This is a genomic window from Carboxylicivirga sp., assembly GCF_982718395.1.
The window spans coordinates 1-57,671 of the sequence record NZ_CEXQWX010000009.1; the positions used below are offsets into that span (position 1 = coordinate 1).

The window sequence follows — 57,671 nt, forward strand, 5'->3', positions numbered from 1 at the left end:
TCCAAAGAAAATATTCTCTTTTCTCTCTTTGCTTTTACAAAGACAAACTAACGATAGCATCATGATAGGCTTCTATCATTGACATGGCTTCACTTTTTGTTATTCCACTACCGGGTCTTATTATCGCTTCAATTAAATCATCCTGGTTAATGGTTTTTCTTAATACAGGAACAGCATGATAAGCTTTCTTAGTAGTTAAGAGGTTACTCTTAATAAGTTTAAATTTTAAAGTCATAAGTCTTAGTTAAGGTGTTATAAAGTACTATTAAAATAAAACAATTCAGCTAAACATTAATGATTTTGCTAATTTTTGTTGTAAGATGCAATGATGGTTCGCAATTTATAATAACTTGATTATCAAATGATGTGTCGTACCATATTTTTCTAACACCTCCTTTTATAGCCCCATAATATTGTTTGGTTCCGATTTGTTAATAAGAGTTAACACATTTGTTACAGAAATAAATCTCATTCAACAATTAACAAAGAATTAATGACAAGGTTTGTGAAAAAGAATGGTGTACGTACCATAATTCAAATGGCATTATTAGCCGTTGTAATATATTGGTTGATCAGGGTAATTATAAATCCACAACTATTTGTCGATTTTGAGGCATATTGCCCTTTAGGCGGTATACAATCTTTATTTACCTTTTTAAATAATGGAGCATTAGCCTGTTCAATGTCGGGTATGCAACTGGTATTAGGAATTGCTCTGATGGTGGGTGTTTTATTATTCAGCAAGTTGTTTTGCGGGTATCTATGCCCCCTTGGAACAGTTTCAGAGTGGTTTGGTAAGCTGGGGCGCAAACTTAAGATACAAGCGATTATCAACCCAACTACCGATAAACTTCTGAGAGTATTGAAGTATGCTTTACTGGGTATCACATTTTACTTCACATTAGCATCCAATGAACTTTTCTGTAAAGAATATGATCCATTTTATGCCATTGTCAGTCGCTTTGGTGAAGATGTTGTGCCATGGATGGCAATTTCAGCTATCGCAATATTAGCTATTGGTTCAACTATAATACCAATGTTTTGGTGCCGCTACGTTTGTCCTTTAGGTGCTTTTTCAAACCTGTTTAAACATATTTATATTGTACTAACTTTAGTTATTGGTTATGCCATTATTTATGCACTTAAGATTGAAGTAAGTTGGATATACCTGTTAATCATCTTATTTATTGCCGGTTATTTCTTTGAAGTATTACTACCTGAGAAAACAAAAAGCATGCAGATGCTTAAAATAACCCGTAACACACATTCATGTATTGATTGTGGACTTTGTTCAAAGAAGTGCCCACAGGGAATTGATGTTGCATCACTTGAAGTGGTAACGCATGCTGATTGTAACCTTTGTGGTGATTGTCTTGGTGCCTGCCCTGTAGATAATACACTATTGGTTAATAATAAGAACAACTTTCGATGGATGCCGATTCTTGCCCTTGGCGTTTTAGTCATTGGAGGTATTTACCTGGGTAACAAACTTGAAATACCAACTGTGAATATTAAATGGGGTGAGGAACAGGTTGTTGCCAAGGCAAGTACATTCGAATACGAAGGTTTAAAGAACATTAAATGTTATGGAAGTAGTATTTCATTTGTCAATCAAATGAAAACCATTCCCGGCGTTGTTGGAGCTGCCACCTATGTTAATTCACATGCTGTAAAAGTATGGTATGACAGCACTGCCATATCATCCGATGGTGTTAAAAAAGCCTTGTTTACACCAACGCGTGTTCATATTAAAGATGCTCCAGATACGGCCAAGGTGGCCATATTTGAGGCTAAGGTATATAACCTGTTTGACCAGATGGATGTCTTTTATATGGATCAGATACTTCGCAAACGCAAAGATATTTATGCCTTTGAATCGTCTTTTGGTGAACCTGTGAGCCTCAAAGTATACTGCGACTACGACATGGATCCGGAAGACCTGAAACAGAGTATCGAGACAGAAAGTATCCAACTGATTAGTGGTGGTCGTGAATTTGAGCAGGAACTAGAGTTTGAGGTATCGCGAATTAAACGCCTTAAGGTTTATGCTACTGGTTTTGATCTTCGAAAAGGTCTGTTTATGCCATTCAAACGTGCTTTCAATAATCGAAACCAATATAAAAACGATGAATTGGCTTCGTTTGAAATGACTTTTGAAGACTACCCACGCAATAAACAAATGATGCAATACATGATAAATCATGTAGGTAAGGCTAACCAATATGTAGTAGGTATGATTACCTATTTTAAAACGGAACCAACGCTACGCGTGTACTTTGTAAGAGGTAAAACAGAGCCTCAGACTATTGTTGACAAAATCACTGAGGAAAAGCTGTTTATACAATACGACAATGGTGTGACTGAGGAATTAGACAACCCTTATACATTTAAATAAACAACAAAACTTTTAATCACAATTATTAGCAAAATAATACCAATAAATGGTGATTGTCGGCAATAACCATGGATCCTAATTTCGCAAGGCAATTATTACTGACAATCATCATAAACCTTTTAAATATTTAGTTATGAAAAAAATTTACACTTTTTGCTTGATGGCCATAACAACCATTACAATGCAGGCGCAGGTCAATCTAGTTAAGGATATCAATCCAGGTACAGGTAATTCTTCTCCTGCTGGACTTTTTGTATTTGATGGAAAAATCTATTTCGCAGCTGATGATGCAAATGCAGCAGTTGATCATGGAAAAGAACTTTGGGTTTCTGACGGAACCAGTGCTGGAACAGTTTTAGTTAAAGATTTGAATAATTCTAGTTCAAACTCAACACCTGGTAACTTCTTTTCCCTGAATGACAAACTCTATTTTACTGCCTTGACCAAAACATGGATTACTGACGGAACGGAAGGTAATACTGTTGAAGCTCTTGCTTCAGGAATATATTTCCCACAAGGTGACAACAGTCTGGTTTATTATAGCAACACTGTTTCAGGGAATACTTTGTGGTCATACGATGGTACTACTAATGCTGCTGTTGCGGATAACGGTGCAACAGATGAAAAAATTAGTGGGGGTAATTTAATTGTATTTAATAACAAAGTAATGTGTTACATGGAGGCTAATGCAGCGATTGGCATTGAACTTTATGAATATGATCCTGCAACAGGATTATTCACCCTTATAAAAGATATTACAGGAGACGATGGTAATTCGAGTATTAGTAACTTTACAATATTAGGAGGCAAATTATACTTTGAGGCTCTGGGAGGATTATGGGAAACAGATGGAACTACGAATGGTACAGTTGCAATTGCTTCTGCATCGTCCCTTACAGGAGTCAATAACCTATATGCCTGGAATAGCTTATTGTTCTTTGAAGGCGATGATGGAACAAATGGTGACCAATTATATGTTTATAATCCTGCTGATGAAACAACAACAAATATCAGTAATATTTCAGGAACCAATTCAAACCATGATCCTTCTGACTATTGCCCTTACAATGGCTACCTATATTACAGAGGTGAAGATAGTAACGATACTGACGGACACCTTTTCAGAACAGACGGAACAACCATTGCTCAATTAGATTCAAAAGTTAAAGATGTTGATGAAATAGTTGTACTAAATAATATCCTTTACTTTGAAGGTGAAGATGCCAGCGACACAGAAACTACAGGTAATGAATTGTTTAGTTTTGACCCAGCAACTATTCCAACCGCTATTGGTGATGAAGTAAAAGAGAATACTATAATTGTTTTCCCTAACCCTTCATATGGAACAATCAATGTTAATGGCTTAGAAAGTGCACAAGCTGAATACAATATTTACAGCTTAACAGGACAGTGTGTAGCAAAAGGTCTGGTTAATAATAAGCAAATCACATTTAACCAGAAAGGTTTGTATGTATTGCAAATCACTGATGGAACCCAAAGGCTTGTAAAGAAAATATCCGTTAAATAACTAACCCACAATTAGGGAATCGACTGTATTATCGGTCGGTTCTCTTGTTTTCTTTTTCCAAAAAAATCTACACATGCGACTTAAACTCAGTTTACTCTTAATCGGTTTTGTTATGTCCTTGCTGCCTGGATTGGCACAAGTCCGCATAACAGGCAAGGTTATGAGTAAAAGCAACAATACACCTTTGTCTGGCGTCAACATTATTGTAAAATCAACCGGCCTTGGAACTATCACTAATACAAATGGTAACTTCGGACTGGCCGTTAAAGAAGAAGATGTCAATAACCTGGAACTGATATTCTCATTTATTGGACTCGAAACACAAGTGATTCAGGTTAATAACCGGGAATATCTGGAAGTATATATGGAGGAAGCTGTAAACGAATTACAGCAAGTGGTTATTACTTCATCGTATGGTACTAAAAAGCTAAAAGAGGAAGTCGTAGGTAGTATAGAAACAATTCAGTCTAAGGATATTCAGGTTGACCAAGCCTTTGAAAGTGTTGATAAAATGCTTGAAGGTCAGATTGCTGGTGTGAATATTGAAACTGGTTCCGGGGTATTGGAACCAGTAAAGATTCATATTCGGGGACAAGGGAGTTTATCTCCTACTTCTAATGCTGTTCTTGGAACATCCACGCAACCACTAATAATTATAGACGGTGTGATAATGTCTGAAGAAGCAGGCATCGACAGTGATTTTTTCGATGGTAGTGGTACTTTCTCTGAAAATTACACTAATCCGATTGCACAGATTGCCCCGGAAGATATTGAATCCATTAATGTATTAAAAGATGCCGCTGCAGTTAGTATTTACGGTGCAGATGGTTCCAATGGGGTTATTATTATCACCACTAAAAAAGGCAAGGCTGGTCCATTAAAAGTCAATTTATCAGCGCAATCAGGTATATCACAAGCCATCAACCGTATTAAGTATATGAACGGTGAGCAATATAATGCCTTGCGTAATGAATACCTTATTAACACTGGCCAACAGTCGGTGGCATATAATGGAGTTGACACAGATTGGTATGGTCTTCTTAATGAAAATGGATCTTTCAATAAAATCTCACTAAGTGCAAGTGGTGGTAAAAACAAATTTAACTTCAGAGTGGGGCTAAATTATCTAGGCATTGATGAGGCACAGGTGGGCAATAGCTCTAAACAATACCGTGCAAGTACAAGTTTAGGCTACTCAGGAGATCGTTTGAAGGTTGATTTATCTGTTAATCCAAGTTATATATCCAAGACAGCTCCCAACACCTATTATGCGTATGCATTTGTTCCTACATTATCTCCATTCAACGAGGATGAGACATATGCCGATGTAGGCGTATTAGGCATGGGTAATCCCTTGGCTGGTATTGCACAGAACCTTAATGAGACAAAGACTAAAGGCGTAATTACAAGTATTAATATAAATTTCGACCTAACTGACAATTGGTCGGCTTTTACTGCAGCTGGTGTTGATTATAAAGATAAAGAACAAGATCGCTATTTTTCCGGTGCTAACGAAAGTGGTCAATACAATGGTACATTTACGCTGGATGGAGTAAAATACAATAAGTGGGGAAGACGACTAATTAACCTTCGTCAATCAACCAGATGGAATTGGCAGGCGCAAACCATGTATCAGAAGAACATAACTGATAACCACTATTTCGACATAATGGGAGGTATTGAACTTGCCGAAGAAAAAGCTGATCTTGAGTATCACTCAGGAGTTGGTTTTGTCAATCCAGATATTATCAATCCAGTATCTGCTGCAATTAAAGATGATGACCCTAAAACACTTGATGACGACAGATATAAGAATCAAACACATAGGTACGAGATCAATAACAATTCACGTGTTTCGTTCTTTTCACAATTGAATTACGATTTTAAGAAAAAATATTTCCTCTTAGTCAATTTCCGTCGCGATGAAAGTTCTGTATTTGGCGATGAAACCAATGTTGCTTATAATGGTGGGACGGGATTAAGCTGGATCATTAGTAAAGAGCACTTCTTAAGAAATAGCAACTGGCTTGATTTTTTGAGGTTGAGAATAAGTTATGGAACTACCGGAAACTCCCGTATTGGATCGTATAGTTCAAAAGGGATTTATACATTTTCATCTAGTGGTGGATATCTTGGTGTTTCCTATGCCTATCCATCAGACGCACCAAATCCAAACTTAAGTTGGGAGACTAATAAGAAGTTTAACGTTGGGCTCGACATCAATTTGATGACTAGATTGAACCTGACTGTGGAATATTTCTATGATGATATTCATGACATGATCAGCAGTCGTGACGTTCCTGATGCTACAGGCTATAGTTCGGTACAACTCAATAGTATAAACATGTATAACAAAGGGCTTGAAGCTTCGTTAAATACTACACTAATTAAAACCAATGATATTAACTGGACCACATCCTTCAATATTTCTACCTTAAAAAACAAGATATTATCCGTTACTGGTTTTGGAGACACCTATTCTCTTTCTGCGCGCGCAACAGCTATTAAAGTAGGTTCGAGCACATCAACTATCTGGGGTGTCCGGTGGGCTGGTATTGATCCGGCCACAGGCAGAGATTTGGTAAATAAAGATGGCCAAATATATGAAGCATCGTTATATGATGAACTCTTTGACGCAACGGATTGGGAACCTATCGGGAATACACAACCCAACGTTTATGGAGGATTCAATTCCAAATTCACATATAAAAACTTCAATTTTAGTGTTCGTGGTTCATATAAACTTGGTGCAAACAAGCTTGTTGATAAAAATCTTATTTCAAACTACAACATCACTTCAAATCGCAATCTTAGTGTTAATGCCATTGATTATTGGCAACAACCTGGTGATATGGCGTTACTTCCTGCCGTGACATCCTACAGTCCTTTGATCAGTAATCTTGATAAGTTCATCTACGATACATCTCATATTAAAATCAGTAATATCAGTTTGAGTTATAATTTCAAGTTCAGTAACCCAAAATTCTTTATTAAAGATATTCGTCTCATGGCTGATATCTCCAATGTTTGGTATTGGTATAAACATGAAAGCCCCGAAGACCGAAATGGCATTCGTGAGTTTATGTACACCTACCCTGAGTCAAGAACATATACACTAGGCCTAAAAATGAATTTCTAATGAAAAAACTAATTATATATCTGCCAATCATAGTTTTGCTCCTTTCAGCTTGTGACGACTTTCTTGAGCAGGAGCCAGGTACTAAAATCTCATTTACTGAACAATTGAGTTCTTACGAAGGGGTTCAGCAAATAATAAGCGGTATTTACCGGAAATTATACGACATTCATAGTGATGATAAATTAGCTGTATATGCAGATTTATGTGGAGGTAATCTTAAGTTTTCTCCCGATCCTAAAGGCGATGATATAGGAACATTAGGCATTCCACAAATAATCGAAAACATCTATTCGTTTAATGACCAGGCTGATGATTCAGACCTAAAAATCACGTATGAAGATTGCTATGAAGCTATCAACTCAATCAACATTTTACTAGAAAACATTGATGTAGTGCCAGATGCTAGTGAAACCGAAATAGATCAAGTGAAAGCCGAATGTTTTACACTCCGGGCATTTACACATTTTATCTTGATGCGAGTTTATTCCCAGAATTTCTCATTTACACCTGATGCATCACATCCTGGTATCATCTATAATCTTCATACCCAAAAAATTGGCATCGACTTTCCTGAACGCAAGACATGCCAGGAATGCTATAGATTTATGATGGATGATTTAGAGCAGGCATTGCTCCTTTATACTGATAATACCATATTACCCGGCCCATCATATTCTATGTTTAATAGCGTATCTGCAAGGGCACTTGCAGCCCGTGTTGCTCTTTATGCTAACCAATGGCAAAAAGCTTACGATTATGCTAATGATGCCATTGGATTATCGGATGTACATCTTTTAAATACAGACAATTACGTTAGCTCCTGGCAAGAACCTAATGTTCCGGTTTCTGAAATTCTTTTTGAACTTGCAATACCAATTGATAACGAGGGAAATACTCCTCAGTCTAACACTGTCTTTGCTCAATTTGGTTATGATGAAGCACCAAATTATAAGGATTATGTAGCTTCAATGGATCTATTAAACCTTTTTGAGCCCAATGATGTAAGAGGTATGACGATGTTTATTGAAGCTAATATAGCAACTCTGGAACATGAATCACTAATAGACTATCCGTATTATTTCACCTATAAATTTCAGGATAATCCAGGCTACCCGGTACTTAGACTTAGTGAACAATACCTCATTAGGGCCGAAGCTGCAGTTCGACTGGGAGATGTTGAACAAGGACTTAGCGACCTTAACAGTATCAGAATCAATCGTGATGCAACATTGGCCAATGAAGGCAGTGATTTAATTGAAGAAATCTTTATTGAGCGACGCAAAGAATTATGCTTTGAGGGACATTTCTTGTTCGATATTGCCCGCTATCATAAAAATGTGGAACGCATTGATGGTTGTCTGTCCAGCACCTGTAACTTATCCTATCCATCAAATTACTTTGTTTTACCTATTCCTGATGGTAATCTGGAATTAAACTCAAATCTGATACAAAATGAAGGTTATTAAGCATATATTACTTACACTTGGCATCATATTTATAATGGCCGCTTGCTCCGATGAAGAATTTATTGGCGTAACTTTATATAATGGACCGGCTTTTGTCAGGTTTCATCTCATATTAGACAGTGATAGTGTGCCTTACGAAAACTACATCCGCAATGATAAAATAGCCACTGAAGCATACACGCACAAATCTTTACGCACAATTAAGGTGCCCGTATTGTTAACCAGCTCCAATATTGAGAATAACATTACAGTGCAATATAGTGTAACAAAAGAAGGTGATTTCTCTGATTATGAAATAATGCCCTCCAATGGATTGGTATTTAAAGATAGTCAACTATCAGATACTATTAAGATTTTATTTAATAAGCGCTGGCAAAACGAAAAGCCAACCAAGCTAACTCTTAAGCTTGAAAGTTCTGATGATGAATCAGTCTATATTGGTAATCTTAATGACTCCATGGCAAATAAACAGCTTGATATTTCTTTGGGTGAGATAAGCACAACTGCATCTTTCAATACAAACCGCATAGAAATTGAAGGTATTAAAGGTGAAACCTTTGATTTCTCCATTGATTTTGCCAAAGGTATGACTATTGATGAAATCGAAAACCTGGAGTTATTTGAAGCAACTAATAGTTTTCTATATTCATTAATCCGTCAACCTATTAATAAGGGCGATGTTAAAATAAACTATAGTTGTACTTTGCTTGAGAATATTAATTTAGACGATGTCTTTTTTGAAAGCCTTCTTGTATTACGAGAAGACAATAATTACATCCCCATTGGTAACACAGTTTTACAAATTGTGAAACCAATAAAAGTAGAGCGTGATAAAAACGCATCTCCGGCTTCTCATTTTTACAACCTGAACGATCCATATTATCGAACTTATATGGAAATGTGGTTTTATGATGAAGGAGACGCTGTAAGCGAATGGAAATATTCAAGTCAGTTTACCTATCCTGTAATTGTTGATGCAGGTGATCCTAATGGTGTCTTGTACTCAGATGGCGAAACTACTGATCCATCAGATGATGTCTATCACCACGCCTTTAAAGTGCGTTTTGATTCACCAAATGCCGGGCGAACAACTAACTCTTTTGGTTTAAAAGGCATCTTCAACAATGAATATACCGACTCAGATAAGTCGCCAGGTTTTAATATTGCAGAGGCACTTGAATTTTACCCTAAGAATGGCAATAATCCAGAAGAAGGAACAGTCTTAGTCATATCGCAATTTTTAACCATCTCAAGCAAAGATGATAAGCAATATATAATTGGTATTAAGGGTAGTGGAAATTACTTTAAGGTTTCAGATGATCTGTGGGAAATAGTATTAACTGTTGAATTTACAAATGATGAGCTTTGGGGCGGAACACAAACGATCCATTATCATATGTACAACAGCAAAAATTATCAGGAACCAGATCTATTAGACTTTGAAGGTGTAAAACCTGTAAATTTATAATAACATTATTAAAAGGCAGCCTTCAGTAACTATCGTCCATTCTACATCAACTGAAGACTGCTATAATTAAAGAATAAAGAATGAAACTTTTAATTCACAGACTCATTATATTAGCGCTATTTTTAGGCGTTGTAAGCATCGAACACTCTAAAGCAGCAGAAGATGAGAAGAGTAGTAGACAAGGCAAAATAAAACATTACGATAAGATCATTACAGATGACTTTTCCACGCAGTCTGGGATGCTTACGGTTCATAAAAGTGAGGATAAACTGTACTTTGAGATACCGGAATCTTTCTTTATGCGCGAGTTTTTAATGGCTTCATACATTGCCAAAGTAAGCAATCCAAGTAAAGCTTATGCCGGTGAGTTACGCAATAATCCAATGGTTTTTCAGTTTTCGCACGATGAGAATAATGTTTATTTGCTGGTTCCCAATGTAAAAGAAGTATTAGGTGAAAATAGCGAAGATATTAAGTATGCTTTTGAACGAAACTACCTGATTCCTGTTGTCGAAACCTTTCCAATTAAAGCCATTGGCGAGAATAATAATTTGGTAATCGATGTGACTGATTTCTTTGCTAAAGAATTACCAATCATCACGCCTTTTGCCAGTAAAGGAAAGCCTGGCACAATAGAAAAAGAGTCGTCTTACCTGGCAAAAGTGCAGGTATTTGAAAATAACATTGAACTACAATCGTACTTCAACTTTAGCACTAAGAAAATGCCATATCGTGCAATGGTCAACCGTTCATTGGTGCTATTGCCAAAGGAACCAATGATGCCACGCTTGTATAGCCGACGTATCAATTATTTTTCGAGCAGCAAGCGTTATTACGAAGATAATGGCTCAACATCACGCAGTGAAAAATACATCCATCGCTACCGCCTGGAACCAAAAGAAGAAGATATTAATGCCTACCTGGCCGGACAGCTGGTGGAGCCTAAAAAACCAATTATCGTATACATTGATAATGGGATGCCTAAGCGATGGCAAAAATATGTGAAGCAAGGTATTGAAGACTGGCAGCTTGCTTTTGAAGCCATTGGTTTTAAAAATGCGATTATGGCACAGGTCTTTCCTGATGATCCGGAATTTAACCCGGACAACTTAAATAATACTTGTTTCCGCTATATTCCAAATACGACCATTAATGCCATGGGTAAGCGATGGATTGATCCTCGTTCGGGTGAAATCATTAAAGGGGATATTATCTGGTATGGCGATGTGATCCAGAAGTTACACGACTGGCGCCTGGTACAGTGTGCGCAAGTGGAAGAAGAAGCCCGCCAAAAAGTTTTTTCGGATGAATTAATGGGACGCCTGATTCGTTATGCCTCGGCTCACGAAATGGGACACACCCTGGGTTTCCAACACAATATGCGGGCCTCGTATGCATATCCGGTTGACTCATTACGCTCCGTCAGCTTTACTCAAAAATATGGTACCACACCATCGATTATGGATTATGCACGTTACAATTATATTGCCCAACCGGAAGATAAAGGTGTTGAACTAACTCCTCCTCCACTGGGTGTTTTTGACATCTTTGCCATTAAATATGGTTATCAATGGTTGCCTGATGTTACAAAACCAAGCGACGAGTATGAAACACTTAATCGGTGGTTCTTAGAAAAGGCAGATGATCCAATGTACCGCTTTACACCACAATTTGCCATGGGTATTTCCGGCGATCCGGCCGCCCAGGCGGAAGCGCTTGGTGATGATGCTGTAAAAGCTGGTACCTATGGTATGAAAAACCTGAAGTATATTATGAATCACCTGACAGAATGGTGTACAGAACCAAACAAGGAATACGAATACCTTCGTCAGATATATAAAGAGGTAACTAAGCAATATAGTCGCTATCTGGAACACAACATGTCATATATTGGTGGTGCTTATCAGTATTTTGGTGTTGAAGGTGAAGATATTCCATTGTTTACACCTGTATCAAAAGCCAAGCAGGAAGAAGCTATTGCATGGGTGGTGAATGAGTTGGCCAATAGTGAGTGGTTGATGAATAAAGGCGTTGAAGATCGCCTAGGTTCATTGCGCAACGACTATTACAAGCAAATTGTAGAAGCCTTTGATAAAATGATGAGTGGTTTCTTCTTTCAGCGTATTGAAACCAATCGTCCTGCTTATTCTTCTGAAGAGTACCTGAACCATATAAGCGAGTTGATCTGGAGCTTTAGTAATGATGGTCAGTTGACAGATATTGAAAAGGTGTTACAGCAGGCTTATGTGCATAATCTTATCAGCATGAGCTATTCATCGAAGCACCACATGAAAAAGGCAGTTGAATCGAAAAAGTTGTTTGGTGATCATATCAATCAGGAGGATGCACTAACGACTGGCAATGCGGCAAAAATTAATTATGTGGATCATTTTATTCTAATGACTTCATTAACTGAGCTTGAAAAAGCCGAGAAGATCGTTAAAAAGAACATGAAAGGTACTGATAAATCACATTACGCTCTGCTTTATAAAATAATAACAACAAATAAATAGGTTAATCAATAAATAAGGATTGCATCTATCATCCAACATACTAATACAGATGCGGTCCTTTTCTCAGGCATTTGCAAATTGCCTTGCACCGAATGTCTTTGCATTCTAATACCCTTTAAAATTCTAACGCTATGTTTCAATATTTTATGAGCACCATGCTGATAGGTGCTATGTTATCCATATCTGCCAATCTTTCATCACAAACGTTTTATGCCAAAGACCAGGTAACAGCAGAAAATCTAAAAACGACAGACTGGTTCTCGTTGAATTATCAGTATCTCGACAATGATTATAATGTAATTATGGATTCGATCACCTATCAGAATGCATTGGTTAAATATAACTTACCTGGCTTATTAATGAATTCTTATACTGACTCTGTTGCCGTGGCTATGATCAGTGAATTTGATGATTGGGATATTGCCAATGTGGCCATCACCAAAGTAGGTTATTCATGGACAAAGATGAGTTATTACCTTTGGCTGACACCTGAAGAAACGAAGCAGGCTGCAGCTGAATACAACTTCAGACATGCCTATTTATTCAGGCAATATATCAGCCGGGAAGAAAATAACAATGAGAATGTAATAAAACTACTGGATGGTATCAAATCAATGCTCGACGCGAATAACCTAACAGAATATAATACTGATTCCAGAACTGAATTTCTGAGTTATGCCTTTAAGCACAATCCTGATAAAATAACTTTTTATACACAGAAAAGAGCCAAAAAGAAACACTTGATGCAACAATATAAAGAACGCCATAGTGCTATTGACCGAATGAAAATTGGTGTTGGCTGCAGCGAAGCAGATTGTTGTCAGAAGATAAGCAGTACCATGCCTTAATTACCTTTGCTACTTGCGCCTCAAATTGCTCCGTAATACCTGTATATAATTTGCTTGAAAATGGATATAGTAGCGCTTATTATGTCATACGATTATCAATACCTCAATGCTGATTTTAATATTAATATTGAATCAGAAACGTATCGGAAAACCACAAAGAAATATTAGTTAAGCCTTGAAAAAGTTTATAAGGATTCACTTAATGTGGCTTTTAATGGCTGAATTTAATGATTGGGACAAAGCACATATTGCAAAATTAAGAATCTCATACTCCTGGTTTCGTCTAGGATACCATACCTGACAAAGTCCAAAGGATGCCGAAGCGTTTGCTTCTCAATTTGATATTGCTCATCCCTGGCGCATGCGCGAATTCTTAATTGATGAGGATAACACTGATCCTGTTATTGGTAAATTTATTAAAAGCTTACAATCCAAAGTTGAAAATGAAATAGGAAATACAAATCTAGATAACTTATGCCGGGATGAACTATTAAATAAAGCCTTACAGTGCAACCCTGAACGCATCAAAGATATTAAGATACGACAAGAAAAAGTACAGCGAATGCACCAAAATAAAGCCCGTTAACTGTGTATATAACAAATCTTGTCGAACCTAATTGTCGTCTTAAAATTAGGAAAGGCCGGATTTCGTTGAATCCGGCCTTATTGACTAATTATGAGCTATAGATAGCTTAGCCATCTATGAAAAGAAATGTTTATTTCAGGTAAAACGTTACACCAACTGCCAAAGACATCGCCATATGTGGCTTAACGTACTTCGTCCGGATGGCTTCCAACAGGTAAGCATCAAAAGCTGAGATTTCAGAATAGACACCAAATCCTTTAAAATACCTGCTGTTAATGTCGAAGAATAACTCACCACCAACGAAAGGTGCAAAATGAATCTTGTTCTGGAAATAGTAATCCTTGGGGTAATAATCTGGCAGACGCTTGAAAGTGTTATTGGTATTACCCCAGTTTATCGACATGCCTCCATAAGGTCTGAAATAATCGAACAGTGGCTCCCTGGTAAAGTAGAAACTATTCTTTAGTGAAATACTGACCACACTGTTTTTACTTCCTCCAAAATTTTCACTCAGATAACCAAAAAACAGTGCCGGCTGATACACCTTACCAATGGCATATCCAAATCCAATGGACATAAAGCCAATGCTACCGGCATATTGCAGTTTATACTGACCAGGTATAAACCAGCGATGTTTATAGGCCACGGTATCATTTTTAATAACAACTGTTCTGGTTTTATATGCATTCTGCAACGGCTTGGGTAATACTTCAGTTGTATCCTTTTCCTGCGCCATCAGACCTACAATTTGTAGTTGACTTGCAATTAAAACAAGACTAATTAACCAATATCTCACTTGTCTTCTCACTTCTTAATATTCTATTCTTTCAACCTCTATTGAATCATTACTGATGTCTAGTATGATCAACTCATTTCGAATAGGTGCCGGCACCATTAAATAATTAACATCACCATATGGTTGCCAATAGTCATAGCTATGCCCGTGACCATGCACCGATAGACTGATATCATGTTTAAGCATTAGTTGATCGTACAAATACTCATTACCAATGGTAAATTGCGGATCCCATGGTGGAATATGTGCAAAAGGTATCACGTATTCATAATCCTGATCATTAACCAATGCCTTGTCAAACCACTCAAAATCAGGATCTGAAACTTTCTTTTCCCAAACGATATCATCAAAAAAGACAAATTTCACATCCTTGTATTCAAAGAAGAAGTTAGACTCTCCAAACATTTCCGTATAGATATCATAGCCATTACCCAAACAATCGTGATTTCCGATAATCGTAATCACAGGTATATTAATTTTATTCATGATATCACTATACCAATCAAACTCACGTGCATTTGCACTTAGCGTGATATCTCCCAAGTGTATAATAAAATCCATATCATCCCTTGAGTTGATATATTTTACCTGGTTTTCAAATTCATCGTAGTAGGTATGTGAATCGGCAATCAATCCAACTCTAAATGGCTTGAACTCTTCTTTTGCAACAGGCAACAGTTTATTGTACTGCGTGATATTTTGCTTCTTCCACTTCGATTTAACGATGTTCTGGTAAGGACTGTATTCGATTATTTCATCACATGATGAAAATAATAAAGCAACAGCGAGGCTTATAATAATTAAGCGATATGGATTCGGGTTCATCATCTATTAGGTTAACACCAATATATTCAATCTGGTTTAGGTTGATTAATTATACTGTAAAGTTACTATAGACTTGTACCGCCTGGCAATTAATGATAATGAAGGACTAAAAGAAACACCTGAAACATCTCTTCTCAGGTATGAAGTGAAAAGTTGATTAGTAATAACACTTATTCAATTGAAAAATCTTCGATATTGGGTTTTGAACTTGCTAAGCAAATTCTACAAATTCCCATAAAAAAGGCAAGCCTTACGGCCTGCCTTCATTTTTGGAGTATATTGTACTTGGTTTTAGTTACTCATTTGGTTCGATCACCATCAGTACATCACCTTTGGCAACTGAATCACCTGAATCAAATTTGATTTCCTTAACAACACCATCAACTGCTGAGTCAAGGTTATTCATCATCTTCATGGCTTCTAATACAACAACTGTATCACCGGCTTTTACTTCATCTCCCGCTTTTACCTTGAACTCAACGATCATTCCCGGGATTGGAGCTACCAGGCTACCAGTTGCTTCAACTTCTTTGGCACCACCTTTAGCACGACGTGCGCGAGGGGCAGCTCCTCCTACGGCATTAGGATCATTAATCTCAACAGTAAATACTTCACCGTCTACTTTAACTTCCAATTCACGCGTAGCACCAGAACCACCTTTTGATGTTAACTCGCCAGATAAAGCTTTGCGCACCAACTCTTCTTCTTTCTCAACCTGCTCCATAGTCTTCGCTTTGAATTCAGCAGGAACTTCTTCCTTACCATATTTCCATTTCAGGAAGCGCTTACCTGTTACAGGGTATAGAGCACATAATACCTCATCATCAATATCCTGAGCTAAACCTGAGAATTCTTCTTTCACCTGATCCAATTCAGGTTCAAGGATCGAACCAGGACGGGCTGTAATAGGCTCTTCACCGCGTGGGTAATCTTTCAGGGCTTTCTTCTGAACTTCAGGATTGATCGGATCAGTAGTTTTACCATATAAACCGTAACAAAGGTCCTTTACCTCTTTAGTGATCTGAGCGTACTCACCTTCGTAAGAATCAAACAATACATTGTTTACTGTTTGTACACCAACAATCTGAGAAGTAGGCGTTACCAAAGGAATGTTACCAAGATCCTTACGTACTTTAGGTAATAAACGGAATACTTCAGGTAATTTATCCAAAGCATCCATTGCCTTCAACTGGTTAACCAGATTAGATAACATACCACCCGGTGTTTGGTGAAGCAATACGTTAATATCAGTAGTAGCGTACTTCGGATTGTTATCTAAGTGCTTGTACTTAGGTATGTATTTCTCCATCTCATCAGAGATAGCAGTAATTTTGTTGATGTCCATACCAGAGTCGCGGTTAGTACCTAACAACGACATGATGATTGGCTCAACAGCGGCATGTGAAGTACGATAAGCGTATGGCCCGATACACGTATCAACAATATCAACACCAGCTTCAATCGCTTTGAAGATAGCTAGGTCACCCATACCAGAAGTAAAGTGAGTATGAAGGTTGATAGGCGTATCAGTGAATTTCTTGATTTCGCGAACCAGGTTATAAATATCGTAAGGTGCAATTAATCCAGCCATATCTTTGATACAGATAGAGTCAACACCAAACTTAATTAAATCTTTTACCTTGTTGATGTAGTATTCCATGTTGTACACCTCACCACCCAAACGAGGCTGGTTCAAAGTATAACATACTACACCCTGGAAATGCTTGCCATTGTCCTTGATTACTTTAGCTGCAGTTTCGAAGTTACGGTAATCGTTCAAAGCATCGAAACAACGGAAAATATCCATACCATTATCAATGGCGCGCTGAACAAATGCCTGCACCACATCATCGGCATAGTTACGGTAACCTACTACATTCTGTCCGCGAAGTAACATCGAGAATGGAGTTTTAGGCATGTGCTTCTTCAACGTACGTAAACGCTCCCATGGATCCTCAGCCAGGAATCGGTGCATGGTATCAAAAGTAGCACCACCCCATGTTTCAACAGCGTTGTAACCTGCGTTGTCGATCATCTCAGCAACCGGCAACATATCTTCAGTACGACCACGTGTCGCGAATAATGACTGGTGTCCGTCACGTAAACTTACGTCGTTAATTTTAATTGGATTGGCTGCCTTTGGACGGTCAGCGCCAAACTCTAGTGGAGCCATTTCTAATGCTCCGTGCTTATCGAAATTCATCATTTTTAGTGTTTAATGGTTAATGATTAGTGTTTAATAGCCTTTGAACTAATCACTAATCGTTAATCTCTAATCATTAATTAAGCGCGAGAACGTAATAAACGACCACGACGTTGTACCATTGCACGGTTACTCATGATCACCTCTTTACCGGCAGCTTTCCATGAGTTTACAGCTTTTATTTCGTTGTTTTTAGCTGCTTCCTGCTCCAGGTAATAAGCTACTGCGATCATTGCCGCTCTTCTTCTTTTTTCTCTTGCTGTCATCGTACTAATTTTTACAATGGAATGTTTCCGTGCTTTTTAGGAGGTAATACCTCAGTCTTAGTCGACATAACTTCCATAGCGTCGATCAGGCGCTGCCTTGTTTCGCTTGGCAGGATAACATCATCAATATAACCGCGCTTAGCTGCTAAATAAGGTACATTGAAGGCCTCTTCGTACTCGTTGATTTTAGCATCTGTCATTGCCTGACGATCTTCAGCTTCGCTAATTTGCTTACGGTAAGTCGAAATAACCTCAACAGCACCCTTCGCTCCCATTACTGCAATCTCAGCCGATGGCCATGCGAATACCATATCTGCTCCAAGTGGCTTAGAACACATTGCTAAGTAAGCACCACCGTAGTCTTTACGCGTAACAACAGTAAACTTAGGCACAGTAGCTTCGGCGTATGACCACAATAATTTTGCGCCGTGACGAATGATACCATCCCACTCCTGCTGAACACCTGGTAAATAACCCGGTACGTCAACAAATGTGATCATTGGAATATTGTAAGCGTCACAAGTACGTACAAAGCGTGAAATCTTATCAGAAGCATCGATATCTAAACATCCGGCCTGAATCATTGGCTGGTTAGCAATGATACCTACCGAACGATTGTTTAAGTGACCGAAACCAACAATAGCGTTTTCAGCATAGTGCTCGTGCACCTGCATAAACTCACCATTATCTAGTACCGACTCAATAACATCCACCATGTTATATGGTGTTTTAGGATCATCTGGTATAATTGTATCCAACTCTTCACACTGACGGGTTGGGTCATCACCCATAGGAATCTGTGGAGCCTCTTCAAGATTGTTATTTGGTAAGAACTCTAACAACTCTTTGATGGCATCAATTGTATCTTCGTCGCTATCGCAGGCAAAATGAGCATTACCACTCTTGGTATTGTGAACCATTGCTCCACCAAGATCTTCTAAAGTAGTTTCCTCACCTGTTACAGTCTTAATTACGTTAGGACCTGTAATAAACATGTGACTCTTTTTCTTTACCATAAAGATAAAGTCAGTCATAGCTGGAGAATATACAGCACCACCGGCACAAGGACCCATGATAGCCGAAATCTGTGGAATAACGCCCGACGCACGTGAGTTACGCATAAAAATCTCACCGTAACCTTTTAAGGCATCAACACCCTCTTCAACACGAGCACCACCTGAATCATTTAATCCAACAACAGGCGCACCTGCTTTAACCGCTAAGTCCATAATTTTACAAATCTTAGCAGCGTGCATTTCCCCCAGTGAACCACCGCGTGAAGTAAAATCTTGTGAATAAGCAAAAACAGGACGACTGTTAACTAAACCGTGACCGATAATGACACCGTCAGAAGGAATGTCAATTTTTTCAAGTCCGAAGTTAACCGAGCGGTGCTCAACAAACATGTCTACCTCCCTAAAACTACCTTCATCAAAAAGATGGTCTAAACGCTCTCGAGCTGAAAGTTTGCCCTTTTCGTGATGTTTAGCCACACGTGCTTCTCCACCCATTTTCTGGACTTCCTCACGCTTCTTTTTAAGTAGCTCAATCTTCTCAGATACTTTCATAAATACAGATACTTTACAATTACACCAAAAATTCTTTAATTGTCTTTTATGCTGCCAAAATTATACACTACAACTGAGATGTCATCTAATTAAATGTTAAAAAAATGAAAATTCCTGAATTATTTCTTTAATTAAAAGATTAACACTTGATTTCATCGAATAATTTACGATATAAGTTCTATGCAAATTACTTACTTTCAATTTAAAAGCAACAACCTGAAAGTGATTAAAATCTGAATTATACCAAAATCCTTTTCTGACACGATAATTCGTGTACATCTTAACACTAAAGTTGATACATGTTAATATTAACACGGTGCGATTTGGTTAATCACTTTAATATAACCTGCCTGGCAAATTATAGCAACACTTGTTACTGAATTAATGAGTTCCGTGAGTTATAAACTCATCATATTAAGGCAATGTTGAAATCTGGTCATCAGTAAAAACAAATAAAGCTCAAGGATTTTCAATCATACAATCCTTGAGCTTTTTATCGATATTTCACTAAACCTTATTTCTAATCAGATATAAGGAAAACAGTTAAAAACTTACTGTATTACATTAATTTCGACCTTTAATACACTTTGAGTTCCCGTATAGAAATTAGCAACTTCATATGGTAACACAGCTTTGCCATTCAATAACTCACATTTCATAATTACTGAAGAACCAGGCATCACTTTAACTTCTTTTGGTGCTCCAGCCGCGGGCTTAGTGTTTTTTAAATGAATCATTAAATCTGTGTGGTTTACCAATTCAAAGGCAGCAATTTCTTCTGTGATACGAAATGGTTTCTTAACCTCTAAAGCAGCTTCAAACAACTTCCTTAATAAATCTTCCGGCCCAGCTAATCGATTGGCAAACCAAGCTACAGTTTGTTTGTCAAACATGGCTTCTTTAAGTCCGCTCAAGGAACATTCCTTAGCAAATATCAAGGTCATTGGACGATGGTATTTGTTATAGTCGAATCGATGCGAAGCCACCATATGAATATCACTGTTTCCGACAAAAGCCAATTGACGCTCCTTGCACCAGTCAAAAGCTACAGGATAATATTCATCCCAATTGAATACCTCAATGGCATGCAACCATCCATTGTTGTAAATCTCTTCGTGAACATCCATCCACTTGCACGTATCAGGTTGCTGTGCACGCCATCCCGGATGATTCCAGATAACAAATCCCCCCTGCTTGTTAGCCTCTTCAATAGCTTTCATATAGCTTTTTTGTTCAAGCTTTGTGACATCATCCAAAAAAAGTGCATTGAGGTGACCCGGAGGCATTTCCCTGGTTATTTCACCAGCTTTGACCAATAAAATATTTAATCTCTCTGCTTCCGGTAAAGCTATTTTATACGCCGAATTCTGATCACCACCAACAAATTGTTTACTTGGTTGACGTTCGATATGATCCGTAATGGCAATGGCATCCAGCCCTTCATAGTAAGCCTCATGCACTCTCACTGTCGGCCATACATCTCCATCTGAGAAAATGGTGTGGATATGAAAATCACCTTTCAGCAATTCATACCCTTCAATTTCCGGAAGTTTTATCTCCTTACGATTTAATTGAGTCAGGTTATCTGTTTTTACAACATTTAATGACTGTGCGGCCAGGCTTGCTCCGGCCAGACAAAATAATACGCTTGATATAATTCGATTCATCGTTATTTATTTTACACTCCATCCATAATCAACATACTCCCAGGAAATATTGTCTGTTTCATCAACATCCACTTTCAGGAAACCTTCTTCGGTACCATGGTAAGCTCCTCCCCACCATGACGCACAAACTGCACCAGCAGTAATAAACTGCGTATTTAATACTTTTATTTCTTCGTATAAATGCTGGTGCCCTTGAAGAACCAGTTTCAGATTATGTCCTTTAAATAAGTCCCATATTTCCTTAAAGTTGCTAAAGGTATCGGCATGTGTATATTTACCCTGTAAAGCTGGATAATACACAGTCAGGAACGGAACGTGTACAACCACTACGATTGGAGTATTGGGTTTAACACGACTGAGGTCATCCACCAGCCACGTTTTCTGAATACTGTCGACCACTGAGTTGGCCGTATTTAAAACGATAAAGTGCCAGTCCTTTTTATCGAATGAATAATAACTTTTGTGCTCCATGTACGATTCGAACAATCCTTCGTTAAAGAGTTGATCATCCTTACCTACAGCCCAGTAACGATCATGATTACCAATAGCCGGATAAACAGGTATCGGTGAATCTTTTACAATACCAGCGAATCGGCTGTAAATTTTATGAGCCGTTACTGAGTCTTCTTCGAGCACATCGATATCACAGTTGTCTCCACCGGTCATGATAAAATCAACACCAAGTTCATCAGCCTTTTGAAAGGCTTGCTGCAGACCATTAAAACAATTATTATCACCCATATTAACATGGATATCCGTCAGGAAAGCAAAGCTCAGCTTTTCCTTTTTAACTTCATTCACAGAAGCATTTTTACACCCTGAAAATCCAAGGACTAACAGGACAAATAAGTAAGCGATTGAGTTTTTCATTGATTGATTTATTAATTTATAAAGGTTTATCTCGTCCTTAAATAACACACATATTATTGACCTGAATACTTACCTTATTTTGGCATTCAGATTAATTTATCCTTTCGTACACATGCGATTACTTTAAAAACCATCTTCATTAACTTATTATTGTCTCCGAAGATGGTTTCGAATTATTGCGAGAAAATTATTAAAAAATATTGATTCAAAAGCACTTTATATGTTTGAATATGTCTACATATATTTAGAAACTGTTTAAGTTTTATCCTTTGGCTTATTTTGGCGACTTAAGCCCTCATACTGCTGCAAAAAATCTTTAAATAGCGATGCTATTCTCATCATTTTTGTCTTGTCTGAGAACTTAATTCATCCAAATTAACTCACAAAAACAAAATTTAAACAGTTTCTTAGTCCCAACCAAATACCTGCTTCAGATTTGGATTTACAGTTACATGTGTCTGCGGAATCGGACGGTAATAATACTTGGGTTCGATAAATTCACCACGATCTTTAACCGAACTTACTGTGCCCTGGTTATCTCCATTAAGGTAAAAAGAAGCATCACTATCCTGCGGACCAACTCGATAATATATTAATGCTTCACCCAGCTCATTGACTTCCTTGTCTTCAGCAGCAGGAACGGTTTCACTTAAATCCAGTAATACAATGTCCTCAATTCCATCTCCTGTTATATCATGCTTACCCAAGCCTGAGAAATAAGGTCCTTCAGGCTCTTTCTCCAGTAATTTACCTGCATTCCAGCGCATAATATCGTCATAACGATAGCCTTCAAGTGCCAGTTCGATACGTCGCTCTCGACGAATCTCCAGAATTTCCTTCTTCTGTGAACCATTAACCATTGGATAGCGGGCCTCCTGCAATGGATCAAGCTCAGGATTCATCATCAGGTGAGGCATAGTTGCCCTGCTGCGTAATAAGTTAACAGTGTTGTTAAGGTCCTCTTGCGTCAGTTCTCCCAGCTCAGCTCTGGCTTCCGCATAGATCAACAGTATTTCAGCAAAACGCAATACAGGGAAGTCTACTCCACGGGCTACTGTTGCATCCTTGTCGTTAATAAAACCCTTTATTTGGTGATAGCCCGTGAAATTTTTCTGCAACTGTTGCTTATAAATACCACCGCCCTGCGAATAGGTTGTGGTATTAATCAGCTCCCACCCTGGATAGGCAAATGTCTGATAAAGGCGTGGGTCACGGTCCTCAAATTCTTCAATAATGTTTTTTGTCTCATATCCTGCCTGTGCAGTATAAAAGGATCCATCTGTCATCAGGTAAGCTTGTAATAAATCCTTTGCAGGGCTAACCTCGTAATTACCAAACATAAACTCCCACCAGCCACTGTTTTTTACCTCATCTATATTGGTGTTTGCGAAAATAATCTCTGAATTACCATGCAAATCCTCGCTCACAAACAAACCATAATAATCAGATGCCGGGTTACCCGTGTTGTGAATTGCAAATTGCTTGCTATCCATTATCTCTTTGGCTGCATCCCTGGCTATTTGCAGATACTTATTGGCAGACGATTGCATATTCAGTTCTGCATGATACTTTCGAAAAGTTCCTTCGTGGAGGGCATGACGGGCTTTATAGGCCAATACAATCCATTTATTAACAGCTCCATAAGGTTGATCTTCGTGTACATTTGATGATGCAAAATCATAATCTTCAAAAATCCTGTCTACAACAAATTCTCTTGGATCACTTGCCTTGAATAAAGCCTCATCATCTGAAGTACCAATTACAAGATCATACCATGGAACATTAGAATAGCGCTTTACCTTATTCACATAAAAGCGTGCTCTGAAATAGCGAGCTATACCTTCATAATGAGCTAAAAGATCATCCGAAAGATCAGCTTTTTTATAATTTGCCAGGAATAAATTGATGTTTCTTAACTGCTCCCAATCCCAACCACTTGAAATAGTTGCCGATGTTGGGTTAGCACTAAGCATGATGTTTTTCACTTCCGTACTACCGGTGTTAGATGCATTATCGGTGGTCATATACCCGTCATTGGCATAGCTCCAAACACCTGGAAAACTATACAGGTTATAAAGGTACATTTTAAGATCATCTTCTGTATTAAAGAAATTTTCGGCACCAATGGATGTTTCCGGTAAATGCTCCATATACTCATCATTACACGCCCCCAGCGTTAGTAATAATGCGATTCCTAAAAATGAATATATCTTGTTCATACGTTTATTTTATTAATCAAAAATGGTTGAAATGCGAACTAGAAGTTCATGTTAATACCAACTGAGTATTGTCTTTGGAAAGGATAAGCATACCCGTTGGTGCTTGATGTAATGGCTTCAGGATCAAAAAACTGCTTCAGTTCAGACCACTCAGCAATATTTTCACCGCTGACATAGATGCGCAGACGGTCGATATTTAATTTGTCGGTCAGTGATTTTGGCAAGGTATATCCTATCGTCAGGTTTTTAAAACGCAGGTATGAGCCATCAAGCATGTATTTTGTTTGTGGTATGTCCAGTCCTTTATCCTCACGGTTGTCGGCCAGCCAGGCCTGAAAATGTGGATATTTAGCATCCAGGTTGGCATCTGCAAGTCCGGCGTCGATGTATGATTGTGAGTGTTTTGAACGTTCTATTTCGCTATCTGCCTCAGCACGATAGAAATCAAACAAGTGCGTATACCCTCCTGCATAAGGTTGTTGATAGAAGCCCCAATACAGGTAATGCTCAGGATAGAAATCTCTCCTACCCACCCCCTGGAAGAATGCTCTTACATCAAATCCTTTCCACTGAAGATCAACATTAAAACTAAATCGGTAGCGGGGTGTAGAATTACCAATAATTTTTAGATCCTTAGGGTCATCTACCGTAAGACCTTTCTCAATTATATTATTTCCATCCTGATCAACATATTTTGGCCATCCCGGAACAATAGATAAAGCTCCCCATGGAATAATCTGCGTTTGGTCAAGTGCATCTATCTCTTCTTGCGATGTAAAAAAACCATCACTGTGTAATCCCCAAATCTCGCCCAGCTCCTGACCTACATAATACTGATTGAGGTTTTTATTAGGATTATCGAAACTTGTAATCCACGAACGACTGTCTGACACTACAAAGCGTGTATTAAACCTGAACTGATCTCCTGCCAGCTTAAAATTGTCCTTATAAGAAAGTGATAACTCCCAACCTTTCGTTTCCATATCAGCAGCATTTTCCATTGGTTCTGACGCACCCAACACATCCGGCAAATCTCTTCCCAATGTTAACATACCAAGGGTATTTCGTTGAAAAATATCGAACCCGGCATAAATGCGGTTATCAAACAATCCTAAATCAACACCGAAGTTGGTTGTTTCAACTTTTTCCCAGGTATAGTTATCAGATACCAATTGGGGTGGTGATACTTTCTGTGGCAACTCTCCTTCTACAACGTAACCTGCCAAAGATGGAGTCATATTTGGAATATAGCCAAAATCGGAAACCAATTGGTTACCCAGTGAACCATAAGACCCTCTGAGCTTTAAGGCACTAATAGCTCCCAACGAAGACATAAACCCTTCTTTATCGATTCGCCATGCAGCAGAAGCTGATGGAAAGAAACCAAACCTGTCATCTTTCGGGAAACGGGATGATCCGTCGTAACGACCGTTAAACTCAACGATGTACCGATCTGCAAAAATGTAATTCAAGCGGTAGAAGGCACCCCTGATAGCCCATGAGGTAATGTACTCATCTACATAGTCTTCGCCAGTAGCCAGCGCGATGGTTGGCAGTGACGATGAAATAACACCTTCACGCTCTGCCTTAAACCATTCGGAGCGATAGTCTTCCTGGTTAAAACCAACCAACATAGTAAGGTGGTGTTTGTTAAAAGTTTTATCAAACGTAGCGTAGATATTAAAGGCATTAAAATAATTGAAAGTAGCTCTTCTGAATGCCTTGTTGGTACCGACTTCCCGAATATCATCCGGTCCGTAGCCAATCTTATATTTCGAGTAATGCCATCTGTAATTCTCTGTACCTTTTCTAAAGGTATAGTCAGTGTTAATACGGAAGGCATTATTGAAGAAGTTTAACTCACCATTGAAGGTTGACTGGAAATTCTCATATTTATTATCTTCTTCGCCCCCTTCGGTTAACTTAGCAGCAATATGTCCAACTGTTGAGTTGGCCCACGATCCATCCGGGTTAACATCCCATGAAGTTGGCGCAATATTATACAGATCCCATACAGACAGGTACGATGGATTAACCCTGTTGGTAGTAGTATAGTCAGTGTTGTTACCCAACTTTAACCACTTATATGGTTGAAAATTAACTTTACTTCTGAAGTTATATCGCTCGTTGTAGTCATCAGCAATTTTCAGAGCTCCGTTCTCGCGTACATATGAACCTGACAAATAATAGTTAACGTTTTCTGACCTTCCTGCTATTGCCACATTGTGTTTATGTGATATGGTGTAGTCATCAAGGAAATAGTTGGTCCAGTCGCGGTTACCCATGTATTCCCAGCTCGATGGATCATTGGGATTAATCCTGACCCCAGATGATGCAGATGGATTATCAGACCTTTCTTTAGCCCAAGCGTAGGTTTCATCGCTGTAGTTCATATTATCCCAGGGTGTATTATCTGTAGATAATTCCTGTAGTCTGAGGTAGATATACGGATCAGTCACCTTATCGGGTAAGATTGAAGGTTTTGACCATGATACATTATTGTTGTAACTGATATTAATACCATCTTCTTTACCTGTTTTGGTGGTGACCAACAGAACACCAAAAGCTGCTCTGGCTCCGTAAATAGCGGCAGAAGCTGCATCTTTTAACACCGAGATTGACTCAACATCTTCAGGATTTAAGCGGTTTAATGCTTCAGCACTGGCCGGAACTCCATCAATCATGATCAAAGGATCACCGCCGTTTATTGAGGTCATACCACGGATATTGATCTTAGGCGTTTGCCCTGGTTCTCCACTGGCAAAATCAATGTTAAGGTTAGGCATAACTCCTTGTAAACCTTGCGAGATATTGGAGATGGGACGACTCTCCAATTGTTCAGAATCGATTGCATCAACAGCACCCGAAAGATTGACTTTCTTTTGAGTACCATAACCTACTACAACAACCTCTGTTACGTCAGTAGTGGCATCCTGCATGGTAACATTGATCACCTGCTGATTTCCTACCTCTACTTCCTGGATGTTCATACCAATAAAGGAGAAGACCAACACAGCATCGTCTGCATTAATTTTGATGGCATATTCGCCTTCAAAGCCAGTGGCTGTTCCTGTTGATGTACCTTTTACCACAACCGTTACACCCGGCAGAGGTAATCCGTCATCAGCTCCAATAACAACACCGCTTACCGTGCGCTCCTGCGCTTTAGAGGTAAATCCGGCAACAATCATCATTGATAATAACCCAATGATGCGTAAGTGGTGCATCAGGTTATTAACTTTTGTGAATGGTAACTTTTTCATTCGATTTGAGTTTTCAAGATTAATTTCACCGGCAAAGTTGATTCACTACAATTTAAATTGTATGAACGTTCAATTAATTTAAGATTACCAATGTGTGAAATTGATTGTACACCTATTCAATTTAATTTAACATTCTAAAGCACTGAATTATTGGGTTTATTATATACATTTGTAACTTTGTTTGCCTGATAAACAGGGCTAATAATAATTACATAATCTGGATCATTTACCAGTAATGCAGACCCAATGGGAAGAAAAAGCCTAAAAGAAACACGACAAAAGGAAATATTAAAAGCATTCTATTCAATTGCTAAAAAAGAAGGACTCGAAAACACATCGATAGCCAAAGTTGCCAAGCATATGGATATTAATCCAAGCTTAATCATTCATTACTTTTCGACCAAGGAAGATCTTTTAATCAGCCTGAATGACTATATCCTTGAAAAGTATTTAGCTTTGTACTCCAGTAACGCCGGGTCTATTGAAAGCAAGGAAGATTTGATGGAGATTATTGATAAGCTGTTTTCGCGAAAATGGAATCGCTTATTTGATGACAGTGTTTTTTATAGCTTTTATGCCCAAACTTACCAGTCGTCGCGATTGAAGGAGAAATTTAAAAATCTGCACGATACACTTCACCTGAAGTTTGAAGAAGCACTGTTACAAGCTAACACTAAGGGTATAATAGCAGTTGATAACATTAAGGTAACAGCTCTGCAGATATTCTCTTTAATTGATGGTGCCTATTACTACCTTGGATTGGTAAGTGACAAAAACGAATATGAGGAAAAGGTGGCTGTATATAAACAGTTGGTTATGGAGAAACTAAACCTGTAATTGCGGCTGTATTGTTAACTGGATTTTCGGATAATTCGTGTGTTATTGATCACTGAATAAACCCCAATCAAGGCCCATAAGGCATTCACAAAGAAATTAGGGACATCTTTGGTAAAGACTGCGTAAACTACCAGGCACACACCGCCTAATATATTCAGTACATGAAACGTGGTACCATCTGACTTCAGGTAATCGATGCTCAATAAAAAATAGCCAAGAATATAAAACAGCGCACCTGCCCAGCCTATTAGCACAAAATAATCCATCACTTGTATCCTTTTTGGCGGCAAGATATATTCAATGTGTCATTCAATTGACAAGGGAATAATAAATTAATATTAAGAAGCTATTTTGCCTGAATAGGGATTGTTTCTTGATAAGCATTCAGTACTCGTCGTCCGACTAATAAGCATCTAACAGTTAGTCGGGCGCCGAGTAATATTAAGGATCGAATCTTTATAACCATATTGCCAATAAAGATTCGATCCTTAGTAACAAACTGATATAATACCTGTTTGTTGAACGATGAGTGATACATTATCCAAATCAATTTGGGATTTGAGTTTTACAACTTGTATCGTAAAATATTAGCGGGTCACAAAGAGGTGAAAACCGGAAGGTTGACAATTAGTTTTTGCTCTGTCTATGGAGTATCTAAAAAAATTAAATACAACAAGGCAGTATAAACCTGCAATAATATATAGCGGTAATTCCTATTTTTTCTATACTTTCGTTTATCCTGGGATTCAAAATATCTAGAATCTGTAAGGGTAATAGAATGCACACATCAACAGTTTATAGAACAAACTCAACACTATGGATTATATTATCTACGCAATCATCATTATCGTTCTTGGCTATTTACTTCTACGAAAGTCGCGCAAACAAAAGGCTGATTGGAAATCACCCAAAGAACCTTTTCCTCCACAATGGAGAACGATCTTAGTAAAGGAAGTGACCTACTACAATTCGCTTTCCGATGATGAAAAACAGAGGTTTGAATATAAGATCCATGAGTTTTTATTGAATTGTAAAGTAACAGGTGTTAAAACAGAAGTCGATAATCTTGATAGGGTATTGGTTGCATCAAGTGCAATCATACCTATTTTTCATTTTGACGAATGGAAATACACCAATATTAACGAAGTGTTGCTCTACCCTAGCATGTTTAATGAGCAATTTGAAACCCAGGGTGAGGATCGAAAAATATTAGGAATGGTGGGCAGCGGTGCAATGGAGGGTAAAATGATACTATCCAGAAAGGCGCTCCGCCATGGATTTAAAAATGTATCGGATAAAAAGAATACGGCGATTCATGAATTTGTACACCTGATCGACAAATCGGATGGCACCATCGATGGTATTCCGTCGCTATTATTAGATAAGCAATATACCATTCCGTGGATTGACCTTATCAACCAAAAGATCGACGAGATATATAAGGAGAAATCTGATATAAATCCTTATGGAGGAACGAACCGGGCCGAGTTTTTCTCCGTTATCAGCGAGTACTTTTTTGAGCGTCCAAAACTATTAAAGGATAAGCACCCTGAGCTATACGCTCTGCTTGAAAAAGTTTTTAAACAAGACATGTCATCCAGAACTTTGAGTACGAATAGTGTAAGCATTGGCCGTAATAGCAAATGTCCGTGTAATAGCGGTAAAAAGTATAAAGCTTGTTGTGGAAAAAAAGGGAGGTAGATTTAAGTAGTAAGACGCAAGACACAAGATACAAGATTGATCTCAAGGAGCTTAAAACACTGTTATAGGAAACATCAGTTAAAAATTAACTAATTAAAAAGGGTGTCAACACGGCACCCTTCTTCTTACTTTTATCAGCTTTAATGATTAATTATTACTAACCTCTATTTCTTCTTCATTCTTACGTCGTAACCTCACTAACTCATTGGCCTCATCAATAACGATATCCAGCTTGGTATATAAAGCAGTATATGGCTCCGGATTAACCTGCATCATACCGTTTAAGTACATCACCAATTTATTATTGATCACATTGACCAACTCCTTCTTAATCTCAGTTGCACTCCCTGCCAGTTTGCCTTCACCTACTGCATCGAGATATGCTTTTTGAGCCACAACAAATTGTGCCAGTTCCGATTCCAACTTACCGAGTAAGTCTTGTGCACCTGGCATTGCTTCCAAATGAGTCGCCATTGCCGGTAGTTTCATATCCTTGATTAAGGACTCTATCTCAATTGTTTCAGCCGCATAATTCAGCCTTGTTAATTCTAACCCGTATTTATTTAACACTTTTAAAACTTCCTCTGCTGCACTCTTTATGGCCGCATCAAGGTGGTGGGCATAACCTCGTATCAGATAAACAAATGCGCGATAAGTATCGTCACGCAAACCATCCAGGATCTCTAACTCGGAAGCTAACTTACCCGGTTGAATGGCTGTTACCAGGCGATCTTTTAACTGTACGATCTCATTTTTAACCGATTGCAAAATCGTATCTTCGGCAGGTGCTGCATCCAGCTCCAGCAGGGTTCTGCCTGCAACATTGGCAGCATCTCTATTGCGGATACTGCGAATCATTTTACTAATAATTTTAATTAATTTACTCATAATAGTGTGTTTAATGGTTCGCTGATAAAAGCTTCTATAATTATATTTTGTTACTAACTGAGATTAAAATCTATGTTCGTACTGATAAAACGCCCCCGAAAGTGAAACTGGTCGTGTTCATACTGACAAAGCGTCCGCGGGAATGAAATAAAGAATGTTGGCACGTACAAAGCTTCCCTCGAAAAGGAAATGGACAATGTTCATACTGACAAAACTTCCGCGGGAATGAAACTGGTTTTGTTCGTACTGACAAAACCTCTCTAATTAATGAAACCAGCTTTATTTGTACTGACAAAGCTTCCCGCAATAAAAAGTGCGTTTTGTTCGTACTGACACACCTAACTAATAAGAAAATACCCCATAAGAATTGACTTAAACAGGAAGAGCAAACAGATTATTTAGCAGATTAATGGTGCGGAAACTGTAATAAGAGGCAATGTTTTATTGGACTTACGGGATTATTTTTAGATGGAAAGTTAGCTTGTTGAATCTTGTGTAGTTTGGTCATAATAAAGAGTTTTTAAGAGTTCGTGAACGACAAGATAAAAATTATTAGTTAAACAACAAGCTCGCCATGTTAAATATTTTGATTTTTATTGGTTAAACTGTATTTAAATCCACTTAACGGCAATTTTTATCATTATGATGATGTGCTATTAATCAAAAATTATAATTTAGCAGTCACTAATCAGAATTAAGCTGCCCTGCCAGGTCAGGCGAAAGTGAAGTTGGGGTGGTACAGCACAGAAAGATTATTTAGAAATAAGAATCATTTACAATGACTAAATGCTTATTAAATGTGGCGATTTTAATAAGATAACATCATTCATTCCTTTATACATGCCTTACTGGTATGTATAGAGGAACAAAGCCAATGATAAAGAAAAATTAACAGGAACACTCCACTTATTTGGGAGTTGGCAACAATATATAAAAACGTATAATGAAATTCTTTGCTATTAGATATTTTGTAGTGAAATCATCCTTAACGTTATTTCCTTTAGAACAAGGTATGCAACCAAAGGACTTATTTACTTTCCCAATTATCACTTCAAAAGAAACTAACTATTATAATCGTACTTATACAACAAGACTTTTAAATAGTAATCCAGACGACAGGTTTCTTATTGGATATTTACTTAAAAGTATTGATGTTCATTTAATAAAGCTTGATGACAAGCTTTTTAATGAAGAAGACATTAAGAATTGGGAAAAGTTATTCTTCATTATAGATACGGAAAAGCAAGTAATAGTTCTAGAGCACCAGTCTCAGGTAGCAACAGAAGATAACGTAAGGAATGTATTATATCAATTGACTGACGAAATCTCCAGTTCAAATGGATATGAAATAAAACTAGATTTTCTTGTTGATAAATTTGCATTCTGGGATTTAATAAACCAATCAACAGGAATTTACCAGATTGCTTTTGAATTGAATGCTCCCAATTTATTTGGTGGAAGTAAGAAAGCTAATGAATGGCTTGCAGACCTTAAACAAAAGCATAATATGACTAAGGTCGCTGTTGATTTCAGAAATGATAATGCTGAACTTAATTATCAGGCAGAAGAATTGGAGTCCTATAGGGACTATGCAGATTCTGGAGGCGGCAATTGGACACTTGGTATTATGAAAGATGGGCGCAAGAAACGTTTCAAAAGTGAACAGCATCTAAGGAAGGAAGAAATTGAATTGAATGCTGATGACCCAAATTATTTAAAAGAAAATTTAGAAGCTATAGTTGAACGGCTGCAAATAGTAATTAATAAATTAGATGATTTCAATGAAGAATAAAATTTACACCATACTGGTCATTGTTATTTGTTCTGTATTAATAAGTTTATTAATAAATCAGAATGAGTTAAGTGCTTTATTGGAAAAAATGATTTTCAATGCAGTTGCAGTACTTGTTGGACTTTCAATTGCTGTTATCGGAATTTTTTTAAGTTCAATTAATTCAATGTATATGTCTATTTATAGACTGACTAAAACGAAGGATAATCATTCATTTAGTGATGAAGAAATACAAGAAATTAAGGATGGGCTTTCTGATCTTGTAGATGAGTTAAAAGAAAATGCCTTGTTTTCTCTTTATACATTCATTACTGTTTTAGTTCTCTTTTTCTTAAAAGAAATTGATATACCGTATATTAAATGGTTTATAGAAATTAAAGTTTTATCTAAAGTATTTATGCTAAACTCATTGATACTAATAGGTAACTTTTTGATTTTCTACGCAATTATTGATTCGACAAAAGTAGTTTTCAGAATTACTAAAGCATTTGAGTTAATGAAGAGTGAATAAAATACTGTTGCCTACAATGGCTCATAAAGAATAGGCTTGCTGCAGGTGCAACACAGGCACACTGCGCATAGCCTTGTCGTTAACCACTATTAAAATAACTTAGCTTTGGACAAAGAAGAATTACAAAAAATCATTACTAAACTTGAATCTGAAAATTTAGAAAAGGACGCATACTTTGGAATATTTATGTATGGAGGTGATTCGGATGAAAGCTATATTAAAGCAAACAAACAAGGATTAGAGTTATTTGCAGCAAACTTATTAAAAGCATCAAATGAAGTAAATGAATTACTAAGCAGCAATGAGGAGGAAGTTTATGACTTAGATTTTGATTGGATTGATGAAAATAGCGAGACTATTATCCAATATATTGAACCAACTTTGGAGTCTGGACCCACAAACAATTCAGAAACATATCAGGAGACCTGGAAAGACAAAATACAAAAAATGGGATGTATTGCTGTACTGGTTTTAGTTTTAGCATCCATTATAATTGGACTTGCTACTATTATTAAATGGATTATTTGAAAGAAATAAAATAACAGTGGCTAATAAAGCATTGAAGATCCACAGCAATTTGGAAAGTTTCTGCAAAAGCCACCACCAAAGGTTGATTTAGCTTTTGAAAAGCAAAAGATAAATACAAATACAACATTTGGCTCTACTCAATATGGAGAATGTACTTGGTTTAATTCCCTTACACTTCATTAGGCAGCAGCCGTTGGGCCCAAAAAGTCACAAAATATGAGAATACTAATTTTATTATTTGTAGTACTAATATCAACAAGTTGCGGCTTGACCAGGTTAGCTCCATCCGAATCGGTTCAAAAGCTTGGCGAAGATCCATATATGGAAGTTGATGGTATTCCCATTCAAAAGAAGGACCTAAATAAATATAATCCAGAAAAAATAGCAGTTGTAAATACACTTTATAGTAAAGAAGCAAAAAAAAGATTTGGACAAAAAGCCAAAGATGGAGCCGTTCTTATTTTTACTAAAGAATTTGCAATTGAAAAATATGAGAATCTTTTCCGAAAAGTCTCTGAAGAATATAGTTCTATGAGAAAGGGTATGGATCCAAATCAAATTCAATATATCCTCAATAACAGAGTGTTAAAAGCAAATTATGAAGGTGATTTGGCAGTACTTTCAAAAAAACAAATACGCTCAATCAGAATTATTAATAAGAATGAACTGATCGAAACGTTTCAAATCAGAGGAAAAAGTGTTGGTGTTATCATTGAAGCAAAGAGGCCAAAGAATGTCTACAATTCAAAAGAAAAATATTAAAACGCTACACAACAAACCATTATATAGCAGCCTTGGCTTTGGCGGGATTTGGGAGTTTAGCTCCCGCGCGAGCAAAAGCACATACTAAAAAAGCGAAAATACCACACACCAATCGGGCCACTTTATATGGCCAAGCTGTCAGCGTTTATGCAACGGGACGCAATATTTTACGAGAAAAACAATCAAAGAAAAAATGATGAATAGCCAAAATTTACTTGATATAGAAACAGAAAGGTTAATACTATCAGAGGTCACAATAAATGACTTAGAAAAAATTCACCAACTACATTTGATGCCAGAAGTCGATGAATTTAATACATTGGGAATTCCTAAAACAATCAATGACACGAAAAAAATCCTAAAACCATTGATTGAAGCTCAAAATAAAGTTCCGAGAGGTTCATATACGTGGAAAATTGCGATAAAAGAGACAAAAGAATTTATTGGAGTAGCCGGATTTTCTTTATCAAATGACAAGTTTAAACTTGGAGAAATTTATTACAAATTAAATCCAAAATATTGGGGAAACGGTTATGCAACTGAACTTGCAAAAAGATTAGTTCTTTTAGGATTTGAAAATTTCAATTTGCATAAAATAGAGGCTGGAGTCGCAACTAAAAATGTAAAATCGATAAGAGTTTTAGAAAAGCTTGGCATGACAAGAGAAGGGTTACGACGAAAAATATTGCCGATTAGAGGAGAGTGGATAGACAATTATCACTATGCCATTGTTGAAGATGATAAACGAGACTATTAAACATGTATACATCAATTTTTACCCTATTAACTTCGTTTCTTATTTTTATCAGGTATTACAAGGGATTTTTTAAACTGTTTAAATGATTCAAAGTCTAGGTTTATATTCAGACGGATATTTATGAACTTTACAACAGTTAAAGCATAAGTTATTAATACTCCTCCGTGGTTAATCAACATATATAAGATAAAAATGGCCCCTGAATCTCAGGAGCCATTAATACTATCAATTACTATCTAATTTTTACTTCTTCAAGAATTTACCGTTGGTTACCAGTTGATCTGAACGAAGCTGGTAAAGATACAAGCCACTCTCAAGAAAAGATAAATCATAGCTTTTTGCCGATATCGTAGAGGAATGTACTAAACGACCATCCTGACTATAAATTATTATAGTTCCATTAATTATTTCTGAAAATTGTATTTGATCAAACACCGGGTTTGGACTAAATGTAATTTTGGCCGATGTGGTTTCGATATTTGTTGGCGTGTTGTAAACCTCTGACTGCTTATCTCCAAACACATAATCTGCAAGATTTGGCAGGTCAATAAAAGGATTGCGGTTTTTCTGCCAATCGTAAATCACATTGTTTCGATGCATTTCATAATCATCAGGAACATCGGCCTTATGCCATTGCATCAGATAATCAAGGTCTCCAAGCTCACCAACTGTTGAGTTGCTTGGATTACCTGATACAATATCAAGTGAGTTGTAGCGCAATGCCATAAACATTAAACTACGGGCAACATCACCTTTCCAGCTTCCTGCATTACCCGAAGGACCATCGTATTCATCTCCGTAATCTTTATTACTTCTGCTTGAATTTTCCTGTGAATCGGCCGGGCGCAAACCATGTGCATCAGAATGGGCATGCTCAATATGGCTGGCATCGGTTGTCATATACACATCCTTGCCGTCAGCGCTTGTTGATGTTCCGCTTGAAAATCCTCCTCTCGATTGTGGATAAATGTGCTCACGATTCCATTTACCAACTCCTGAACCTGAACCTTGCTGATCGATTTTAGCACGCCCCTGCTCGGTATACAGCAACCATACCTCATCATTATTAAGCGGATTTACATCTGCTTCCTTTAATATATCCCACACATCACCGTAGGTTTGAGCACGAACAATATTTGTGTTCGAAATCAAATTGGTAATGGCTGTTTTTAAAGCCTGACCTGATAAACCTGATAAGCTGCTATAATATGTTGCCGGAGCAGTTGAGGATACATTGCTGTAGGTTGGGTTAATGGGGGTTCCGTAATTACCTACTGCAAAGTCATTGTCTTCTATTGTAATCGAATAATTGTCATTGAATGCTTTATATGACGCATCCAGGTTGACAAAACTCAAAATCAATGTTTCATTGCCTTCGTCATCTGAATCATCAGTTAAGTTAATGCTAACACTTGCAGTGCTTGTACCGTCGCTAATGGTGGTGCTTAGATTACCGATATAATCAGCACTGGTAAAATTGCCATTGGCCAGTGTGTAGCTTAGGGTCAGATCACCACTAACCACTTCCGAGCAAGTAAAAGTAACATCAAAGCTTTCACCTTCGGTATACGTCATTTTGGGCGTTGAAATTGTGATAGCTGGTGATGTAACACCTCCCCCATCATTCAAGGCACCCGGAGTTGACGCTTTTGCTTCAAAGGTATTGTCGGCTTTTCTTTGATTGGAGTGATTGTCTTTGTCACCGCCAGCGTCTTCATTGTACTGAGTTGACACGCCAAAACCACCAAGCAAGCCCGAGTCATCCGAATCATTGGTATCATAAACCAATACATCTTTTAATCCCGATTGTGTAATGGGTGTATCATTAGGAAAACTAGACGCATCACCCTGGTAGATAGCTACAGCATCTGCTCCATTTTGCACCACGTTATCACTCTTTGTAAACACATAGTCAGGTGTTGGTGAAACGCCACTTGTGCCCAATACAAACAAGCCATTCGCATCGCTTGAATATCCATCTAAATCAAAAGCTTCATAGCTCCTGTCATCGCTACCATTGAACAATACCACCACATAGCCATCCAGAGCCATATTGGGTGATGATGTAAGGAGTTCTATAAATTCTTTGGTATCAGTTCCGGGCGAGTCAGCATCAACTTCATTGATAACAATTTGAGCATTTGTATGCATCGCCAACCATAATGCCGATAAAAGTAAAAAATGTTTCATATGGACTATTTTTAGTTAAAACGGCACTAATGTAGACCATTTGGTCGGTTTAAATATTAAATATTTGTGGTTTTTACATGAAAAAGTTGACTATTTATTAAGCACAATATTAGCTACTGGATATAATGAATAGCATATCGGAAAATAAAGCTGTTAAATGGAATAGCAACGGTTCAACATAAAGATATAACAGCTTCACTCCAACTCAGATTATCAAACACTTACCTTTCACGAAGCCGTTAGAAGCTAAAAGTATGAATCACTACAAAACCAACGCCACCATAACCATTTTTTGTATAATATTTAATAGATTTCATTTATAAATGTCACAAAAATAAGATGAAACCAACATATTTGACTTATAATTTTAATTAACATATTTACATAGAGTTATATGTCATATTTCCCAACACTACTAAATTGAAAAATCGCTAATTCAAATGGTATCAATTATTAAGAATAGTATATTTTTGGGAGAGTCGTTTTTGCATAGAAAACATATACACAAAAAAGAAAATCATTATCGTACTTAAATCAATATCAATGAAACACAAACTAATTGGGATGGCAATTATACTTTCGCTATCCCTGTACGGGTGTTCTACACCTTTAGATCAAGAGAAACCCTTAACACTCTGGTACAACCAACCTGCCACCGAATGGATGACCGAAGCTTTACCCTTTGGTAATGGTTATATGGGCGCTATGTTTTTTGGTGGCATTGAGCAGGAGCAAATTCAATTTACAGAAGGAACACTATGGAGCGGTGGTCCTGCTTCGAACGAAGCTTATAATTATGGTACCAGACCGGGTGCCTGGAAGCATTTAGAAGAAATTCGTCGTTTATTAAAGGATGGTAAATTTGAACGTGCTCACCGGTTAGCAAGCAAAGAACTGACGGGAAGCCTGCATAAACACGAAGGCAGTTCTAACTTTGGCGATTATGGTGCCCAGCAAACCATGGGCGATCTGTATATTGATATTCAGCACAAAGGCCAGGCACAGAACTATAGGCGCGAACTGGATATTACAACAGCAGAAGGCCGTGTAAGCTATTCAGTGGATGGAATCGATTATCAACGCACCTACTTTGGTTGTTATCCACAGAAGTTGTTGGTCTATCGCCTTGAAAGCACTGAAGCAAGTAATTATCAGCTGCAATATAAATCACCTCATATAACCAAACAACAGTCGTATAAAGATGGCTTGTACCTATATGAAGGAGCAGTAAAGGATAATGGAATGGCGTTTGCCACTGGTATTCGCTTAGATACCGACGGTAAGGTGGCATTTGAAGGGGCACTATTAAAGGTCAATAAGGCCACTTACCTGAATGTTTATCATACCGCCGCTACTAGCTATGAGGCTAAATACCCCGATTATCAGAAAGCTAACAATGTAGTAAAAGATGTTGAGCAAGTACTATCCCATCTGAAGAATGCCAGTTACGATGAGATTCGTGCCGAACATCTTGCCGACTACCAGTCATTATATAAGCGGGTGGAATTAGATCTTGGATCAAATAACCGGGATACCATCCCTACAAATGAACGTTTGCTGGCTTACCATGATGGAGCGGTTGATCCGGGACTGGAGCAACTTTACTTTCAATATAGCCGCTACTTAATGATTTCAGCCTCTCGCCCCGGCACGATGCCATTGAGTTTACAGGGAAAGTGGAACAACAGCGTAGACCCACCCTGGGCATGTGACTATCATATGAACATTAATCAGCAAATGCTTTACTGGCCGGGCGAGGTTACCAATCTGAGCGAATGTCATACACCATTGTTCAACTACATGGAATCGTTGGTTGAGCCCGGACGTATCTCAGCCAGGGAATTCTATAATGCACGGGGCTGGATTGTTAACACCATGAATAATCCTTTTGGATATACCGCACCTGGTTGGGGCTTTCCATGGGGCTTTTTCCCCGGAGGTGCTGCATGGCTATGTCAGCACACTTGGGAACATTATGCCTTTAATCAGGATAAAGAATATCTGCAACAGGTAGCTTATCCATTGATGAAGGAAGCGGCCTTGTTTTGGATCGATTACCTGATTGAGGACGAAAATGGTTACCTGGTATCCTGCCCGTCTTATTCGCCAGAGCATGGAGGCATTTCAACCGGCGCCAGTATGGATCATCAAATGGCATGGGATTTACTCAACAACTGCGTAAAAGCCTGCGAAGTTCTTGATATTGATGCTGATTTCAAAGCTCTAGCTGCTAAAACACGTGATCGCATTTGTCCGCCAATGGTAGGTAAATGGGGGCAGCTACAGGAGTGGAAAGAAGATCTGGATGATCCGAAAAACCATCACCGCCACGTTTCACATTTATTTGCTTTGCATCCGGGCAGTCAGATTTCGGTTGACCAAACAAAAGAATGGGCCGATGCGGCACAGATTAGTCTAAATGCCCGTGGTGACAGTGGCACCGGATGGTCTTTAGGGTGGAAAGTAAATTTCTGGGCGCGCTTAAAGGATGGCGACCGGGCTTACAAGCTTTTTCGTCGCCTGCTAAAACCAACATCCACAAAAGGAGAAGAAATGATGTATGGAGGTGGAAGTTATTCTAACCTGCTGTGTGCCCACCCACCTTTTCAGTTGGATGGTAACATGGGTGGTTGTGCCGGCTTAGCTGAAATGATGGTACAATCACATGCCGGTGCCATTGAGCTTTTACCTGCTATTCCTCAGGAATGGAAAAATGGCAGTGTGAAAGGATTAAAAGCCCGCGGTAATTTTGAAGTAGCAATAAGCTGGTCAGGTGGAGAATTAAAAGAAGCACAAATAAGTGGAAAGCCAGGTTCTGAAAGTCAGGTTCGTTACAAAAACGATGTACGCTCATTTGTGATTCCGGAGAATGGTGTATTCACCTATAATCCAGACCTGAAATAACAGCAGAATTTTAGGTTATCCAACCTGAGTTCGATTTAATTTTTGAGATTCAGATTACAGAAAAAATCTTGAATATTGTAGTAAACTTTAAGTCGAACTCAGGTTACTTTTATTTTTGACTTCTGTATTTCATCTCGGAGAAATTCAGACTTACTTGTAATGACGCACTACTTGCACCAATAGTAAACACCAGCCAACGATCATTAGTAAACCACCAAGTGGTGTTACGGGCCCAATAAACTTTAGGTTAGCACCCATTACCGATTGCAAGGACAGAAAGTAAATGCTAAACGAAAACAAAAAAGTTCCCAGAATAAAGCTCCAGCCCATATATTGCTGCAATCGCGTATCAAAAGATAGGTAGAACCCCAGAACCAACAGTACAATGGCGTGATACATCTGGTACTTAACCCCCACTTCAAAACTTTGCAGTTGAGCTTCGGTTAGTACTTTTTTTAGAGCATGAGCACCCAAAGCTCCTAAAATAACCGACAAAGCGCCGTATATACTCGCTACGATCAGAACTATTTGTTTCATAGTAATAGAATCAGGACATAAGACTTAAGTATCAAGACTGATAAATGTAAACTCGTTCTTTGAACAACACCTACACAGCCTATAAAAGTTGCTTTATAAAAACAATGAACAAACAATAAAGAGGACAAAAAGTTTAACCTTTAACATTAACTAAATCTCTTATTTCAAAGCTTAACTTTTCTGAGAAATCAATTTTCAACGACTCAAACTCCTCATCCATCACAAACTTAAACCCTTCAATGGTTTGACTTGGTAATGGTTGTTTCCCCTTATACTTCTTCCGATAGGCTTTAACTTGCTTGCAAGTATCGCGCTCTATTGCCACTAAGCATTCCAGTTCGGTATTTTCGTATATCTCGTAGTCACTTTTAATATTTCGTAGTATACCCATATGGAAAAATTGTTGATTTGTTGATTTGTTGATTTGTTGATTTGTTTAGTTACTAAACTTGTGGGGTCAAAGTAGAGTAAAGTTTATTGTTGATGAGTTGAATTCTTGCTCAAAATATTTAAAGTTTACAATAATAAGTTATTTTTATGTCATAAATCTCACTCGCATGAATCTACGAACAAAATTAGCACTCGTTTACTTACTATTCATATTCATTAGTAACAATATTCGATCAAACACTCCAGATTGGGTCAATACCGTATCATATCCAGACACATACAAGATCAACGAAAATGAAATATCAAATGGATATTTGTACCTACTGTATGACAACCAGGTTAATATTGACGCTCAGCATGATTATCTTCATTATGCAATTAAAATAACTAATACTACCGGGTTATCTTCTGCTTCAACCATTGAAGTGAGCTACGATAAAAATTATCAAAGCCTCAAATACCATTATATCCGTATTATTCGCGACAATGAAGTTGTTAATGTTCTGGCAAGTCAACAACCAGAAACAATCAGGCGCGAAACCAGATTGGAAAATGGAATTATTGATGGTAGATTAACCTCTTTTCTGGAAATAAATGATTTACGCGTAGGCGACATAATTGAATATGCTTATACAATTACTGGATTTAATCCTATAAAGGATGGGTTATTTCACAACGCCTGCAACCTCAATTATTATATTCCTGTTAGCCAAAGCTATTTAATGTTTCAAACAAAAGAACCTTCCCTATATAAGTATCAACTGATCAATGATGCACCTGAACCTGAAGTGAAAAAGAGAGGAGAATTAACTCAATACATTTGGAATATCGACACCCCAAAAGTAATTGACACAGAAGCTGATGCTCCTTCCTGGTTTGATCCTTACAACCGGGTTATCTTTGCTTCTAAAGTAAGCTGGGAAGAGTTGGCTCAACACATTCTTCGTCACTATCAGAGTAGTCAATCTATGTCAGCAGAAATCAATTCATTTCTTGCAAGTATTGACAAAGGTAATTCTCAAGCTCAAAAAGCAGGGAAAATCATTCAGCATGTACAGGATAACATCCGCTATCTTGGTAATGAAAATGGGATATACAGCTTTAAACCGCGTCATCCAAATGAAATTTTCAATAAAAGGTCAGGTGACTGTAAAGAGAAATCATGGCTTCTGTCAAGCATGTTAAATGAAATTGGTATTGAGGCTTACCCGGCTCTGGTAAACACTTATCTCGAAGAAAAGGTAAATACACAGCCTCCCAGCTACGAAAGTTTTGATCATTGTATAACTTGCATGGTTATTGAGCAAGACACTCTTTTTATTGATCCAACAATTTCGGGTCAATCAACCAATCTGGAGAATTACCTGACTCCTGATTACGGCTACGCTCTGATTATTGATGATGAAACCACCGGGCTAACACGTATCAACTCAAATGTCTTTTATGAGACCAAAATAACGGAAAATTACACAATAGATGATTATAGTGGCAATGCAGAGTTACATGTTACTACCATTTATAAAGGCTATGATGCGGTCATCAACAGGGATTATTTAAAAAATAGTGCACTTAACGATGTACAAGATCAGTATCTGCAATTTTACGCTTCAATCTACCCTGAAATTGATACAATCAAACTATTAAGGGTAAGTGATGATTTAGATAAAAACATCATAGAAGTTAATGAGTACTACAACATCAAGAATTTATGGACCAAGGAGGATACCTTGCAAAATAAAATTACGGCCTATTTTGAAGCGTCCTCATTCAACAGTCAAATATCCAGAACTGTTTACCCAGAGCGAAAAAGTCCTATGTGGCAAAGGTTTCCTTTACGCTACAGGCAGGAAATACAGATTAATCTCCCCGAAGAATGGACTATATCAAAATCCAAATCTTCCATCCATGGACCAGGGTTTAATTACTATTACAATGTTTTCAAAAAGGATAAAACCATTTATTTATCGTATGATTATCAAACCACCGATGAAATAGTGAACGCTAACGATTATCAAGAGTTTATTGCTAAAAATGAGAAAGTTGCTAATGACCTCTCCTATGAAATTTATAAATACGGTCAGCAGGATGGCAGCAGTTCATCAGGTGGCACCAATGTTCAAATGATAATGATTGCCGTATTTACCATTATTATCAGCATTTACCTGGCTGGTAAACTCTATAAGCTGGATTCTCCTAATCCGTTTTCAAACAGAATGGGAAGAACCATTGGCGGATGGCTGGTTCTGGTAGCTTTTGGTGTTACTCTGACTCCGTTCATTTTAGGTTATTCGATTTATTCAATGGAATACTTCAATAGTCTCAACTTTGAACATGTTTTTAATCCGTCATCAGACCAATACTCGGTTTCGTTAGCGGCGTTTATAATTGTTGAGATGATATTTAATCTTCTCTTCTTTGTCTTTTCTATCTTAAATGTGGTTCTATTCTATCAAAGACGATCTATTTTCCCTAAGGTATTTATTGCGTATATCCTTACCAATTTTCTTTTTATCATCATAGATAATGTGGTTGCCATGTCTTTTAACATGGAAGCATTTGACAGTGAAACCAATATTGAGTTGTTCAGACGTTTAATCTACATCTGTATATGGGTTCCTTATCTACTAATATCAGAGCGAAGCAAGGAAACTTTTGTCAAGCAACTGAAGCCAAATCCTATTCCTGCTCAACCAATTGATTAACGAACCCTAAAAAGTATAAACGGTCGCTGGTTGCCATCCCATTGGGATTGCAGCCGGGCTGGCCTTCGGGTATATCAATTCCTAAATCTCTGTAGTGTTTTACCCAGCCACTATGGAAGGTTCCGCTTTCAGGGTCAATAAAAGTCATCGGATTAAGTTGAAAGACAGAGTCCCGTGCAAAGATTTCGTAAATATATTCTGAGCAGTAATAGCCTTCGTCTTCGAGGATATAAGAGAAATTATAGGTCTGTCCCAGTTCTTTATTTGCGATTAACAAAGCACTTTCAATACTTTCAGCACTAATATCTTTAATTCGGTAATGCCCAATAACAATTGAATCATTATCATTCTGACAAAATTCAGACAACAACTCTTTACAAACACCTTTAACAGGTGCTGCATGCAATACCCATATTGTATCATTCTTTACTTCAACCACACCCATATGTGTGTAATGATGATCGTTACCTGTTTGAGTGACTGCATCAATAGCTTGTGATAAAGAACTGTTCAATCGTCCCCTGAAAAGAATATCTCCCGACTTAAAATGGTTATTTTGCTCCTTGTTGTTACAACTCATAAAAACTGTTAAAACCACAAGAACAAACATTTTTATCATACGGTTCATTTCCATGATATTTCAATCTCGATGGGTTGGGTACTGAAATCATTCATCATAAATCGTAAGTGCCTGATGCCTTTCTGTTTTATCTGCGGCAACCATTTTTCGAGAGGTTTGCCTTTAGCTTTACCTTGCTCGTCAACTACTTCCATCAGCACATCTTTACACTTTGCTCTGGACACATTTAAAGAGATACTTTTTACCTCTTCAGGAATCGAAACTTCCTCGATTCTATTGCGGACAGATAAGCTCACTGTTTCCATTAATTACTAAAATTAATTCCTTATTCCTTAATCTTATACCTATCTACCTGATTAAATAAAGTTAAGTCTTTATAGCCAGCTTTAATTTTAGCCGAATGTACCTCATCTTTATTAATAAAGTAAGTATCACCCTTTTGCAAAAGGTGAATTTTGCCACTAATCGTTAACTCAATTTCTCCATCCAACACAACTCCCCATTGCGCCTCATGTGTATGAGCAGGCACCTCAGTATCTTTATCAAACTCCATAAAAACAAACTGCTGCTCACCTGCTTGAATCAACCTTGAAACAAGACCTTCGATTGGTATATCAGCCTCGGGATGTTGATCTATTATTGGAATCTTATTAATCATTTTCTTTTGTTTATCCTTAAAATATGCTTGAACAAAATTAGTATAATTCATAAAAACCTCATCGACTTCTTGTTTCCTGCAGATTACCCAAATTTATTTATAAACGCTATTCTGCGTGCATCAGCGCAATCTGCGGGATAATAATTTATAGCCTTCCATGTTTATACACACTGTAAACCTGTCTTATGTCTTGTGTCTAAAATCTAATAATCTTATTCTATCAATATCAAATCAAGCAAAACCTCATAAGCTTTCTTTTTGGTGAGCTTCGACTTCATCCAGGCATAATACACTGAAGCGTGCAAATCCTCCTGCTCAATGGGGACCCAATCAAAGCCCTCCTCTACCCGATTATAAAAAGCCTCTGTTTTGGCAATTTCAGGATCATCTACTATTTGGTTGATTAACTGGAGAAACACCTTTACGCGCTCCAATTGCGGCAGGCTTTCAAACAAGTGCTTTTGCCGCAATAAGGCTCTTATTTTATTGGAAGCAATATCTAACCTATCCAACTCAAATTGTATAAAAACCTCTAAAATATCCTTCTTCACAACCCACTCAACTCCTGCAATTTTAGCACACCACTGATTGCTATGCTCAATACTCATCAACTCCCTAAGTGCTACCTTATAGTCTTCGTTATAGAAATGGTATATCGCTTTATTCAGTTTCAGATTAAGCACCTCATCGGGCCGCAACCTCAACTTTTGCATAAATGTGGCGTCCACCATACGAATGGCCTCATCAATATGTCCCGTAAAAAATCGTAAAGCACAATACAATTGAGTAAAACGGGGCAACAACTTGGTGTACTCAGCACGTGATATAACACGTAACTGCTCCCTTAACACATAGATATATTCCAATGCCTGTTTAAATTTTTTATTCCGAAATAAGGTATGAGCAATCATGTATTGCAAACGAGCTACATACACCTTGTCATTACCGGAACTTTGCTCGCCGGTATTCATACTTTTATAGTAATGAAGTAATACTGGCTCGAAACCATAATAATCTTTGGCAGATTTGGCAGCACTTCGGGCGATAGACATTAACCGATAAACCATCGAAGGACGGTAAGAAATCGCTACTTGCAAATCAAACTCTGCTAAAGTATGCTCGATGATCTGCCGCATATCTGGCCCATCCAGCTTTGTTTTAGAATGCTGCAAGTGGTATTGGATAACCTTATAGGCCGTATCAACTTTATCATCTTCAATGGCCAGTTGCAGGTATTTTTTCTTCTTTGCCAAAACATCTGTAATATCCTGCTTCAACTCATCCAGGGGCATCTCCAATTGTAATCGCGCAATTTGGTTTGCCATGGCAAACAGCTCAAAGTTAACCGCCATCTGCTCTGCTTTCTTAAGATATTTCCAGGCCAGATGAATAATCTCAAATTCTTTTAAATAGCGCGCCAGACCAATAAAAGCCGACACCTGTGTTTCGGCTGTTACATCTTCGCGCAGTTGTTTGAAGTAGATAAAATCAGTCAGATGCTTCAACAACTTTTTGCGCAAAGCATGATATGCCACCTGGTTATTGTCAGGATAAAGTTTTTGCACGATGATTTTCTGATCCTGTTCACCTTCTTTATAGAGAATCCCAAATAACTCCAGATCCTTCCGTTTATCTTTTTTCTTTAAACGATTGATAAACGACGTAAATTCTGTTGCATCCGATTTTGATAAGGTCTGAATAATCTTCACCAATGCATCCATAAGCGCTTTTTAAAAGTCTGTTATAACACATCAAAACTACTAATAAATAAAGGATAATGCATATATAATTCATTTTCAAAAGTCCTCTATTGAGATATTATGGTTTGTATTCACCTGGTTTACCATCGTAAGTTTACACCGTCAATTATCACAAAGTATAACCCAAATTTGATGAACATGATTGATTTAATTAAGAAACATTGGATAACCACATTAGGTATCCTGTTTTTGTTTTCATCCTTCACCTATTTTCTGAAAATAGCGTTTGAAAACGATTGGTTTCCTGCCGAACTGAGAGTCCTGTCGGGCTTTGCTATCGGTGTTACGCTCCTCTTTGCCGGTTACAGTTATTACCGCAAAAACAGTTTGAATACCTGCCAGATGCTGGCTGGTACCGGCATGAGTGTTATTTATGCTACTTTCTCGTATGTGGCATTTAGCGACAGCCTCAACTGGCCTTACAACATCACTTTTATCTCGGTGCTTAGTTTAACGGCCTTAACCACCTTTTTAAGTTACCGCTATAACTTGCGGGCTCTTATCTTTATCAGTATTATGGGTGGTTTGCTCTCTCCTATCTTTATGAAAGCAGAAGCACATCACGACCTGTTGTTATTTGCCTATGTACTGATTCTTAATGTTGGTGCTCTATACGTGAGCATCTCCAAGCGCTGGACAGAACTTCGGGCCATGACCTTTGGTATTACCGTGCTCATTTATGCAACGTATTTTATCTATTTCGATCCTGAAACATGGGAACGTCCGTTCTTTTATGCAGCCTCTTTGTTTGCAACCTATATGGGTGGCATTATTTATGCCTCGCATCGCGAAAAAGATCTGTTTACAGGGTGGAACCTGTACTTAAGTTTAATCAATGCCATGTTGTTTATATTCTGGTCAATATACATTCTTGGCAGCTTCGAAATTACTTTTACCATACCGTTGTTAATTGTTGGAACTGCATTTATGACAGCAGCGATATTTATTTATTACCTGTCGGATAAAAAAGCCTTTCCATCTATTATTTATGTATGTCTTGGATTAGTATTATTTACCATCTCGGCAGCTAATATTCAGCCGATGAATATTTATGGCCTGGAGTATGTGGTTACAACTCTTCTTTGGCTATTAGTGGTAGTCAGCACTTATTCTATTGGTCGTTTCACCAAGACCCATGAATTGATTTATATTAGTTACGCTGCCTGGATGATGCTGATTATTTATTGGTTCACGGTTGCATGGGATGTTCAATGGCTTGAGTTATTTGGCATTAAATACCTGCCATTCCTTAATGCAGGCGCTTTAACATGGATGGCTCTGGCGGCGTTCGGCTTTTACACATCAAAAAAGGAACAAAGTAATAATAACAGCCTGAGTACTTTTATCGCCATTGTTGCCAACGTTATTGTAGCAGGTTTATTTACTGTTCAGATCAAGAATCTGTGGGTTGCCTATGATATTGATTTTATCAGTCGTTCATTAGCCATCTCCATCTCATACATTGTGTACGCCTTGCTTATTTTTATTTGGGGTGCTCACACCAAAGCAATTGCATTCAGAATAATGGGGTCTGTCGTGCTGATATTAACGGCTATAAAAGTGTTCTTCTGGGATCTTTCCGGCGATGCCAATATCAGTAAAATGATCTTTTTATCCATCATTGGATTACTAACGCTCGCTATTGCACGAATCAATAAGTATTGGTTAGATAAGGAAACAGTTCAAAGTCCGCTAGTCAGGGAGTCTGATGAGAAGTAAGCGATGAGAATTGAGTAATGAGTAGTGAGTATTTGTACTGACTACTCACTACTCTCTACTTTGCACTAACTACTACAACCTATATATTTGCATTTGACTAAAACCAAAAAGGTTTGGTTCGATAAATAAACCTGAATTATGAGCAAAACAAGAAACACCAAATGGCTGCCGCTATTCATTACCAACTTCCTGGGGGTTTTAAACGATAACTACCTGAAGTATTTAGTATTTTATATTTCAACCACCTGGTTAATGAAAGAGCATGAATCAATGGTTTTGATGATTGCACAGGCTGCTTTTGTACTACCTTATATTTTCTTTTCGCCAATAGCCGGTAAACTGGCCCGTGACCATTCAAAAGCCAGAATTATTCAGCGCGCCAAGCTATATGAAATTCCCATCATGATTATTGCATCTGTTGGTTTTATCATGCAAAGTGTTGTTATCACTATGTTTGCCATCTTTCTGATGGGCTTGCAAAGCTGTCTTTTTTCACCGGCCAAATATGGTATTATTCGCGATATTGGAGGTAAAGAAGGAATTCCTTTTGGAACCGGCGCTATGGAAATGCTAACGTTTATGGGGGTGCTGATTGGTACTTATGTTGCAGGTATCACATCTGATATCAGCCTGATTGAGTCCATGACGGGCTATCGTACATTAATTCTTTGTGCAGCTTTAGTATTGCTGGCTGTACTTGGATGGTTATTCAGTCTTAAGATATCGCCCATGGAGACCGTTCCTGATGATGAAGATGAAACCACCTTAAACCCGTTTATATTCCTTATCCGTTCCTATAAATGGAGTCAACAAATAAAAGGTCTTAACGCAGTAATTTTTGGACTAGCCACTTTCTGGGCCATTGGTTCACTACTGCAATTAAATGTTGTCTATCATTGCCGGAACACCTTATTACTTTCCGATTCCATTTCCAGCACCATTATGGCACTGGTTGCCATTGGCATTGGTGCGGGATGCTACCTTACCGGAGTGATCTCCAATAAAAAAGTTAAGATGTACCTGGTTCCGATTGGTGGAATCGGCATGCTAATATGTGTATCACTTATTTTTATACTGAACCCGCCAACAGTGCTCTTTACTGTATTGATTGTATTGACCGCCTTTTTTGCTGGTGTATTTAAAATACCATTGAATGCTTTTATTCAGGATCGCGTGCATGGTAGAAAACTGGGTCTGATACTGGCGTATAACAACTTAATGTTATTCACTTTTATATTGCTATCAGCCGGTATTTTTGGAGTGGTTGAAAAGGTTGCTGATTCCCTGATGGTATTTGGAGCTGTTGCTGCCATTACTTTAGCTATAACCATTATTGCCTGGCTGAAGATACCTGGAGCGAGAGGGAGGAATTGAGAGAAAAGAGGAAAGAGATGAGAACTACTGACCACTAACTACAGACTAATTAATCCATTCACATGAAACAACATCATCCTATAATAATCGGTATTGCCAAATTTCTGTTTGCCATTTTACGCTTTATACTAAGTGCACGTTACCGTGTCCAGGTGAAAGGGCATGAGGTACTGAAAAACAGTAATGCCAAACTTATTTTGCCCAACCATCAGGCTATTATGGATCCGATTATTTTGTTTGCTTATTTATATAAATATACTTCTGCTGTGCCAGTGATGCTGGCCTCCTACTTCGATATACCAGTTGCTAAAAACCTGTTTAAAGCATGGGGAGCTGTACGGGTCAGCGATATAGAAGGTGGCAGCCGCAATACCAATGTGCTGCAACAAATTGTGAGTTCGGTGGACAAAGGGTTGGAGATGAATAAAAACATTGTTCTCTATCCTGGAGGTCAGATTGCTGCCCAAGGGTACGAGCGGATTATCAACAAGCAAAGTGCTCAACTGACTGTATTGAATGCACCTGAACATTCAGAAATTATCGCTGTTCGTATATCGGGCTTATGGGGCAGTCGCTGGTCAAAAGCCTGGATAGGTCAATCACCATCTTTCTTCCCGACTTTACTTAAATCCATAGGATTAGTGTTTGCCAACCTCTTCTTTTTTCTACCCAAAAGACGTATAACACTTGAACTAGTCAATATCACCAAAGAAGCCAAAGAGCACAGTTCAAAAGGTAAAGCTGAATTCAATCGCTACCTGGAGCAGGTTTACAACGTAAATGGTGAAGAAGCTGCTTCGTTTATTAAGTATCATTTTTTAGCTCCGCGATTAAAGCGGGAGTTACCCGACAATATAGTTGGATCTGACAAAGCTTTAAAATCAAAATCTAGCTCAGTCACACAAAGTATTCCACCTCATGTAGTAGAAAAGGTGAAAGGCTGCGTGGCCGGTATTTTGGAAATTGATAAGGAAATCATCAAAGAAGAAAGCTTCCTGCAACTGGACTTAGGGGCCGATTCTTTAAATATTGTGGAAATCATTTCTGAGGTGGAGAATCAATTTACTACATTCTCAGCACCACAGATCAATGAAATTAAAACGATTCATGATCTATGCTTGGTGGCCTTGGGACAGTTTAAGAGTGATACCGATCTTAAACCTTCTACTCTTCATCAACCATTAAGTGATATCAAGCGGCTCACCGTAAGCGATAAAGGAACTATTCTTGAGCAACTGGTTGATGCATTTACGAAAAATGGCAACGATCCTTTCTGTTACGATGCAATGCTGGGTTCCACATCGCGTAAAGATTTCTTTTTAAAAGCCTGTGTGGTTTCCGAACTCATTAAAAAGGACTTTAAAGAAGAACACATTGGCATTATGTTACCGGCTTTACAAAGCACCACGCTGCTTATTGCAGCTTGTTATCTGGCCGGTAAGGTACCTGTTATGCTTAACTGGACAGTTGGCAAAAAAGTGTTGCTACATTGTATTGAAACAGCCGGTGTGAAAACCATCTTATCCGCAGGTGCATTTGTAGAAAAAATTGAAGAACAACTGTCTGATGAGATAAAAGGAAAAATTATTCTTCTCGAGAAAAAAGTACCGCAAATATCAATCGCTACGAAACTAAAGGGCGCATTAAAATCCAAATTTCCACGTCTTCTGATCGACACAAAGAAAACGCCGGATACAGCTGTTATTCTTTTTACATCGGGTAGCGAAGCACTGCCCAAAGCAGTACCTCTGTCGCATAAGAATATTGTGAACAATCTGGCTGCTGCCTTTAAAGCGATTGAGGTGGATAATAATCATACTTTTCTTTCATTTCTGCCGCCATTCCACAGCTTTGGCTTCACTGTTTTAAACATTATGCCTTTGCTGACGGCTGTGAAAGTAGGTTTCACACCTAACCCGACTGATTCACGGGAAGTATTGCGAATACTGAAACACATTAAGGCGAATGTACTGGTTGGAACACCAGGCTTTCTTAAGCTACTCCTGGCTGAAGGTTCCACTGCAAGTTATGCTTTTAAGTCTGTTAAATATGCCATTTCCGGCGCCGAAGCCATGCCGCCTGTATTAAAAGAGCAATTTGAATCGGTTACTGACAATGGGCAAATACTGGAAGGATATGGTATTACAGAATGCGCACCTGTTCTCACCATAAATCCTCAGTCTAAACAAAAACTCAACAGTGTAGGGCAATTTTTACCTGGCATTGATGTCAGAATTATCGATCTGGATACACAACAAGTGGTTGAAAATGGCCAGACAGGTATGATTTACGTTAGTGGACCTAATATCTTCGACGGTTACCTTAATCAACCGGAACTACAACCTTTTGAGACCATAGAAGGACAAACCTATTACAAAACGGGTGATTTAGGCTATATGGACGATGAAGGTTACTTATTCATCACCGGTCGTTTAAAACGGTTTATTAAAATTGCCGGTGAAATGATCAGCCTGCCATTTATTGAGAAAATTCTATTGGAAAAATATGGTAGTGATGAAGAGCAAGTGTTAGCTGTAGAAGGAACAGATAAGACTAATCCACCTCGTATAGCACTTTTCACTACTCAACAAATTGACCTGAATGAAGCCAATGAATACCTGATTAAGAATGGTGTAGCTCCCATTGCCAAACTGAGAGAAGCAATATCTGTTGATGAAATACCTGTACTCGGCACTGGCAAAACAGATTATAAAGTGCTAAAGGCAATGCTGGAGTAAAACAAACTGTGTTACTTATCCAATGAATATTGACATCTCGTTCATATTCATCGGATAAGTATGGTATAATTTGATCAAATTACACAAATAAGAGTGTCCGAAAATCAAGGAATAGTAAAAGAGAACTAATAATTTGTAACATTTGATAACCTGACTTGAAAATGAAACGGTCTAACTAACAGTTCAATGTCAGATCAAGTCCTATCTAGTACACCTGACTCCACTACCGCGCGTGTCCTCACGCGCGTCTTCTATCAACTTTATACCCCTATTTATCTTATATCCGGTCATTCATGTGATATGCATCTGTCGTTAACTAACGACTACATTTATCGCTTACTGACGACCACTATTGTCGTTAACTAACGACAACATCATATCCTTAGTGGATAACAAAACCTGAACCGTGTTGTACCTTGCGCAGCATCTTACTGTTTCGAAATACCACCCTCAGTTCTATCATATATTCTCCTTCTGGTATTTCCGGAATCAGCAGCATTAACTCCGAAGGTTTGTTATTAATAAGATTCGTCACTTTATACTCCTGTTGTGTTTCGTTGCTTATAAAGAAAAGGCCTTGCTGCTCATCCTCCACATTAATTTTAAGGCGCTCTCCTTTAATAATTATGAAACCACCTGCTTTATCCTTCATAGCATGGTGCTTATTATACCTATCTCTAATCGAATGAATAACCGGATTTATCGGATGGTTATTTTTCTTTTGAAGATCAATTTTTAACGCCACATTCTGCAAACGCCTGCCTGGCTGTAATCGTATTTTTACTTCATTTAGTTCTGGTGTGAAACTACTGTTAAAGTTATTGAATCTGCCAGTGATGGACGATTGAATACTAAACATCTCGGTTACCACCATTTCGCCATTCTGAACGGCCTCGCATAATACCTGATGGTAGGCCTCCAGGTTGGCCAAGGCTTCGGCTTTAGTAATACCCGACCCCCGGCCAATCATCCGTTCAATCAAATCGTCTTGTGTTACTTTATCACGCGATACAGGCTTGGCGACATAGATATCCTCCTTAGACTTAAGATTACTTTTAACGAGTTTATACTTTAAGGGCATATGTGTGGTTTTTAGATGATACTGTCTAAAATAGACAATTTTGTTTAGTATTTATCCACCTTCTTACACGAACTCTACTTTAATAACTAAAGAAAATTAGTTGAAATAGATACGTAATGTATCGCACTTTCAGTGCTTTATCATCATTTCTCTCATGTACAGTAGGGTTTCACTCTGCTCTATTATGTATAGGCCTTTCAGGCCAATTATTTAAGTTCTTGTCAGTCCTGCAAAGACTATACATATTAGCATAGTTCGCCAGGACTATAATTATACAAACATTGACAATGAGTGCTGGACTCCCGATACTTACAATTATTTTGACTTTGGTCTCATTTATTAGTTTTCTAATAGTATGCTTTCCTCAACTCTTTCTATACATTCTGAATAAAGGTTATTATTATCTTTGCGCCTCATTTGAATGTTCAAATTGATGAATCAGTATTTGCAAAACATCGTGCTTAAAACCACAGGCGCCAATGAAATATGTGGAACAGAGACCATTCAGAATTTATGGAGTGGCTATGGTAAAATATTAAGAGTGAGCTTAAAGGGAGGTGAATTACCTTCTGTTGTGGTGAAGCATGTGAAGTTACCTGATTCAAGTAATCACCCACGAGGATGGAATACGGATTTTTCTCATCAGCGAAAGCTAAAATCATATAAGGTAGAAACCGCATGGTATGAGTTCTGGAATCAACAGTGCGATGATAATTGTCGCACCCCTCATTGCCTGGCTTTAGAGCATCATGGCGAAGAAGTCATTATGGTAATGGAAGATCTTGATGTTTCGGGTTTCCCGAACCGTTTATCTTCTGTAAGTTGGAAAGAAATTCAAACCTGTTTAAAATGGCTGGCTTATTTTCATGCAACCTTTCTAAACCAAGGCCCGGACAAGTTGTGGGATGTTGGCACATATTGGCACCTTGATACTCGTCCTGATGAGTTGAAAATAATGGATGATAAGGAGCTCAAACAAGCAGCTCCTGCCATTGATCAACTATTGAGGAAAGGCCAATACCAGACGCTGGTGCATGGGGATGCCAAACTGGCTAATTTCTGTTTTTCGGATAATGGGCAAAATGTTGCTGCTGTCGATTTTCAATACGTTGGCGGCGGTTGCGGAATGAAAGATGTCGCCTATTTTGTTGGCAGTTGTCTTTATGAAGAGAATTGTGAAGCCATGGGGTCACAGATTCTTGATTTTTATTTTAAGGAACTGAAACAAGCGGTTAATGCGAAACATTCTGAGCTTAATTTTGATGAACTGGAAAAAGAATGGCGGGAACTTTACCCGGTTGCGTGGACGGATTTTCACCGTTTCTTAAAAGGCTGGAGTCCCGACCATTGGAAAATAAACAGCTATAGCGAACGATTGGCTCGCGAAGTAGTCGAAAACTTAAATAGATAGAATTTATGAAGCTAAATAGTCATCAACTAGAAGAACTTTGCCACATTGCCATAGAAGCCGCTAAGAAAGCAGGTCAGTTAATAGCAGATCGTAGTCGGGAGCAACTAACTGTGAATACCAAGACAGGTGGTGATAGTCTGGCTTCACAGGTTTTTACAGAGGTTGATCTGGCTTGCGATAAGCTGATATTGGAGCATCTGTCTCCTTCCATCGAGAAATATGATCTGGCCCTGTTGAGCGAAGAAACAACAGATGACAGAAGTCGCTTTGTGAAAGACTACTTTTGGTGCATTGATCCTTTGGATGGCACTTTACCGTTTATTGAACAGACAGATGGTTACTCTGTATCCATTGCTTTAGTTGATAAAGCCGGAAATCCGCAGGTTGGTGTTATTTATAACCCCGTAGATTCAACACTTTATCACGCAATTAAAGGAGCAGGAGCATACAAAAACAATCAAAAATGGCAGGTACCAAAGCCTAAACAATGCCTGACGCTGGTTTGTGACCGTAGCTTTTTAAGCGAATCCATCTACAAGGAAATACTGAATAAGTTGAATGTTTTTTCTAAAGATAAGCTTGAAATAATCAGCCATGGAGGTGCGGCGATGAATGCCATGTGGGTTTTGGAGAACCATCCGGCCCTTTATTTTAAGTTCCCCAAAAAACAAGAAGGTGGTGGCAGCTTATGGGATTATGCCGCATCAGCCTGCATTTATAACGAGATAAGTGCATGTGCACAAAGTTACGATGGTGACAAATTGGACTTAAACCGCCAGGAATCAACATTTATGAATCATAAAGGGATACTATACGCCTCCGACTCCACCATGGCTGATGCTATCAGAAACCTATTCATCCAATGAGCCAATTGGGATGGACATACCCAAATAGATGAGTTGTCGATTATTGCTCTTCGATACTAAATTACCCAAAACAGTGGTTGATCCAATAAAGAAATTACCATAACGTGCCGATAAACCCATATCCCATTTTAGAGTCGATGAATAAGATATGGGTACATAAACACCCCATTTCTTATTTTCGTAACGTCCTGTAACATTGGCACGCCACACTGTTCTGCTTATCAGGTTAACCAAAGAATTATAATAGTTGGGTCGCAATACTAATGTGGAGTTTACAAACCAATTAGGTTTGATACAATAATCCATACTGGCAGCAATTGACATGGGCAGGTTTGTTTTAAAACTACCTCCTTTTATTTCCTGGAAATCAATCGATTTTTCAATCGAATCTTTCAAGGCTTCTATGGTTTCAATACCACTAAAACGACTATATGGCACGTCCTCCATTTGTACTATATATGAAGCCTGATTTTTTGTTTTTCTATGATTAATACGACCAAGATCATTGATGACAAAGCCAAGCTTATAGCGATATGGAAAACCTTCAATTCCCATCATATGATCCGGTAAATATGAATAACTCAGGCCAAGATCTAATCCTACTCCAAAATCTCCCGATTGTTCAAGAATATCACCCCCGTCAATTGTTTTACCCAATCCTTCATTAAAGCCATACGACATGCGCATATCAAAGCGTGCAATATGATCTTCGTCAAACAACACATCGATATCATCCATCTCAAGATATCCGGCTCCCAAACCCTTTAAAACTTTTAATACAGCACCTCCCGTCAGCCAGTGGTTGTCTGTTTTAGCAATTGTTGTTGACCATGCAAAGCCATATTCAGTCCAGCTATTGATTAATGATCGAAAATACTCGTTATGGATGTCCTCGAAATATTCAGGATTCTCAATACCTTTAAAAATCTTTAGTAAATCATCATTTGAAGAATTATAGATCCCATCTGCTCTAACGCTTATGGTTAATCCAAAAGAGTGTTTATCATTAAGTTTATAAGTAATAGATGGAATAATTAACCGACCTTGTATATACAATAAAGATTCTTCCGAGGCTAAAAAGAACTTCAAATCCCCCATTCCTGCCCTGGAAACAATGTCCCAAAAATCACCAGACACCAGACTAACATCACGTAATAAACCAACCTGACCAGTTAACATGTTAATGTTCCATTTGGCGTTATGCCGTGTTAATTCAGCCGGTTGATTTGTCAATCCAATAAACGGCAAATAGGGGCTTGAATGAACACCGGTAAACTCTTGTGAGCTAACTTTAAAAAGAGTTATCAGGGATAATATGACTAAGAATAAAGCTTTTCTCATTTCAATGTATTAGACTTACAAAAT

General features: G+C 38.0%; 43 protein-coding genes. 22 read left to right on the forward strand and 21 right to left on the reverse strand.

Annotated features, from left to right (window positions below; genetic code table 11):
* Positions 1–34 precede the first annotated feature (34 nt).
* Positions 35–235 (reverse strand): HU family DNA-binding protein, encoded by a 201-nt coding sequence (locus AC4MRQ_RS03370; protein WP_491196231.1) that lies wholly within the window; start codon positions 233–235, stop codon positions 35–37.
* A gap of 258 nt (positions 236–493) precedes the next feature.
* On the opposite strand from AC4MRQ_RS03370, the gene AC4MRQ_RS03375 reads away from it, so the two are divergent.
* The 8 genes from AC4MRQ_RS03375 (at position 494) to AC4MRQ_RS03410 (ending at position 13,943) form a co-directional block, all read left to right on the forward strand.
* On the forward strand, positions 494–2,395 hold the full coding sequence (locus AC4MRQ_RS03375) for a 4Fe-4S binding protein (RefSeq protein ID WP_491196232.1): 1,902 nt from the start codon (positions 494–496) through the stop codon (positions 2,393–2,395).
* 133 nt (positions 2,396–2,528) lie between these two features.
* Complete coding sequence (locus AC4MRQ_RS03380) at positions 2,529–3,923, forward strand: T9SS type A sorting domain-containing protein (protein ID WP_491196233.1); 1,395 nt, start codon at positions 2,529–2,531, stop codon at positions 3,921–3,923.
* A gap of 73 nt (positions 3,924–3,996) precedes the next feature.
* Complete coding sequence (locus AC4MRQ_RS03385) at positions 3,997–7,062, forward strand: SusC/RagA family TonB-linked outer membrane protein (protein WP_491196234.1); 3,066 nt, start codon at positions 3,997–3,999, stop codon at positions 7,060–7,062.
* Positions 7,062–8,528, forward strand: a complete 1,467-nt coding sequence (locus AC4MRQ_RS03390) for a RagB/SusD family nutrient uptake outer membrane protein (protein WP_491196235.1) — start codon at positions 7,062–7,064, stop codon at positions 8,526–8,528. Before AC4MRQ_RS03385 ends, AC4MRQ_RS03390 begins: the two co-directional genes overlap by 1 nt.
* Positions 8,515–9,996 carry a hypothetical protein gene (locus AC4MRQ_RS03395; protein WP_491196236.1) on the forward strand — a complete coding sequence of 494 codons (1,482 nt, stop codon included), beginning with the start codon at positions 8,515–8,517 and terminating at the stop codon, positions 9,994–9,996. The genes AC4MRQ_RS03390 and AC4MRQ_RS03395 overlap by 14 nt, the downstream gene beginning before the upstream one ends.
* 80 nt (positions 9,997–10,076) lie before the next feature.
* Positions 10,077–12,509 (forward strand): zinc-dependent metalloprotease, encoded by a 2,433-nt coding sequence (locus AC4MRQ_RS03400; RefSeq protein WP_491196237.1) that lies wholly within the window; start codon positions 10,077–10,079, stop codon positions 12,507–12,509.
* A gap of 131 nt (positions 12,510–12,640) precedes the next feature.
* Positions 12,641–13,357 carry a hypothetical protein gene (locus AC4MRQ_RS03405; protein WP_491196238.1) on the forward strand — a complete coding sequence of 239 codons (717 nt, stop codon included), beginning with the start codon at positions 12,641–12,643 and terminating at the stop codon, positions 13,355–13,357.
* Positions 13,358–13,718: 361 nt separating this feature from the next.
* Complete coding sequence (locus AC4MRQ_RS03410; RefSeq protein WP_491196239.1) at positions 13,719–13,943, forward strand: hypothetical protein; 225 nt, start codon at positions 13,719–13,721, stop codon at positions 13,941–13,943.
* Positions 13,944–14,073: 130 nt separating this feature from the next.
* On the opposite strand, the gene AC4MRQ_RS03415 is transcribed toward AC4MRQ_RS03410, so the two are convergent.
* The 9 genes from AC4MRQ_RS03415 to AC4MRQ_RS03455 form a co-directional block, all read right to left on the reverse strand.
* Positions 14,074–14,751, reverse strand: a complete 678-nt coding sequence (locus tag AC4MRQ_RS03415; protein WP_491196240.1) for a hypothetical protein — start codon at positions 14,749–14,751, stop codon at positions 14,074–14,076.
* Between the two features lie 3 nt (positions 14,752–14,754).
* Entirely contained in the window at positions 14,755–15,567 is an 813-nt protein-coding gene (locus AC4MRQ_RS03420; RefSeq protein WP_491196241.1) for a metallophosphoesterase family protein, read from the reverse strand.
* A 292-nt stretch (positions 15,568–15,859) separates the two neighbouring features.
* Positions 15,860–17,770, reverse strand: coding sequence for a pyruvate carboxylase subunit B (locus AC4MRQ_RS03425; protein ID WP_491196242.1), 1,911 nt, complete (start codon positions 17,768–17,770; stop codon positions 15,860–15,862).
* 77 nt (positions 17,771–17,847) lie between these two features.
* The gene (locus AC4MRQ_RS03430) at positions 17,848–18,033 is read right to left on the reverse strand and encodes a hypothetical protein (RefSeq protein ID WP_491196243.1); all 186 of its coding nucleotides are present in this window, start codon (positions 18,031–18,033) and stop codon (positions 17,848–17,850) included.
* A gap of 11 nt (positions 18,034–18,044) precedes the next feature.
* Positions 18,045–19,601, reverse strand: a complete 1,557-nt coding sequence (locus AC4MRQ_RS03435; protein WP_491196244.1) for an acyl-CoA carboxylase subunit beta — start codon at positions 19,599–19,601, stop codon at positions 18,045–18,047.
* Between the two features lie 551 nt (positions 19,602–20,152).
* Positions 20,153–21,268 (reverse strand): Sb-PDE family phosphodiesterase, encoded by a 1,116-nt coding sequence (locus tag AC4MRQ_RS03440; protein ID WP_491196245.1) that lies wholly within the window; start codon positions 21,266–21,268, stop codon positions 20,153–20,155.
* 6 nt (positions 21,269–21,274) lie between these two features.
* A complete protein-coding gene (locus tag AC4MRQ_RS03445; protein ID WP_491196246.1) occupies positions 21,275–22,138 on the reverse strand; it encodes a metallophosphoesterase family protein in 864 nt (287 codons plus the stop codon).
* Between the two features lie 407 nt (positions 22,139–22,545).
* Complete coding sequence (locus tag AC4MRQ_RS03450; RefSeq protein WP_491196247.1) at positions 22,546–24,357, reverse strand: RagB/SusD family nutrient uptake outer membrane protein; 1,812 nt, start codon at positions 24,355–24,357, stop codon at positions 22,546–22,548.
* A gap of 38 nt (positions 24,358–24,395) precedes the next feature.
* Positions 24,396–27,620 carry a SusC/RagA family TonB-linked outer membrane protein gene (locus AC4MRQ_RS03455; protein WP_491196248.1) on the reverse strand — a complete coding sequence of 1,075 codons (3,225 nt, stop codon included), beginning with the start codon at positions 27,618–27,620 and terminating at the stop codon, positions 24,396–24,398.
* Between the two features lie 246 nt (positions 27,621–27,866).
* Between AC4MRQ_RS03455 and AC4MRQ_RS03460 the strand changes: the two genes are divergently transcribed.
* Positions 27,867–28,457, forward strand: coding sequence for a TetR family transcriptional regulator (locus AC4MRQ_RS03460; RefSeq protein WP_491196249.1), 591 nt, complete (start codon positions 27,867–27,869; stop codon positions 28,455–28,457).
* 14 nt (positions 28,458–28,471) lie between these two features.
* Here the strand turns inward: AC4MRQ_RS03460 and AC4MRQ_RS03465 are convergent, their stop codons facing one another.
* Entirely contained in the window at positions 28,472–28,723 is a 252-nt protein-coding gene (locus tag AC4MRQ_RS03465) for a CBU_0592 family membrane protein (protein WP_491196284.1), read from the reverse strand.
* A gap of 550 nt (positions 28,724–29,273) precedes the next feature.
* Between AC4MRQ_RS03465 and AC4MRQ_RS03470 the strand changes: the two genes are divergently transcribed.
* Complete coding sequence (locus AC4MRQ_RS03470) at positions 29,274–30,158, forward strand: M90 family metallopeptidase (protein ID WP_491196250.1); 885 nt, start codon at positions 29,274–29,276, stop codon at positions 30,156–30,158.
* 147 nt (positions 30,159–30,305) lie between these two features.
* Here AC4MRQ_RS03470 and AC4MRQ_RS03475 read toward each other — a convergent pair whose 3' ends face one another.
* The gene (locus tag AC4MRQ_RS03475; RefSeq protein WP_491196251.1) at positions 30,306–31,046 is read right to left on the reverse strand and encodes a DUF6261 family protein; all 741 of its coding nucleotides are present in this window, start codon (positions 31,044–31,046) and stop codon (positions 30,306–30,308) included.
* Positions 31,047–31,989: 943 nt separating this feature from the next.
* Between AC4MRQ_RS03475 and AC4MRQ_RS03480 the strand changes: the two genes are divergently transcribed.
* From AC4MRQ_RS03480 to AC4MRQ_RS03500, 5 genes are all read left to right on the forward strand, one after another.
* Positions 31,990–32,838, forward strand: a complete 849-nt coding sequence (locus AC4MRQ_RS03480; RefSeq protein WP_491196252.1) for a hypothetical protein — start codon at positions 31,990–31,992, stop codon at positions 32,836–32,838.
* The gene (locus tag AC4MRQ_RS03485) at positions 32,828–33,349 is read left to right on the forward strand and encodes a hypothetical protein (RefSeq protein ID WP_491196253.1); all 522 of its coding nucleotides are present in this window, start codon (positions 32,828–32,830) and stop codon (positions 33,347–33,349) included. Before AC4MRQ_RS03480 ends, AC4MRQ_RS03485 begins: the two co-directional genes overlap by 11 nt.
* A gap of 105 nt (positions 33,350–33,454) precedes the next feature.
* Positions 33,455–33,877: a hypothetical protein gene (locus tag AC4MRQ_RS03490; protein WP_491196254.1), complete on the forward strand. Its 423-nt coding sequence runs from the start codon at positions 33,455–33,457 to the stop codon at positions 33,875–33,877.
* 216 nt (positions 33,878–34,093) lie between these two features.
* Positions 34,094–34,639: a hypothetical protein gene (locus AC4MRQ_RS03495; RefSeq protein WP_491196255.1), complete on the forward strand. Its 546-nt coding sequence runs from the start codon at positions 34,094–34,096 to the stop codon at positions 34,637–34,639.
* Between the two features lie 193 nt (positions 34,640–34,832).
* A complete protein-coding gene (locus tag AC4MRQ_RS03500) occupies positions 34,833–35,396 on the forward strand; it encodes a GNAT family N-acetyltransferase (protein WP_491196256.1) in 564 nt (187 codons plus the stop codon).
* A gap of 243 nt (positions 35,397–35,639) precedes the next feature.
* Here the strand turns inward: AC4MRQ_RS03500 and AC4MRQ_RS03505 are convergent, their stop codons facing one another.
* The gene (locus AC4MRQ_RS03505; protein ID WP_491196257.1) at positions 35,640–37,586 is read right to left on the reverse strand and encodes an endonuclease; all 1,947 of its coding nucleotides are present in this window, start codon (positions 37,584–37,586) and stop codon (positions 35,640–35,642) included.
* 543 nt (positions 37,587–38,129) lie between these two features.
* Between AC4MRQ_RS03505 and AC4MRQ_RS03510 the strand changes: the two genes are divergently transcribed.
* Complete coding sequence (locus tag AC4MRQ_RS03510) at positions 38,130–40,490, forward strand: glycoside hydrolase family 95 protein (protein WP_491196258.1); 2,361 nt, start codon at positions 38,130–38,132, stop codon at positions 40,488–40,490.
* A 150-nt stretch (positions 40,491–40,640) separates the two neighbouring features.
* Here AC4MRQ_RS03510 and AC4MRQ_RS03515 read toward each other — a convergent pair whose 3' ends face one another.
* Together AC4MRQ_RS03515 and AC4MRQ_RS03520 are read right to left on the reverse strand one after the other, a co-directional pair.
* Positions 40,641–41,027, reverse strand: a complete 387-nt coding sequence (locus tag AC4MRQ_RS03515; RefSeq protein ID WP_491196259.1) for a DUF423 domain-containing protein — start codon at positions 41,025–41,027, stop codon at positions 40,641–40,643.
* 133 nt (positions 41,028–41,160) lie between these two features.
* A complete protein-coding gene (locus AC4MRQ_RS03520) occupies positions 41,161–41,418 on the reverse strand; it encodes a hypothetical protein (RefSeq protein WP_491196260.1) in 258 nt (85 codons plus the stop codon).
* 166 nt (positions 41,419–41,584) lie between these two features.
* Here AC4MRQ_RS03520 and AC4MRQ_RS03525 point away from each other — a divergent pair, with 166 nt between their 5' ends.
* A complete protein-coding gene (locus tag AC4MRQ_RS03525; RefSeq protein ID WP_491196261.1) occupies positions 41,585–44,119 on the forward strand; it encodes a DUF2569 family protein in 2,535 nt (844 codons plus the stop codon).
* Here the strand turns inward: AC4MRQ_RS03525 and AC4MRQ_RS03530 are convergent.
* From AC4MRQ_RS03530 to AC4MRQ_RS03545, 4 genes are all read right to left on the reverse strand, one after another.
* The gene (locus AC4MRQ_RS03530; protein WP_491196262.1) at positions 44,094–44,747 is read right to left on the reverse strand and encodes a YiiX/YebB-like N1pC/P60 family cysteine hydrolase; all 654 of its coding nucleotides are present in this window, start codon (positions 44,745–44,747) and stop codon (positions 44,094–44,096) included. The two genes, AC4MRQ_RS03525 and AC4MRQ_RS03530, sit on opposite strands and share 26 nt — an antisense overlap.
* On the reverse strand, positions 44,744–45,004 hold the full coding sequence (locus tag AC4MRQ_RS03535) for a hypothetical protein (RefSeq protein WP_491196263.1): 261 nt from the start codon (positions 45,002–45,004) through the stop codon (positions 44,744–44,746). The genes AC4MRQ_RS03530 and AC4MRQ_RS03535 overlap by 4 nt, the downstream gene beginning before the upstream one ends.
* A gap of 20 nt (positions 45,005–45,024) precedes the next feature.
* A complete protein-coding gene (locus tag AC4MRQ_RS03540; protein WP_491196264.1) occupies positions 45,025–45,357 on the reverse strand; it encodes a cupin domain-containing protein in 333 nt (110 codons plus the stop codon).
* 212 nt (positions 45,358–45,569) lie between these two features.
* Positions 45,570–47,078, reverse strand: coding sequence for a hypothetical protein (locus AC4MRQ_RS03545; RefSeq protein WP_491196265.1), 1,509 nt, complete (start codon positions 47,076–47,078; stop codon positions 45,570–45,572).
* Between the two features lie 177 nt (positions 47,079–47,255).
* Between AC4MRQ_RS03545 and AC4MRQ_RS03550 the strand changes: the two genes are divergently transcribed.
* The 3 genes from AC4MRQ_RS03550 (at position 47,256) to AC4MRQ_RS03560 (ending at position 52,948) form a co-directional block, all read left to right on the forward strand.
* A complete protein-coding gene (locus AC4MRQ_RS03550; RefSeq protein ID WP_491196266.1) occupies positions 47,256–48,836 on the forward strand; it encodes a DUF2339 domain-containing protein in 1,581 nt (526 codons plus the stop codon).
* Positions 48,837–48,974: 138 nt separating this feature from the next.
* Entirely contained in the window at positions 48,975–50,210 is a 1,236-nt protein-coding gene (locus tag AC4MRQ_RS03555; protein ID WP_491196267.1) for an MFS transporter, read from the forward strand.
* A gap of 62 nt (positions 50,211–50,272) precedes the next feature.
* Entirely contained in the window at positions 50,273–52,948 is a 2,676-nt protein-coding gene (locus AC4MRQ_RS03560; protein WP_491196268.1) for an AMP-binding protein, read from the forward strand.
* A gap of 382 nt (positions 52,949–53,330) precedes the next feature.
* Here AC4MRQ_RS03560 and AC4MRQ_RS03565 read toward each other — a convergent pair whose 3' ends face one another.
* A complete protein-coding gene (locus AC4MRQ_RS03565; protein ID WP_491196269.1) occupies positions 53,331–54,029 on the reverse strand; it encodes an HU family DNA-binding protein in 699 nt (232 codons plus the stop codon).
* Between the two features lie 433 nt (positions 54,030–54,462).
* Between AC4MRQ_RS03565 and AC4MRQ_RS03570 the strand changes: the two genes are divergently transcribed.
* Together AC4MRQ_RS03570 and AC4MRQ_RS03575 are read left to right on the forward strand one after the other, a co-directional pair.
* Positions 54,463–55,440, forward strand: coding sequence for an oxidoreductase family protein (locus AC4MRQ_RS03570; protein ID WP_491196270.1), 978 nt, complete (start codon positions 54,463–54,465; stop codon positions 55,438–55,440).
* Between the two features lie 5 nt (positions 55,441–55,445).
* On the forward strand, positions 55,446–56,306 hold the full coding sequence (locus AC4MRQ_RS03575; RefSeq protein ID WP_491196271.1) for a 3'(2'),5'-bisphosphate nucleotidase CysQ family protein: 861 nt from the start codon (positions 55,446–55,448) through the stop codon (positions 56,304–56,306).
* On the opposite strand, the gene AC4MRQ_RS03580 is transcribed toward AC4MRQ_RS03575, so the two are convergent.
* On the reverse strand, positions 56,292–57,647 hold the full coding sequence (locus tag AC4MRQ_RS03580) for a DUF5723 family protein (RefSeq protein WP_491196272.1): 1,356 nt from the start codon (positions 57,645–57,647) through the stop codon (positions 56,292–56,294). The genes AC4MRQ_RS03575 and AC4MRQ_RS03580 overlap by 15 nt on opposite strands.
* Positions 57,648–57,671: the final 24 nt, after the last annotated feature.

Excerpts from the sequence above, each read along its gene's own strand:
- AC4MRQ_RS03370 (WP_491196231.1), bottom strand. The coding sequence starts at position 235 with ATGACTTTAAAATTTAAACTTATTAAGAGTAACCTCTTAACTACTAAG.
- AC4MRQ_RS03375 (WP_491196232.1), top strand. The coding sequence starts at position 494 with ATGACAAGGTTTGTGAAAAAGAATGGTGTACGTACCATAATTCAAATG.
- AC4MRQ_RS03380 (WP_491196233.1), top strand. The coding sequence starts at position 2,529 with ATGAAAAAAATTTACACTTTTTGCTTGATGGCCATAACAACCATTACA.
- AC4MRQ_RS03385 (WP_491196234.1), top strand. The coding sequence starts at position 3,997 with ATGCGACTTAAACTCAGTTTACTCTTAATCGGTTTTGTTATGTCCTTG.
- AC4MRQ_RS03390 (WP_491196235.1), top strand. The coding sequence starts at position 7,062 with ATGAAAAAACTAATTATATATCTGCCAATCATAGTTTTGCTCCTTTCA.
- AC4MRQ_RS03395 (WP_491196236.1), top strand. The coding sequence starts at position 8,515 with ATGAAGGTTATTAAGCATATATTACTTACACTTGGCATCATATTTATA.
- AC4MRQ_RS03400 (WP_491196237.1), top strand. The coding sequence starts at position 10,077 with ATGAAACTTTTAATTCACAGACTCATTATATTAGCGCTATTTTTAGGC.
- AC4MRQ_RS03405 (WP_491196238.1), top strand. The coding sequence starts at position 12,641 with ATGTTTCAATATTTTATGAGCACCATGCTGATAGGTGCTATGTTATCC.
- AC4MRQ_RS03410 (WP_491196239.1), top strand. The coding sequence starts at position 13,719 with ATGCGCGAATTCTTAATTGATGAGGATAACACTGATCCTGTTATTGGT.
- AC4MRQ_RS03420 (WP_491196241.1), bottom strand. The coding sequence starts at position 15,567 with ATGATGAACCCGAATCCATATCGCTTAATTATTATAAGCCTCGCTGTT.
- AC4MRQ_RS03425 (WP_491196242.1), bottom strand. The coding sequence starts at position 17,770 with ATGATGAATTTCGATAAGCACGGAGCATTAGAAATGGCTCCACTAGAG.
- AC4MRQ_RS03430 (WP_491196243.1), bottom strand. The coding sequence starts at position 18,033 with ATGACAGCAAGAGAAAAAAGAAGAAGAGCGGCAATGATCGCAGTAGCT.
- AC4MRQ_RS03435 (WP_491196244.1), bottom strand. The coding sequence starts at position 19,601 with ATGAAAGTATCTGAGAAGATTGAGCTACTTAAAAAGAAGCGTGAGGAA.
- AC4MRQ_RS03440 (WP_491196245.1), bottom strand. The coding sequence starts at position 21,268 with ATGAATCGAATTATATCAAGCGTATTATTTTGTCTGGCCGGAGCAAGC.
- AC4MRQ_RS03445 (WP_491196246.1), bottom strand. The coding sequence starts at position 22,138 with ATGAAAAACTCAATCGCTTACTTATTTGTCCTGTTAGTCCTTGGATTT.
- AC4MRQ_RS03450 (WP_491196247.1), bottom strand. The coding sequence starts at position 24,357 with ATGAACAAGATATATTCATTTTTAGGAATCGCATTATTACTAACGCTG.
- AC4MRQ_RS03455 (WP_491196248.1), bottom strand. The coding sequence starts at position 27,620 with ATGAAAAAGTTACCATTCACAAAAGTTAATAACCTGATGCACCACTTA.
- AC4MRQ_RS03460 (WP_491196249.1), top strand. The coding sequence starts at position 27,867 with ATGGGAAGAAAAAGCCTAAAAGAAACACGACAAAAGGAAATATTAAAA.
- AC4MRQ_RS03465 (WP_491196284.1), bottom strand. The coding sequence starts at position 28,723 with ATGGATTATTTTGTGCTAATAGGCTGGGCAGGTGCGCTGTTTTATATT.
- AC4MRQ_RS03470 (WP_491196250.1), top strand. The coding sequence starts at position 29,274 with ATGGATTATATTATCTACGCAATCATCATTATCGTTCTTGGCTATTTA.
- AC4MRQ_RS03475 (WP_491196251.1), bottom strand. The coding sequence starts at position 31,046 with ATGAGTAAATTAATTAAAATTATTAGTAAAATGATTCGCAGTATCCGC.
- AC4MRQ_RS03480 (WP_491196252.1), top strand. The coding sequence starts at position 31,990 with ATGAAATTCTTTGCTATTAGATATTTTGTAGTGAAATCATCCTTAACG.
- AC4MRQ_RS03485 (WP_491196253.1), top strand. The coding sequence starts at position 32,828 with ATGAAGAATAAAATTTACACCATACTGGTCATTGTTATTTGTTCTGTA.
- AC4MRQ_RS03495 (WP_491196255.1), top strand. The coding sequence starts at position 34,094 with ATGAGAATACTAATTTTATTATTTGTAGTACTAATATCAACAAGTTGC.
- AC4MRQ_RS03500 (WP_491196256.1), top strand. The coding sequence starts at position 34,833 with ATGATGAATAGCCAAAATTTACTTGATATAGAAACAGAAAGGTTAATA.
- AC4MRQ_RS03505 (WP_491196257.1), bottom strand. The coding sequence starts at position 37,586 with ATGAAACATTTTTTACTTTTATCGGCATTATGGTTGGCGATGCATACA.
- AC4MRQ_RS03510 (WP_491196258.1), top strand. The coding sequence starts at position 38,130 with ATGAAACACAAACTAATTGGGATGGCAATTATACTTTCGCTATCCCTG.
- AC4MRQ_RS03515 (WP_491196259.1), bottom strand. The coding sequence starts at position 41,027 with ATGAAACAAATAGTTCTGATCGTAGCGAGTATATACGGCGCTTTGTCG.
- AC4MRQ_RS03520 (WP_491196260.1), bottom strand. The coding sequence starts at position 41,418 with ATGGGTATACTACGAAATATTAAAAGTGACTACGAGATATACGAAAAT.
- AC4MRQ_RS03525 (WP_491196261.1), top strand. The coding sequence starts at position 41,585 with ATGAATCTACGAACAAAATTAGCACTCGTTTACTTACTATTCATATTC.
- AC4MRQ_RS03530 (WP_491196262.1), bottom strand. The coding sequence starts at position 44,747 with ATGAACCGTATGATAAAAATGTTTGTTCTTGTGGTTTTAACAGTTTTT.
- AC4MRQ_RS03535 (WP_491196263.1), bottom strand. The coding sequence starts at position 45,004 with ATGGAAACAGTGAGCTTATCTGTCCGCAATAGAATCGAGGAAGTTTCG.
- AC4MRQ_RS03540 (WP_491196264.1), bottom strand. The coding sequence starts at position 45,357 with ATGATTAATAAGATTCCAATAATAGATCAACATCCCGAGGCTGATATA.
- AC4MRQ_RS03545 (WP_491196265.1), bottom strand. The coding sequence starts at position 47,078 with ATGGATGCATTGGTGAAGATTATTCAGACCTTATCAAAATCGGATGCA.
- AC4MRQ_RS03550 (WP_491196266.1), top strand. The coding sequence starts at position 47,256 with ATGATTGATTTAATTAAGAAACATTGGATAACCACATTAGGTATCCTG.
- AC4MRQ_RS03555 (WP_491196267.1), top strand. The coding sequence starts at position 48,975 with ATGAGCAAAACAAGAAACACCAAATGGCTGCCGCTATTCATTACCAAC.
- AC4MRQ_RS03560 (WP_491196268.1), top strand. The coding sequence starts at position 50,273 with ATGAAACAACATCATCCTATAATAATCGGTATTGCCAAATTTCTGTTT.
- AC4MRQ_RS03565 (WP_491196269.1), bottom strand. The coding sequence starts at position 54,029 with ATGCCCTTAAAGTATAAACTCGTTAAAAGTAATCTTAAGTCTAAGGAG.
- AC4MRQ_RS03570 (WP_491196270.1), top strand. The coding sequence starts at position 54,463 with ATGAATCAGTATTTGCAAAACATCGTGCTTAAAACCACAGGCGCCAAT.
- AC4MRQ_RS03575 (WP_491196271.1), top strand. The coding sequence starts at position 55,446 with ATGAAGCTAAATAGTCATCAACTAGAAGAACTTTGCCACATTGCCATA.
- AC4MRQ_RS03580 (WP_491196272.1), bottom strand. The coding sequence starts at position 57,647 with ATGAGAAAAGCTTTATTCTTAGTCATATTATCCCTGATAACTCTTTTT.